This window comes from Bifidobacterium simiarum (assembly GCF_002802905.1).
GTDB classification, from domain to species: domain Bacteria; phylum Actinomycetota; class Actinomycetes; order Actinomycetales; family Bifidobacteriaceae; genus Galliscardovia; species Galliscardovia simiarum.
The window spans coordinates 131,209-188,879 of sequence record NZ_PEBK01000004.1; the positions used below are offsets into that span (position 1 = coordinate 131,209).

Below are 57,671 nucleotides of genomic sequence, written 5' to 3' on the forward strand. Positions count from 1 at the left end.
ACGCTGGTGCCGGAGACGGTGCCCTGCACGACGAACGAGCCGCCCTTGGCGAACTGTCCGGAGTAGATGTAGGGCCAGGTCACCTTGACGTTGCGGGTCACGTTGTCGGTGTACACGGCCTTCACCGTGGCGGGCAGGCTCGGCCGCACTCCGGCCTTGGTCGTCACGGTGATCGCCGGAATCGACTTGATCGAAACGACCACCCTCACGGTCGCCTTGGCCTTCACGCTGGTGCCGGAGACGGTGCCCTGCACGACGAACGAGCCGCCCTTGGCGAACTGTCCGGAGTAGATGTAGGGCCACGTCACCCTGACTGCGCGGGTCACGCCGTCGGAGAATCGGGCGTTCACCGTGGCGGGCAGCTTCGGACGGGTGCCCGCGTTGGTGGACACGGTGATCGCCGGAATGGAAGTGACCGAGGCGGTGACGCGGACCGTGGCCTTGGCCTTCACATTGGTGCCGGAGACCGTGCCGTACACCGTGAAGGTGCCGGCCTTGGCGAACTGTCCGGAGTAGATGTACGGCCAGCTGACCTTCACGGCCTTCCTGGTGCCGTTGGTGTATGTGGCGGTCACCGTGGAGGGCAGGGTAGGACGCACGCCGTGTCGTGTGGTCACCGACGTGTCGGCGATGGACCGGATCGTGGCGATCCTCTCCCAGTGGGCATACAGCGTACGGTTGGCGGTCACCGGGGTGGTGAAGTCATAGCGGGCGCCGCCGTTGGCGGCCGTGTACCATCCGGCGAACGTGTAGCCGGAACGGGTCGGGTTCTTCGGCTGGGAGACCCTGCCGCCGCTGGTCACCGTCTGAGAGGCGACGCGGGAGCCGCCGTTCGAGTTGAACGCCACGGTGTAGCGATCGGGGTGGGACAGGGCCAGTTTCACGTTGTACTGGAGTCTGTATGCGGGCTGATCGTAGTATCTGGAGTCCACCGTGATGTAGTAGACACCAGGGGTCAGGGTTACTTTCCTGCCGGCGTGGGTCGTGGTATTGGCATAGAACTCCTCCGTGAACATCTGGTTGAGGTTCGAGTCGGTGAGGATTACGAACCACTTACCTTCGGCGGCTTGTTCGTTGCTGAACTGAATCTGTGCGGTATCGGCGTGGTTGACGGTCACCTTGTACCAATCATCATCGCCATCGTCGATGGTGACGCCGCTGATCGTGCCACCTGCGGGCAGTGGATCAGCGGTACTGAAGTCGTTGTTCCATTCGGTTTCCCATGCGGCGGTCTTGGTGTAGTTGGCCTTGAGGTTGTACTGGAGGCCGAAGGCGGGATTATCCCAGCGGCTGCAATCCACCTTGACCCAGTAGGTGCCGCCGGGCACGCCGAGCTTGGTGGTGACGGGGTGGTTGGGACTCTTGCCGTCGAACTTGTAGCTGTCGAGCTGGTTGAGGTTGGAGTCGTAGATGGTCACAAGCCATTGGCCGTTGGAGGTCTGCTGGTTGGAGAAGGTGAGGTTGATGACGCCGGCGGACGGGATCGCGAACTTGTAGTAGTCGTCGTCATCATCGTTGATGATGGTGCCGCTGACGACGCTACCGACCTTGATCGGATCGGCGGTTTCGGGCTTGTTGTTCCATTCGGTTTCCCATGAGGAGGTCTTGGTGTAGTTGGCCTTGAGGTTGTACTGAATGCCGAAGGCGGGATTATCCCAGCGGCTGCAATCCACCTTGACCCAGTAGGTTCCGCCGGGCACGCCGAGCTTGGTGGTGGCGGGGTGGTTGGGGCTCTTGCCGTCGAACGTGTAGCTGTCGAGCTGGTTGAGGTTGGAGTCGTAGAGGGTCACGTACCATTGGCCGTTGGAGGTCTGCTGGTTGGAGAAGGTGAGGTTGATGACGCCGGCGGACGGGATCGCGAACTTGTACCAATCCTCGTCATCGTCATCGATGATCCTACCGGACGCCGTGGCGCCGACCTTGATGCTGCAGGCGTTGTCGGAGTTGTCGCACCCGGCGTTGGCCGAGGCGCCGCCGGACTGCTGGGCGCCGTCGGCGGAGGCTGACGGAGCCGGAGTCTTGGTCTGTGCCTTCGGAGCCGGCGTGTTCTTGGTCTCGGTCTTCAGTGCTTCCGTCTTCGGGGCCGCGGTCTTCTGTGTCGCCTTCGGAGCGGGGGTGCTCGACGTCGCGGCTGACGGAGCCGTGGTCTTCTGCGGCGTGGCCGTGCTCTGCTGGGCGGGCGCCGCAGTGGCTTCGGGCGCTGCCGTGGAGGTCGACGCGGACTGGCCGCCGTCACCCTCGGCCGCGATCGCCACGGCCCCCATCGGCAGCAGCATCGCGATCGTCGCGACCGCACCGACTCCTACCTTTGCTAGTTTTCTCAGATATGCAGGCTTCTGTGGATGCATGACTGAACCTTTCTGTAAGGACTTCCTCTTCAAGTCCGTAACCTGAGCCGAATCCGCAAGCTCATTACTTCCCAATATATCGCCGCATCGCGCCGATCGTCCCCCCCCCGATCCAAATTCTGCCTCACTATTCCTTGATAATCCGGCGGGAACGCATCGTCGTTTCGTCTGACTGGCTGACCGGTGCCGGAGAACGCCGGGAACCTTGGGGAAACGACACAATCCGTCGGTCTGTCAACGATCCGTCCGATACGGCGAATTTTTCCGTCTCGCCCGCGCGGTTCGGGGGTAAAGTCGCAAGTGGATCGACGTCGGACGAGCGGGCCGATGGGATAACCGATGGGACATTCCGGTCGCATGCGGATCGGCCCGATGATCTGGCTGATCGGTCCGACGATCTGGTGAGAGGAAAGGAACGGATATGAGCTTGTTTGGCAGGAACGGCAGTCATGCTGGGCGCGGGCCCCGTCGCGGTCGGCGTGCGCTCGCCGGACTGGTGTCGGCGGCGATGCTGATCAGCGGCGGCGTACTGGCCACGGCGGCCACCGCGTCCGCGGCCGAAACCGGCCGGGGGGACACGGACATCAGTTTCCCGGATCTGAACACGAAGACGGTGAACGTCTCCTTCGACCCCAACGGGGGCTCCGGCGTCCCGTCGCAGACGGTAAAGCTCGGCGGTCAGGCCGCGGAACCGACCGCGCCGACCTGGCCGGGACACACCTTCCTCGGCTGGTACACCCAGCGCAACACCGGCATCAAATATGACTTCAGGACCCTGCTGGTCACCGACATCACCCTGTACGCGCACTGGTCGACGAACGTGTACACGGTCACGTTCGACGGCAACGGCGTGCAAACCGTGGTGCCGACCTCCAAGACCGTGCGGTACGGCGACCGATACGGCACCCTGCCCACCATGGCCCGCGTCGGCTACACCTTCGACGGCTGGTACACCGCGAAGACCGGCGGCACGCATGTGGTCGCCGAAACCACGATGACCACGGCCGACAACGTGACGCTGTACGCGCACTGGACGGCCAACACATACACGGTCACGTTCAACGCCGTCGGCGGATCGGTGTCGCCGCTTTCCAAGAAGGTGCAGTACGAGTCCGCATACGGCACGCTGCCCACGCCGACCCGCGCGGGATACACGTTCGTCGGGTGGTACACGCTGCCGGTCGACGGCACCAACGTGACCGCCGACTCCAAGCTGACCGATCTGCGCAACGTGACGCTGTACGCGCACTGGAAGCGCGGCACGGAGCACGTCGACGTGCATACGGTGCCGGTGTACCGCGTGTATAACCGCAATTCCGGACTCCACCATTACACGACCAGCTGGGGTGAGAAGACCCTGCTGGTGCGTCTGGGGTGGCGTGACGAGAACCATGGCTCGAACAGCTTCGTGACGGTGAGCAAGAACACCGCGGGTGCGCAGCCGGTGTACCGCGAATACAATCCGCACAACGGCACGCACAACTGGACGCTGAACCGGGCCGAGCACAACATGCTGGTGCGTCTGGGATGGCGCGACGAAGGCATCGGCTGGTATGCGCCGAAGAACGGTCCGTCGACCGTGTGGCGTCTGTACAACCCGCATTCCGGCGAGCACGTATACACCACGAGCCACGGCGAGTACCTGGCCGTGGTCCACGCCGGCTGGCGCGGCGAAGGAGCTGCATGGAGAAGTTTGTGATGGCAAAGGCATTGCCTTTGCGCAAACTTCTGCGGAGGGCTCCGCTACCGGGAGCCCGGAGCCAATAGGGCGCTTGCCGTAAGGCAAGTCCATAATTGCTGGGGGAGCCTGTAGCGAAAGGCATTACCTTTGCGCAAACTTCTGCGGAGGGCTCCCGCTGGCGGGAGTCCGTGTCCCTTGGCTTCCCCTGTGAGGGGAAGCTGGCAGCCGCAGGCTGACTGATGAGGTGATGAAAACGGAACTACGCCCGGGGGCGAAACTTGGAATCGCGGCTTCGTTCGTCACCTCATCAGTCTCGTTGCACTCGACAGCTTCAACCGCAAGAACAGACGGCCTGCGGCCGCGCATTATCCGCTCGCCTGTCGGCTCGCCTGAGCCCTAAAAACGCCGCTGGCGTTTTCTTTATGGTCTCAGCCTAAGGGGAAGCCCGTCCGCATTGGCAAGTGCTCCGCTACCGGGAGCTGTCCGGCTGTGCCGGACTGAGGGTGGTCAAATCATTCCGCATCTGCCCACCCCCAGTCTGCCCGCCGGCAGTCAGCCCCCGCCGGCGGGGGCGCGAGTCTCAATGGTTCCGCCAATTCCGGCGATCCGAAAGCCAGCCTCGCCAGCAGTGGCGCAGGGTTGCTCCTGACCGGTTCGTGAGAGCTCTGCTCGGCGTTGTCATGGGTCCGAATCCACGGTGTTCAGGGTGGATTCGGACCTATCTCTATTCTGAGGGCGGATTTTGGGGTGCTGCAGACACCTATCTCTATTCTGAGGGTCCCCCGACACGGGTATATGCAGGTATTCGGGCTCCAACGCTGTTGGAATTCCAAGGATTTTGGTCGTCGGCTACTTTCCCATGTGCCCCGAGAATGGAGATAGGTGTCTGCAAAGTCTTCGAATCTGCCCTGAGAATGGAGATAGCTCTCAAAACGTTCCTGACCGCCCCTATACAATGGACGCGATACGACGTGAGATGACATGATGTTCGACATGTGATCGGCGGTGGTCGCCGATTGGGATGGACGTCGCGTTGCGCGGGCATGGCCTGTGCGTAGGGAGCTGAATGATGACTGCTGGATGGACCGGATGGACTGGACGAATTGGACGGATGCGCGGCGGGAGACTGGCCGCGGTGGCGATTGCGTTGGGCGGACTGCTGTTCTCGGGACTGCCGATGACGGCGAACGCCGCCGAGGTCTCTACCACGGCAGAGTCCGCTGCGGCAACGAGTTCGGAGACTTCGTCCTCGACCGTCGCCGCTTCGATTCCCGATGATGCCACGGTGATCGCCGATGATCTGGCGAAGGTCGGCGACCGGGTGGTCGATCTGCATACCGGCAGCGCGGTTACCGATCCTCAGATCGTTGGCACCGCATCGACTCCGGCCGATCCGCTTGCGGCCACAGACGGCACGTCGTTCACGCCGATGACCGTGGGGGAGTGGAAGGAATCCGCGGCTTCAGAGGCGTCCGGCGCCGCGGACGGCAATCGTGCCGGCGGCAGCTCCGCCGCCTTCCCGAACGGCAACGGCGGTGCGAAATGGGGCACGTACAACGGCGGCAAGGCGTTCTACGAGGGCAATGGCACGCTGTTCGCCCGATCCGCGAAATCAGTGGTCGACGTCTCCGAATGGCAGGGGAAGATCGACTGGGCCAAGGTGAAGGCCTCCGGCGTGGACGGTGCGATCATCCGCGTCTCGTACGGCACGGTGCAGGACAAGACCATGCGGTACAACATCGCCGAATGCAAGCGTCTGGGCATCCCGTTCGGCGTCTACGTATACTCCTACGCCTACGACAGCGCGTTCGCCGCGTCGGAAGGCCGGGCGATCGCCAACATCCTCAAGGGACTGGGCGTGAAGGCATCCGACATGAAGTACCCGGTGTTCTACGATCTGGAGGACTGGACGTGGGCCGGCCACTCCCGTCCGACCAAGCCCGCGCAGTATGAGGGCATCGTCAACGCGTGGTACCGGCAGCTGCAGTCGGCCGGCTACACGAATCTGGGCGTGTACTCGTACACCAGCTATCTGGAGACCGCGCTGAAGAGCAGTTCGATCTACGCGAAGGTGCGTTGGGTAGCCAACTACAGCGGCCGGTACCGTCTGCTCGGCGCGAAGCTGGGCACGTTCTCGTTCTCCACGCCGGACCGCATGTGGCAGTACACGTCGAGCGGCACGGTTCCCGGCATTTCCGGCAACGTTGATTGCAACGCGTTCGGATACCCGATCTCCTCGTCGGGCGGATCGTCGGTGCCGAACAAGCCGTCCACGCCTTCCACGCCGAGCGGCTCGGCGACGAAGGTGCCGGTGTATCGCGTGTACAACAGGCATTCCGGATTGCATCATTACACGAGGAACGCGGCCGAACGGAACATGCTGGTGGCCAAGGGATGGCGTAACGAGGGCACGTCGTTCGTCACGGTGCCGGGCGGTACGTCCGGAGCGAGGCCGGTATACCGCGAGTACAACCGCAACGACGGCAATCACAATTGGACGCTGAACAAGGCGGAGCATGACATGCTCGTGCGTCTCGGCTGGAAGGACGAGGGCGTGGCATGGTACACGCCGTCGAGCGGCAAGGACGTGTACCGTCTGTACAACCGCAACTCCGGCGAGCACGTATACACGATGAGCTACGGCGAGTACGTGGCCGTCCAGCGCGCCGGCTGGCGCGGCGAACACGTCGCATGGAAAAGCCTGTAATTGAAAGCACTGCCTTCAATCAGGCTTTTGCGAAGGGCCGTCGCCGCCGGCGGTCCGGAGCCAGCAAAGCGCTTGCCGTAAGGCAAGTCCTCAATTGCGGGACGAGTTTGTGATGACACACCTTGCCTTCCCCCTCTGGGGGGGGGGCGAAGTGCTTCGGGCCTTCGCTCGCCTGTCGGCTCGCCTGAGCCCTAAAAACGCCGCTGGCGTTTTCTTGACGGGCTCAGCCTAAGGGGAAGCCTGTGCTTCGTCATGCCCCCGCAGGCGGGGGCTGTCGAGCGGACGCGAGACTGGGGGGTGGTCAAGTCCCGTCGCATGGCGATTCGACCACCCCCAGTCCGCCTGCGGCGGCCAGCCCCCGCCGGCGGGGGCGCCAGCTGAAGCGAGGCTTCGTCCGTCACCTCATCAGTCAGCCGACGAGGCGGTTCTTGGCGATCCATGCAAGGTGTCGCAGGCCGGTGACCAGATACCGCTGCTTCGAGCTGCCGCTGCGCACGCGCTGGCGGATATGCACCTCGCCGAACCGCCGTCCGAGATACCGGTAGGCGTTGAGCTTGATCTGCGGGGAAAGATTCCAATCACCCTCGCTGAGCTGAAGCTCCGGCGCCACGTCGCGGCGGAACACCCACATGCCCGACAGCGAATCGTGGATGCGCAGCCCGTACAGCATCAGGATCTCCGCATTCAGCGTGCGCACACCAAGCTGAAGCTTCCAGGGAATGTTGTCGGCCGGATACCGCGAGCAGGAGACGAAGTCGAGTCCGCGTCGGGTCATGTCGTCGAGAATCCGCGGCACGTCGTCGATCGGATACGTGCCGTCGCAGTCCGCGCAGACGATGAGGTCTCCCGTGGCCGCCGCAATGCCGGTCATGTGGGCGTATCCGTAGCCGATGCCGTTGATCGTCCGATCGTCCCGCAGCGCCTGCAGCCGGGGATTGCCGGCTTCCAGCGATTGCGCCAGATCATAGGTGCCGTCGGTGGATGCGTTGCACACGAGGATGATCTCGTCGTAGTACGCCGGCACCGTATCGATCAGCGTGGCGAGATGGTCCTCCTCGTTGCGGCAGGGCATGACCAGGGAAAGAGTGTGGTTTCCTAGCATTCCGTTACTTCTCTCGATTCACTACCAACGTCGACGATCCGCGGCCATCGGATGCAGTACTGAGTGTTCTGCGTTCCTGCGATGCGCATGTGGCCCGATACCCGCTTTACCCTAGCATCATCGCGGCAGACGGCAAATCATCCGCAATGTTGATCCCCGATTATCGGAATATCACCACAAAACTCGACTATTGGCCATTGGCTCGTCGATCGCGCCGACGCCGTTCGACGAAGGGATCCCCGATGCCCGCCCTGTTACCATATTGCCTGTGTTTATGCGGAATTCCACGACCTGTCCGATGCCGTTGAAGGACGGACTTCCCGGTTCCCAACGGCAAATGCCCCAGATTCGACATATCGAGTTTTGTGGTGTTCTCCGCATAGTCCTCATCGTTCTGGGCCTCATCGTCTGCGCGGTCGCCACAGCCGGCCGTCTGCTGATGTCGAACACGCTGCACATGTGGTACGCCTTCAACCAGCGGGCGGACGATCAGCTGCTGATGATGCAGTCCCTGCCCGGCTACGCCGACTCCACCGACCTGTACAAACTCGCCAAGAACCAAGGTTTCGCGTACTTCCTGCGATTCATCGGATGGTCGGGCGTGAACGTCGACATCGTGTTTTTCACGGTCTGGCTGGCGGCCGCACTGCTGTGCGCGGTGGCGATGCAACGCTGTTTCCATGTGATCTGGCTGTCGATGTTCACCTACGTCTATGTGCTGTGGAATCCGCTGGCATTCGAGGACTGGCTGGGCACGCGCGTCTACCGCAACTCGCTGTTCGCGCCCGCCCTGTTCATTCTGGTATCCGGTCTGCTGATCCTCCTCACATTGGTATGGGGGCTGGTTCGGTCGATCAGTACGTCTCGGGCGGTCGGTAAATCCGGGCCGACTAGCGTGTCCGGGGCAGCCGTCATGTCCGCCCCAGCCAGTGCGCCCGGCCTGACCAATGTGCCCAGATCACGCGACGCCGCCGCTCACCCGCCCCGGCCCGTTCGCTCCCGTCTGGTCCCGAACCTTCCTCCGCGGGCTCGAGCCATCATCCGCGCGACACTGCTCACGCTGCGCATCGTCGTCATCGCCGCGTTCGCCGTGCTGCTCGGCGCCTGCTTCGCCCTGATCTTCGACCTCAAGGAGGACTCCATCTGGATGGTCCCGATGGTCGGATTCGCGCTGGCGCTCGCCGCCGCCCCCGCATTGGGCCCGCGCCGATTCGGCCCGGCGTGGTCCGGTTCAACACGGTCTGATCCGAAACAGAACCAGTCCGGCCCGGCACGGTCGGGTTCGGCACAGTCCGGAAAGTCCGCCGTGATCTTTGCCGTGATCGTCTCCGTGGCGAAGCGGCTCGGCGTCATTCTGCTGTGCGTGCTGCCGGCCGTGACCACCTACGCCGGCGTCCAGATCATCAAGGCCAACAACGACCGCGATTTCGGGGTGAGTCTGCTCAACACCCGAACGAGCGGCGAGATCGCCGGGTTCATCAGCCGCATCTACAGCATCGATTCGCCGAATCAGACGGTGTCGGTGTGGTCGCCGGGCGATTCGATCACGAAGGCGTTCCGCGCGGCCCCGGCGCTGCGGCAGTACCCGGAGATCTGGGAGTATATGGAACAGTTCGCCAAGACGCCGAACGGCAATGACGACGATCGCCGCTCCGACGGCAGCCTGAATGCCAACGGTTCCTCGAATTCGGACGGCGTGGTCGGTGTCAACGAGGACGGTCAGCTGACCGGGGACTTCATTTCGTGGCGGATGCTGAACGCCATCGACCAGTCGTCGCTCACCATGCGCGACGAGGCGAAGGTGCAGCGGGTGTTCGCCAAGGCCAATGCCGAACTGGACCGGGCGTTCGCGCAGGGCAGGCTGAAGAAGACCGACAAGATCGCGATCACCCCGTCGCTGGTGCCGCGCACGCCGGACGAGATCGGCGAGCTGTTCGCCCCGAGCTGGCGGGCCTATGCGAACGCGGTGACCTTGGACGAAGGCTATGCGATCGGATCGTCGTCGGCCACCCAGTATTATTCGTCGGCGATCTGGTCGCCATCCCGGCAGGAGGGTCTGCGGCAGCTGAACGTCGATCCCGACGATCTTTCGCCGCAGCCGGTGGCGTGGTTCACTCGGTCGGACGCCGTGGCGACGGCCAAATGGGTGGCGTCGGCGTATCGGACGGTCAATATGGTGCTGATCGCGGCGGCGGTCGGTGCGGTACTGTCCGCGATCATGATGACGGGTTTGCGCGGTGTGCGGGCGGTCCGGAGGTGGATCGAACGGCGGCGGTCGTCGGGCAGATCGGTCTCCGGACGGATTGCCGGACGGCCGGATGACGATCGGCCGGACGGTGATCGTCCGGTGCTGGCGGCGTGGGGCTGGATCAGCCTGTCCGTCTGTCTGCTGATCTATGCGTACGCCTACTGTTTCTTCGCCTACTGGTATGCGCAGTATCTGCACAACGACCGCATCACGTTCTTCTACGTCACCGGGCTGATCACCCCGCTGATCGTGATCGGTCTGCTGCTGGCCGTCGGATCGTATCTGCGGATGTTCGCAGGAATCGGTCGGGAACGGGAAAAATGAGAAAATGACCGGCAGTTGGGAAAAACTACGCAGATTACGTTAACCGACCTACCGGTTGGGCGGGTTTGTGGGGGAAAATCCTGCGAAAAACACGAAAAACCAAGACTGTGGGTGAATGGCGACTTGCCAAAAAGTTACGTAGATTTGGCGTTTCTCCAGTAATATAGGTCACGCGCCGCGTGGTCGCCGCTGCACTTTCGGCCCATCGTCGGGTTCGCCCCTCGATCGGACGATTGGACGGCTGCGCGGTTGCTTCCCCATCTCACGGTGCTTGGAAGGATTGTGTATTGCAACGCTGGATCATCGAGACCCTCAAGCGTGAGACCGTGCTAGTGGTGGCGGCCATCCTTGCCGTCATATCCTGCTTCATCGTGCCGCCCGACGATCAGTACGTCACCTACGTGCACTGGAACACCATCTCCCAGCTGGTATGCCTGATGCTCGTGGTCTGCGGTCTGCAGCGCGTGGGCGTCTTCCGCATCATCGGTGCGAAGCTGCTCGGCCGGGTGCGCACCGCCCGCGGACTCGTGCTCACGCTGGTGGCGCTGCCGTTCTTCTCGGGCATGTTCGTCACCAACGACGTGGCGCTGGTCACCTTCGTGCCGTTCGCCATCGCCGTGCTGATCATGGCCGACATGGAGCGGCAGGTATGCCTAGTGGTCACGCTGATGACGCTGGGCGCCAACCTCGGCAGCATGTTCACCCCGATCGGCAACGCGCACAACCTGTACCTCAAGGCCGTCTCCGGCATGGGAACGATGGAGTTCCTCGCCATCATGGCGCCCTACTCCGGGCTCGCGGCCGTGCTGCTGTGCGTGATCACCTGGTTCGTGTTCGGCGGCCGGCGGGTCTCCCGGTTCGAGGGGCTTGACGCGGCGGGCATCGAGCAGAGCGTGCTTGCCCCCGACCCCTCGCAGGCCCAGCCCGACGAGATCCGCATCACCGGCTACGGCGCGGGATACGGCGGATGGCGGGCCGCGGTGTATGCGGTGCTGTTCGTCGTCTGCCTGCTCGGCGTCAACGGCGTGCTGCCGCTATGGCTCATGGTGGTGATCGTGGTCGCGGCGTTCCTGTTCTGCGACCGTCGCGCCTTTGCCAAGGTCGACTGGGGTCTGCCGCTCACCTTCTGCGCGTTCTTCATGTTCATCGGCAACATGAAGCGCGTGCCGGCGTTCTACGAGCTGGCGCAGTCGCTGGTCGGTGGGCATCCGCTGGAGCTGGGCGTGGCGTTCAGCCAGGTGATCTCCAACGTGCCCACCACGCTGCTGCTCTCCGGTTTCTCCGATGCGTGGCGGCCGCTGATCATCGGCACCAACCTCGGCGGCATGGGCACGCTGATCGCGTCGATGGCCTCGCTGATCTCCTACAAGGCGGTGGCGTCGAAGTATCCGCACAGCAAGGGCAGGTACCTCGGCGTCTATACCGGCATGAATGTGGTGTTCCTGATCGCGCTGGTCGGGCTCGCGCAGGTGATCGAGTAGGCGGGCGTGCCGGCGGCTGGGGCTGGCTGTGTGCTGGCGGCTGGGCGGCCGGGTGTGCTGGCTGCTGTGCTGACGGTCGTGCTACCGGTGGTTGCGGCCATGCTACCGGTGGTTGCGGCCATGCCACCGTTGGTTGCGGTCGTGCCACCGTTGGTTGCGCGCTGGCTGTGCGGCTGACGGTTGTGCGGCTGACGGTTGTGCGGCCGGGCGCGCTCGGGATTACGGCCCGTTTGACCGGCCTGTCGGTTCAGGGGGCATTGTTATAGTGTGGAGAGCCGGAAAAACGTGTGGAGAAGACGGCGGATCCCTTGTGCCACATGGCACAATGTGACATGCAATGCGTCGTGTCGCAGCGGGGCGCCGCACTGATGACGGTCCATGGCGAAGAGTCATGGCGAGGAAGCGTCCGTGACGATCCACGGGCAAAGGAAACGAAAGGCGGTTCGTCGGATGTCGGTGTTGTTGGAAGGTACCCCCGAAAGGCGGCTGGCACTGGTAACGGGTCGTGCCTATCCGGAACTGGCCGAGGAGACGGCCAAGTATCTGGGCATCGACGTGTTCCCGACCAACGCCTACGATTTCGCGAACGGCGAGATGTACGTGCGGTTCGCCAAGCCGGTGCGCGGTGCCGACGTGTTCGTGCTGCAGGCGCACACCGATCCGATCAACAAGTGGATCATGGAACAGCTCATCATGCTTGATGCGCTCAAGCGCGCCGACGCGCGATCCATCACCGTGGTGGCCCCCTTCTTCGGCTACTCCCGTCAGGACAAGAAGCATCAGGGCCGCGAGCCGATCACCGCCCGCCTGATGTTCGACCTGTTCCGCAAGGCCGGCGCCGACCGCATCATGACCGTGGACCTGCACGCCGCCCAGGAGCAGGGCTTCTTCGACAAGCCGGTCGATCATCTGACCGCCATGCCGATTCTGGTCGACTACGTGCGCGAGCACATCGAGCTGGGGAACGCGACGATCGTCTCCCCGGACGCCGGACGTATCAAGGTTTCCGAGCAGTGGGCAGCCAAGCTGGGCGGACTGCCGCTGGCGTTCATCCACAAGTCCCGCGACATCACCCGTCCGAACCACGCCGAGGCGCATGGCATCATCGGCGACGTCGAAGGCAAGGACTGCGTGGTGGTGGACGACATGATCGACACCGCCGGCACGATCTGCGAGGCCGTCAAGACGCTGCGCAACGCGGGTGCGAAGTCCGTGACGCTGGTGGCCACGCACGGTCTGCTGTCCGGTCCGGCCGTGGAGCGCCTGAAGAACTGCGGCGCCCGTGAGATCGTGCTCACCGACACCGTGCCGGTGCCGGATTCCAAGCGTTTCGACGGACTGACCGTGCTGTCCGTGGCGCCGCTGCTGGCGGCGGGCATCCGTTCGGTGTTCGAGAGCCGTTCGGTGACCACGCTGCTCAACGGTCTGCCGGCGGATATGCGGACTCGTAATATCTATGCGTGATTAGGGCGTTGATTGTCGGCTGCGGATGGTCTGGGCCTTTCGATGGCCGGGTCGTGCCGGGCCATGTGAAGCTCAGATCATGCGATGGCTGGGCTTTGCGATGGCCGGGTCGTGTGATGGCCGGGCATGGTCGCCGGTCGACAGACTCGGCGACACGCGCTGACCGATAAAAACAGGGAGATATCTCCCTGTTTTTTCATATGGCCCGTAGTCTGGGGCCATGAAGATTCTGCATACCTCGGATTGGCATATCGGCCGGCGGTTCAAGGGCCTCGACCTCGCCGACTATCAGCGCCGCGCGCTCGACTGGCTGGTCGGGCTGGTCAGGCGCGAACGGGTGGACGTCGTATGCGTATCGGGGGACGTCTATGATTCGCCGATGCCGTCCGCGGCGTCGGTGGATCTGCTCGACGACGTGCTCACGCGACTGACCGGCATCGTCGATGACGACGGCCGTCCGGCAGTGGACGTGATCGTAACGCCCGGCAACCATGATTCCGCGCGGAAGCTGGGATTCGGGGCGCGGATGATGCGGCCGAACCTGCATCTGCGGTGTGCGATCGAGGACCTGGCGACGCCGGTGATCGTGCGGCGCGGCGGAGGTGCCGGTGACGGTGTGGGTACTGATGCTGGTGTGGATGATGCTGGCGGGGTTGGTGTCGGTGACGGTGTGGGTACTGGTGACGGTGTGATTGGTGCCGGTGAGACTGTGGCGGTGTATGCGCTGCCGTATCTGGATCCGGATGTGGCGCGGCCGGTGCTGGAGCGGATGCTGGGGGAGAGCGAGGGAGCTGACTCTGGCGAGGGGGCCGGTTCTGGCGGGGAAGCTGGTTTTGGAGAGGGGACTGCCGAGAGCATTCCGCGATCGCATGAGGGAGTGATGACTGCGGCGATGCGGATGATTCGCAAGGATCTGGCTCGCCGGCGAGAGACGGATCCGGCCATGACCGCGGTGCTGATGGCCCACGCGTTCGTGACCGGCGCCGCGCCCACCGATTCGGAGCGGAACATCGCCGTCGGCGGCGTCGATAGTGTGCCGGCGGCGGTATTCGCCGGCGCGGGATTGGATTATCTGGCGCTGGGGCATCTGCATAGGCCGCAGGCGGTGACGGTGCCGGCTCAGATGGTGTCGGTGCCGGGCGGGAACGTGGTGCCGGGCGGCGCGATTCCGGTTGACGATGCTGATAATGGTGTGGGCGTGGGAGCTCACGGGGAGACGCTGGCCCGGTATTCCGGGTCTCTGCTGGCTTATTCGTTTTCGGAGGCGTGCCGGCCCCCGAAGGTCGGCAACGGCAAAAGCGTGGTACTGATCGAAACCGGCGGCGATGGCTGCGTACGCGCGGATACCGTGCGGGTGATTCCCGTGGAATCCGGGGAGCCGGCACTGGTGAAGCTGCGGGGCAGTATGGCGGAGCTGACCGGGCCGTTGGCGGCCGGTCACGCGCATGACTGGGTGAGCCTGACCGTCACCGAGCCGGAATATCCGCACGGCATGTACGCCAGACTGGACGAATGCTATGCGTCGGCACTGGAGAAGCAGTTCGAGCCCATACGGCGGGCCGGCGCCAGGCTGCTTGGCGACGCGGCTGGCGGTACGGGTGTTGACGGTACGGGTGCCGACGGTATGGGCGCTGACGGTGTGGCGGCCATGGCGAATCTGCGGCAGAGCCACAGCGAATTCGACGTGGTGAAATCGTTCGTCCGGTACACCCTGGGGCGCGATCCGGACGAGGCGGAGACCGACGTGCTGCAGGAGGCCATCGAACGAGCGAGGCAGGAGGACTGACATGAGACTCATCGGATTGCGGTTTCAGGGCATCGGGCCGTATCGGGACGAATATGCCATCGACTTCGCGGCGTTGAATCGTTCGCATATCTTCCTGATCGAGGGGGAGACGGGCGCCGGCAAGTCCACGATTCTCGATTGCATCAGCTTCGCGTTGTACGGCGGCGTATCCGTGGACGAGGCTAGCAAGGACCGGTTGCGGTCGCGGTTCCTCGATACGCAGACCACGCCATCGTTCGTGGACCTGATCTTCGAACTCAACGGACGGTATTATCGCGTCAAGCGCGAGCCGGCCTACGAGCGGCGCAAACTGCGTGGCGAAGGCACGGTGGCCGTGAACGCCAAGGGACGGCTGTGGCGGATCGACGCCGGATTGAGTGCGTTGCTGCCGGATGGCGGTACGGCTGTGGGTGATGGCACGAGCGGCGTGGTTGCGGGTGACGGTTTGTCGGCCGGCAATGGTCTGGCTGTGGACGGCGAGGATAAGTCTGGTGATTTCGGCGATGACAGCCGGTACGCCGAACGGTATTTCGACTATGCCGAGCAGGACGATCACAGTGAGCTGCTGGCCTCGCAGGCGCGCGATACCGGCGAGGAGATCATCCGGCTGCTGCACTTAAGCCGCGAACAGTTCTCCAAAACCGTGATGCTGGCGCAGGGTCAGTTCGCGGGATTCCTCAAATGCCGGCCCGAAGAGCGCACGCGGATCGTCAAAAGCCTGTTCGCCGCCGACGTATACGAGTCGATCCAGCAGGAACTGGAAGCCATGCGCAAGGAACAGGCCGCCGACGTGACCTCGCTGCGACGCGACCTGCTGCACGCCGTTTTGACGATGCGCTTCGTGGCGGAATCGCTGGAAGCGGAGAGCTCGGGGCCTGAGAATTCGGGGTCTGACGGTCGGGGGTCTGAGAGCTCCGGGTCTGAGTCGGAGAGCTCGGGGCCTGATGACGACGCCTCCGGTGGCGTTGCCGCTGCGGCTGGGGAGCCGGACGAGGCGGATCAGAGCGCGGAGTGGGCGATTCGGGACGGTGACATCGCCGAACCGGCATTGGAGATCTCGGCGATCGACAAGGCCCTGCATGAGCGGGCCGACGACGCCGAACACACCGCCGTCGAGCTGTTGGCCCGAAGCGGGCATGTGCTTGAGGTCGCGCGCACGCAGGTGGATGCGGCGCAACGGCGATACGATGCGGCGGTTCGGCTGCGCGAACTGGGCGAACATGCGGTGCAGGCGCGTCAGGCGGTGGACGATCTGGACGCGCTCGCCGACGAATACGACCGTAAGCGTGCAGCGCTCGGTGCTTCGGAAGCGGCCGGGCCGATCGTGCGGGCGGAGGACGAGGTGCGTGCGGCGCAAGCCGATGGCGACGCGCGACAGGCGGAGCTTGATGAGGTGGCCGAACGGTTGAGCGACCTCGAGCCGGAGGAGGTGCTGAGCGAGAAGCACGAGCAGGCGGTGCGCCGGGCCGCCGCCAAGCCGGTGGCCGAGCAGCGGTTGGCGCAGGCCCAGCAGCGACGCCGTCAGCTGGAACGATACGATCAGGCGACGGCCGAAACGGAGCGTGCAGAGCAGGCCGAGCAGGAGGCTCGAAAGCATGCGGAACAACTCGCCCAGCTGACCGAGGGCTTGGAATCCGAGGACGCGCTTGAGGCGTCGATCCGTGAAGCCATCCGGTCCGAGGAACAGCGTGATCTGCTTCAGGAGCAGCTCAGGCAGGCCCGGGAGCGGCTGGAACAGGTTCGGCAATACGATCAGGCAGTGGACTCCAACAAGGATCTGGCGCAGGCGCTTGCCGAGGCACAGGAGGCGCAGCGGCAGGCCGAGAGCGACTATCGCGAGGCCAAGAACCGGTTCTTCGCGGCCGGCGCGGCCATCTACGCCGCACAATTGCAGGACGGATGCCCATGCCCGGTATGCGGCAGCCTCGACCATCCGAATCCGGCCGGGACTCCCGACGGCGATATGACCGACGGCGATACGGCTGACGGCGGTACGACTGGACGGCAGCCGAACGGCAACGACTCCGCGGCCGACGATGGTTCCGACACGAACAGTGGCGCCGGCAGGAGCGACGTTCCCGACGAAGCACAGCTGGAACTGCTGGAACAGCGGGCAAGGGATGCCGCCGACGCCGTTGCGCAGGCCATGACGAACGTTAGATTGGGTGAAGCCGAAGCGGCGGCACTCAAGGAACGAACCGATGGTCTCGACGCCGGTCAGGCACAGCAGGCGATCGACGACCTGCAGCAGCGGATCGACGCCGCCGACGATGCCGCACGGCGACGCCGCGACCTCGAACGGCAGCTGGACCATGACCGCGACCTCCGACGGCAGGAGCAGGAAGCGGCGCAGCAGGTGGCATCGGCCGGAACCGCGGTGGAATCCGCGAAACGACTGGAGGAAGCCGCCAAGGAACTCTGCTGTGACGACGCCGGCGAACCATACACCGAATCCTCCGTCGCCGACATGGAACAAAAGGCCCGCGAGGAGATCGCCGAGTGCGACCGTCAGGCCGCACTGGCAACGACCCTCGCCGAACAAATCGACCATCGGCGCACCCTGACCGGCCGGCACACCGAACTGCGCGCCGCACTCGACGAGATCCGCAAGCGGACCGACGATCTCGCGGCCGCAAGGGATGCCCTGCTGGAATCCAGCGACTTCGATGATCTGGAATCCGCCATCGCCGCGCGACTCGACAGCGACACCCATGCCGCACTGAGCGAGGAGATCACCCAGTACGACAGCCAGACGAACGTGGCTCGGGCACAGCTGACGCGGGCGCGTGACGACCTGCGACTCATGCTGGAATCGGCAGAGTCGTCAGATACCGTTACGCCGGATACGGTTACGCCGGATACGGCACTGTCTGCCATGACGCCGTCGGTGGTTTCCGAACTGCAATCGTGGGGTGATCACGGCGATCACGGTGATCACGGCGATCACGGTGATATTGACGAGGTCGCCCGTCATGCCGCGTCGCTTGACCTCGGTCCCATTCGCCACGAACTCGCCGAAGCCGAGAGCCGACGCGACCTCGCCATCCGCGAACAGGAGCGCATCGGCAACCTCGACGCCGACCGCAGGACCGCCGCGCAGACGATGCTCGACGCCCTGCATGTCTGGTCCGACGCCTCGAAACGGTATGTTCCTGTTCGGGACATGGCACTGCTGGCTTCCGGCCGACCGGGTTCGCTGGCCAACGACGGGCTTTCGCTCGTCACCTTCGCCGTCACCGAACGGTTCCGCGACGTGCTCGCCCGCGCCAACGACATCCTCAAGGACATCCACGGCGGCGTCTACGAGCTGCGGCTCGGCTCGCACGAAGGCCGCGGCCTCAAAACCGGCCTGCCCATCGAGGTGTTCGACCGTCGCAGCGAACTCGCCACCGAAGCCACCACGCTGTCCGGAGGCGAAACGTTCTTCGTCTCACTGGCGCTCTCCCTTGCGCTGGCCGACATCATCCAGGCCGAAAACGGCGGGATCTCCATGCGTACGCTGTTCATCGACGAGGGATTCGGCAGTCTCTCCGACGAATACCTTGACGACGTGCTCGCCGTGCTGCGCCGCATCAGCCGGCATCGCGACATCGGCGTGATCTCCCACGTCGGCCAGCTCAAAAGCCAGATCGCCGAGCGCATCAGCGTCACCCGCATCAGCGAGGACTCCGCCAGCGAACTGAAGGTGATCGTATGAGCGGGGACATGGGCCGCGCCACCCGCCACCCGGGGTTGAGATTGTCCGCAAGGGCGCGTATTTTAAGAGAGTTGCCCATTTTGGGCACGCGCTTACACACTCCTGCCATGGAACGTCCATGGCCTTTTAGTCCGAAGGAGGTGGGTGATGTCTGCGCACAAGTATGAACTGATGCTCATTGCCGATCCCGAACTGGACGAGCGAGCACTCAAGAAGCTCACCGAGCAGTTCCTGAAGGTTGTCACCGATGAGAAGGGCACCATCGACAGCACCGATTACTGGGGCCGTCGCAAGCTTGCCTACGAGATCGCTGGCAAGACCGAAGGCAACTACGCCGTTATCGAATACACCGCTGAGCCGGCCACCAGCGACGAGCTGGATCGTCTGCTGAACCTCAACGAGTCCATTATCCGTACGAAGATCCTTCGTAAGGACGCCGAGTGAGTCTTCGGGTCTGACCCGAACCTCACCTCTTCACACGTTATCGATTACCCGACCGGCAGGCTGAGGAGTCCCCGAACCTGCATGACGCCGGGACCTATGGAAGGCTGAACATGGCAGGAGATACCGTCATCACGGTTGTGGGCAATCTCACGGCCGATCCGGAGCTGCGTACCATTCCGAGTGGCGCTACGGTGGCTAACTTCACCATCGCCTCCACTCCGCGTACCTACAACAGGCAGTCGGGCCAGTGGGAGGACGGCGACGCGCTGTTCCTCCGCTGCTCCGCATGGGATTCCAACTACAACCCCCTCGCCTCGAACATTCAGGCGTCGCTGTCCAAGGGCATGCGAGTCATCGCACAGGGCCGCCTCACCCAGCGCTCATATCAGGCGAACGACGGTTCGCAGCGCACCGTGGTGGAACTGCGCATCGATGAGATCGGTCCCGCGCTTTCGCGCAACACCGCCCAGGTCACCCGCAACAACAACGGCGGTGGCTATCAGGGCGGCAACGGCGGCGGCTTCGCCGGCGCCCAGCGCAATCAGGCTCCGATGCAGGGTGGCTACCAGGGCGGTTACCAGGGTGGCTACCAGGGCGGTGCTGCGGCTCAGTCCGCACCCGCTCAGCAGGCTCCCGCCGCCGACCCGTGGTCGACCGGTGCCAACACCGGCACCAGCTCGTTCGGCTCCTACGGTTCCACCGACGACTTCGGTGGCGCCAGCGACGAGCCCGAGTTCTGATCCCCGGGTAATCCATTCGATACGAAGAACACGAACATCAGTTTTAATTTGTAAGGAGTGCATATGTCACGCAAGAGGCCGCAGCCGCCGGTGAAGCCGTTCAAGAAGAAGCCGAACCCGCTCAAGGCTGCCAAGATCACCGAAATCGATTACAAGGACGTCGCTCTGCTGCGCAAGTTCATCTCCGACCGCGGCAAGATCCGTTCCCGTCGTATCACCGGCGTCACCGTTCAGGAACAGCGCAAGATCGCCAAGGCCATCAAGAACGCCCGCGAGATGGCTCTGCTGCCGTACGCCACGTCCGGTCGCTGATAGGAGGAACAACAATGGCTAAGGAAACCAAGGTTATTCTCACCACCGCCGTTGCCAACCTGGGTCAGTCCGGTGACGTCGTCGAGGTCAAGCCCGGCTACGCCCGCAACTACCTGATCCCGCAGGGCATGGCCTTCGCCTGGAACAAGGGCGCCGCCAAGCAGATCGAGCAGATGCAGCGTCGTCGTCGCGCCATCGCCCTCGCCAGCCGCGAGGACGCCGTGGCCGCCAAGAACGCTCTCGAAGGCTCCGTCGTCGAGCTGTCCGCCAAGGTCTCCGAGTCCGGCAAGCTGTTCGGCGGCATCTCCGCCGACGCCGTCGCCAAGGCTCTGACCGCCGGTGGCAACGCCGTCGAGGCCAAGGCCATCTCCATGGACGTCATCAAGACCACCGGCGAATTCCCCGCCACGGTCCAGCTCCACCCGGAGATCTCCGCCAACTTCACCGTCAAGGTGGTCGCCGCCGAGTAAGCCCAACCGCTTACCGCGCGTACAACGCACCTGAGCTTAAGCCCAAACCCCGCTCGCCAAGGCATCCGCCAAGGCGGCGGGGTTCTTGTTGTTACGGCCCCGCCGCAAGGGCGGGTTTCCCTCACGTGGGCCGCCCGTCCCGCGTGAGGTCATGTCACGAACCCTTGAAATTACGGGGTTTTGGGGAGTGCGTCACGTGGACCGGACGGCCCGCGTGAGGTCACGACGGTGTCATTCGCGCAGATCAATCGTTTGGCGGCATTCCGTACCTCGGTTCCCGCGCGCATGGGGTCACCGGCGACGACGAGGAATTCGAGCGACTCACCAGCCCTCAGTTTCCATGCGCATGGGGTCACCCCGGCCATTCCCGCTGGCACCGCCGTCATGGGTGATCGGTTTCCATGCGCATGGGGTCACCCCTTCGCCAATCGAGCACTTCACCACACCGTGTTTACCTTTTGTTTACTGGAATAGTGACTAATATCACCCCCCGATTTGATTTTCCGTTAGGGGGTGGCGTACGTTAGGACACTGGAAGTTACTAGCTGCTTCTGTATCCATCACCAACCAGCAGATATCGGAAGATATCGGAAGAAGGGGATCGTATGAACCTCAAGAAGGCACTGATCGCCGCCGTCGCCACCGCGACGCTGGCCATCGCTCCTGCCGTCGTGTTCGCCGACGGCGTTGACAGCACGCAGGGCATCGACAGCACTCAGGGTGTCGACAGCTCCCAGGGCATCGATAGCTCGCAGGGCGTGGACAGCTCCCAGGGTGTCGACAGCTCCCAGGGCGTCCAGAGCGACGGCTACCTGAACGATGGCGTCAAGTCCGCCTCGATCAACCTCGGCAACGGCATCTACGCCGTCGTCATCGCGCACGGCGGCTCCATCGAAGAGCCGAGCGCCACCGCCACCCAGGCCTCCAACGCCGTGTTCGAGGACGGCTTCGTCGCCGCCGCTCCGAAGAGCCTCGTCGTGACCCCGACCAAGACCAACGGCGCCACGTCCGCCACCATCATCTACAGCTTCGACAAGAACGTGCCGTCCGCCGTCAAGGTGTACGCCCAGCACGAGGACAACACCACCGACGTCTACGCCGGCAAGGTGAACGCCGCCAAGAAGACCGCCGTCGTGGAGGCCACCAAGCTCTCCGTCTTCACTCTGGCCGCCAACTACGGCGAGGGCAACGGCGCCGAGGGTGCCGCCACCGCCAACACCAGCGAGACCTCCCCGCAGACCGGCGTTCCGTTCGCCGGCCTCTTCGACTTCTTCGCTCGTCTGTTCTGAGGTCGTTCCAGGGCCCAATCATCAGTCGGCCCAGTCATCAGTCATCGTTCAGCCACCATTCAGTCATCAACGGTCAGTACCGGCATTGCGGTAATACGCTGGTTGATCAGGTTGATCTGGTAGTCGATGCCGAACGATGATTCGCAGAGAGGCTCTGTTGCAGAGCCTCTCTTGCATTGATCGGCAAAACACCGATCGGCAAACACCGATATCGCACACCGATACCGACATCAATCCGTGGGGAGTGAGAGGAAGACATGGCCCGACACGGCAATCACAGGAAGGTCGATCCCGGCATGCGCCCGGTCGTCGGTCCGACCGCCACCGGCACGGCCGCCGATGGTCAGCCGACCGCCGGCATCACCGGCACCGCCGCCAGACGATCGATCTGGGCGCGGTACGTCGCCGCGCTGAAGGCCCGCAACGTCAAGGCCATCATCGGTACGGTCATCGCGGCGCTGGTCGTCATCGCCCTCGTCGTCGGTCCCGCCATCCTGATTCGCCGCCATATGGAGGATCAGCGCGCCGCCGATGCCATGCGCGACAACCCCATCCCCGCCACCAGCGGCGACCCGGGCATCAACTGGGACGCCCTGCGCAGCCGCAATCCCGAAATCTACGCGTGGCTGTACGTGCCCGGCACCGGCATCAACCTGCCCGTCCTCCAGCACACCGGCAAGGACGACGTCTATTATCTGACCCACGATCAGTGGGGCGATCCCTCGTATCTGGGATCCGTGTTCTCCGAAATGCAGAACAGCCAGTCGTTCACCGACCCCGTCACCGTGCTGTACGGTCATGACGTGGCCTCGGTATTCAAGAATCTTCATCGCTTCGAGGACGCCGATTTCTTCAACCAGTACGACAAGATCTACATCTACACCCCGGCCAATCACGTATTGACCTACCGGATCGTATCCGCCTACCGCACGGACAATCGCCACATCCTCAATACGCACGACTTCAGCAAACAGTCCGTCCGCCGCGAATACTTCAATCAGGTCATGACGCCGACCGACAGTCCCGCGCAGGTACGGCAGGACGTCCAGCTGGCCGACGGGGACCGCATCCTGCAGCTCAGCACCTGCATGCTGAACGAGTACCACGGATCGCACCGATACATCGTCACGGGTCAGCTGATCAATGACCAGACCATCAACGTCAAGCCCAAGCAGTAGACGGGCGGGGATCCGCGGGGTCCTCTCCCGATTCACCATTCGCCGGCCCGATGATCAGCCCGATGGTCAGTCCGATGATCAGACGAGTAATCGGCCCGATGATCGACTGTCCGCTGGCCAGACCGACGATGGCCGGTCCAATGGCCGGCCCGATGATCAGCCCGTCGCCGCCCCCGTACGGGAACGGCGTCGCCACACCCGGCAGGTGGTGATGCGCCGGATCGGCCGCCACACCCGTCCGCGGCCGGAGACTCCGCTGAGCCGTCTGGCCGATCGGTTCCTGCGGCTCAGCCCGATCCGGAAGATCATCGTCTGCCTCCTGACCGTCATCGTGACCCTGACGATGGGCACCGGTGTTGCGGCGGCGGCCATGATCGGCGTCGGATCATCGCATGTGCACGCCGGCATGGACCGGGGGACCGCGCGCGAAACCCTCACCTACGAGGGCAAACGCTACGTACTCAACAAGAATATCGTCACGTTCATGTTCCTCGGTTTCGACGGGCGCAACAAGAACGGCATGGACGGTCAGACCGACGTGATCATGGTGGCGGCCTTCGATACGAAAAGCGGCAAGGCGACCATCATCACCGTGCCGCGCGACTCCATGGTCTCCTCGCCCTACTACGTGGGCAACGTGAAGCTGCAGGACAACATGGCCATGCCGATCTGCCTGTCGTACGCCTTCGCCGGCGGCGGGGATCGCGGACGGGCGGTCGTGGCGCAGAAGGTCTCCGAGATTCTCGGCGGTGTGGCCATCCCATACCATTACATGCTTGACTACAACGGTCTGCCGGAGATCAATGACGCCGTCGGCGGCGTGACGCTGACACCCATCCAGACCATCCCCGACACCAGTATCGAGAAGGGCCGGCAGATCACGCTGCGCGGCTGGGAATCCGAGCGGTACATCCGATGGCGGGACCATACGACCCTGCAGTCACCGCTCGACCGTCAGCATCGGCAGGTGCACTACGCCAAGTCGTTCCTGGCGCAGGCGAAGCATAAGTTCGGACGGAACGTGTTCAGCGCCGTCGGCACCGTGAACGTGGCCAAGAAATGGTCGTACACGAACACCGGTAGCGCCGAACTCATGTATTACGCGGTCACCGCGCTCGGCAGCGACAATCTCACCGATCTGCCGATGGTGCAGCTGAAGGGCGATCTGCGACGGTCCGGCAAGCACGCCCGGTTCTACCTGAACCGGGACGCCGTGCGGAAGGTCGTCGTGCAGACGTTCTACACGCCGGCCCAGTAGGTGGTCGGAAAACCGCGCTAGAAGTTGCGGCCGCTCCAGCCCCAATCGGTGGTGGCGGTGTAGCGGATGTACATGCGGTCCTCGGGAATGCCGAGCTCCTTGTTCAGCGCGGCCGAGATCTGCTCGGTGAGCGACTCCCACGCCGACCGGGCCACGGACGTGCCGAACACGTTCACCTCCACGTAGGCGGCCGGGGCGTCGTCGCTGCCACCGAAGTAGATCGGCATGTTGTCCTCGAACGGGCACATCAGCCAGCCCTCGGACTTGCCGGGCACCGCGGTGATCGCCTTGCCGTACGCGGTCTTCAGGGCCTCGCGCTGGGCGGGGGTGGTCGCGCAGCTCACATGGGTATGAATGACGGGCATGATTTCTCCTTAGCAATGCAATGATCGTTGACCCATCCCATTATGCCGCCGCCCCCGAACCCCGTGGAGAACCCTTAGCCAACCGTCGTTTGACCACCCTCAGTCTCGCTGCGCGAGCCAGCTCCCGCCGGCGGGAGCGGAATCCGTCGTCTGCCGCGCGAGCCGGCTTCCCCGACGACCGAGGAGAACCCTTAGCCAACCGCAAAGAATATGTGTGACTGCGACGCCGCCCCGCCCCCGCCATCGCCGCCACACGGTATAAAGGTCACTTGTGAGAAAACTGATCGCACAGCTTATGAAGTTCGGCCTCGTCGGCGGCATCGCGTTCATCATCGACTACGGCGTGATGAACCTGCTGCTCCTCACGCATATGCACAACGTGCTGGCGACCTCGATCTCGTTCTTCGTCTCGCTGATCTTCAACTATCTGGCGAGCATGAAGTTCGTGTTCAAGCACCGCCCCGACATGGCCCGGTGGATGGAGATCGCCATATTCTTCGCGGCCGCGCTCGTCGGCTGGGTGATGAACGAGGTGATCGTGTGGATCAGCACCTCGTGGATGCCTCACGATTCGATGTACACCATGCATGTGCAGTACATCATCTGGACGAACATCGGCAAGCTCGTCGCCACCGTCGTGGTGATGGTGTGGAACTTCGTCATCCGAAAGTGGTTGCTCGACGACACCCACACCAACGCCATGAACCGGCTGCGCCCGGCCGACCGGAAGCTCACCGAAGCGGAGCTGGAGGCCAGGCGCGAACGCAGCTTCTCGCACCGACTCGGCCTGTGGAGCCTCGAGCACACGCCCAAGGGCTGGCCGAAGTAGGCGCCGAAGCGGGCGCAGTGCCGAAGCGGGCGCAGTGCCGAAGTAGGCGCTCTCACACCGTCACGGTCATGATCACACCGTCACTTCGGCCAGAATCGGCGTCTCCGTGCTGGTCTTGATCTGCCTGAAGCCGATGAACGCGATCGCCAGCGACGCCAACGCCAGCACGGTCACGGTCATGAACCCGCCGTGCGCGCCATACCGGTCGATGAACTGACCGGCCACCGCTGAGCCGAACGAGGCGCCGATCGAATTCATCGCGCCCATCCACGCCACGCCCTCGGTGAATCGCGACGGCGGCACCAGATGCAGCATGATCTGATTGCCGTTGATCCACGTCGGCGCCTGGCACACGCCGATCAGCAGATAGATGATCATGATCACCCACAGATGCCGGGCGAACACGAAGCACGAAATGCCCAGATTCACCACGGCAAGGCAGAAGTAGAAGCGCTTCCACAGCGGAATCACCCAGTTCTTCGCGCCGTACACCAGCGCGCCGCACAGCGAGCTGAACGAGAAGCAGGCGAACACGAAGCCCGTGTACTGGGCCATGTCCTGCTCCTTGGCGAACGCGATGATCGAAATGCCGGTGGCGCTCTGGAACGCGCCGAGCCCGAACCACGTCACGCACACGGCGATCAGGCCCGGCCCCAGAATCGAATCCTTGGCCTTGTCGGCGTCCGCACCCTGCACGGCGGCGGCGCGGGCGGCCTCGCGCTCGCGGTACTGCTTGCGCGTGAGTCCGGCGGCACGGGCCAGCTGCGTCTGCGACGGCGGCTCGGTCGACAGTTCGGTGAGGAACATCAGCGCGCCCACGATCACGCACATGCCGGTGAACGAGAACGCGAGCACGCCGGAGATCACGGCGAGAATCGACGCGAGCGGATTGCCCACCACCCACATGCATTCGTCGAATACGCCGGACAGCGACAGCGCCCGGTTGATCCGCTCGTTATCGCCCTTGAGCTGATTGGTCCAGCGGGCACGGCTCATCGCGCCCCACGGCGGGATGAACGCGAGGAACGGCGTGATCACGTACAGCATCCACTCCGGCACGCGGTGGGTGATGCACGTCACGAGGGCGATGGCCGCGACGATCCAGATGATGATCGACGGGATCGAGATCTGCCGCTGACCGAACTTGTCGACCAGACGACCGAGCAGCGGGGTGAGGATCGCCAGCGCGATGGCCTGCACGGCGGTGAGCGCGCCGGCCAGACCGTAGCTGCCGTAGTAATGCTGCACGGAGATGGTGATGGTCATGCCGATCATCGGGAACGGCATGCACGCGATCACCGAGCCGATGGAATACCGCGCCGCGTGGGGGAGACGCAGCAGTTCGGCGTATCCGCCGAAGACGCGGTGGTTCACGTCTTTGATGGCCTGCAACACTGATGGCCTGAACGGCTGATCAGACGGCTGATCGGACGGTCGGGCTGACGATTCGTTGGTCGGTCCGTTGGACTGTCCGTTGAACGATTGGTTGGACTGCATTTCTCCTCCTTTGGCGTGCGCGATGCTCCTCTTCGGACATCGGGAAACGGGTGGTTTGGTTGGTGCCGGGCGAATTCCCGCCGGCGGGACGTCCGACGATCCGCGGTTTCGTTGCCGCGGTCCCGCACCTACTATTCGGTTGGTATTGCGTGTTCGGACTGGGCCAGTCTATGCCCGCGTCGGAGTGCGACACGCGGCGGATAAGATGGATACCGGAGTTTTTTCGATGAATTTACCGAAGAGCATAACCCGGTGATCATTCGACCGGAACGCCCGCTATCATGCGCGAATCGGCAGCGCGAATCGGTGATTCGAATCGGCAGCGCGAAAAGGAGTGACGATGCCCGCAACCACCATCCACCTGGTCCGACACGGCGAAGTGTACAACCCCGACCACGTCCTCTACGAGCGGCTGCCCGACTTCCACCTCTCCGACCGCGGCCTGCGCATGGCCCAGGCCACCGCACGATACATCGCCGAACACAGCGGCATCAACCACGCCGCAGCCGTCTACTCCTCGCCGCTCGATCGCACCCGCGAAACCGCCGGCGCGATCCTCACCGCCCTCAACGCCGTCCGCGCCGACCGGGGCGAGGACCCGCTCGAACTGCACACCGACCCCCGCCTCATCGAAGCCGGCAACGAATTCCGCGGCCGACGCATCGGCCACGGAACCGGCGCCCTCTGGCGGCCCGAAAACCTCAAGCTCATCCGCAACCTCCACAAGCCCACCTGGGGCGAAAGCTACCAAAGCATCGGCCGCCGCATGAGCGACTTCGCCTACGAAAAAGTCGACCAATACCCCGGACAGCAGATCATCGTCGTCAGCCACGAATCCCCGATCTGGTCATTCCGGCACCTCCTCGAAACCGGTCACCCCGAACACTGGATGTTCCTCCGTCACACCGCCCTCGCCTCTGTCACCTCCATCACCTTCGACTCGGACACGCACGAGCTACTGGCCGTGGCCTACGCCGACCCCGCCTCCTCCGTTTCGTGATGAACCGCGACGATGGAGCGTCATCGGCGTTGCGTAAGGCTCGACGTACCTTCGTACGCCTTCGCCTTCCGCGCCTTGATGCCGCACGCATCGTCGCGGTTCATGTTTGGGTTGGTGATGGAGCGTCATCGGCGTTGCGGCATCGGTCACCTCATCCGTCTGGCGGAGCCAGACACCTTCCCCTCGAGGGGAAGGCAGGGAAGGACTGCCCTCGTCCAACCTCCCGTTCGCTTGACGACCTAGCCTAAAGGGATGCCAACGATTCGATATGTCTAGGCTTCCCCTTGAGGGGAAGCTGGCAGCCGAAGGCTGACTGATGAGGTGACGGATATGAATACAGCACAGCCTTCCGTTTCGTGATGTTGGTCACGAAACCGAGGATTTCCGGCGCTTTTCTCTTGCAGTGCGCCCATACTGGAAATATGAGCAATACTGCATGGATTTCCTCCGCCGCTGCGTTGGAGCAGCAGCCGTCGTTTGCCGCCGCCGTCGAAGCCGGCAGGACGCTGACCGGCATGTGGCCGCTCCACGACCATATGCACATCGACAATGACGTGAAGTACGCCGAATCGTTCCAGGTGCGCATCACCCGACAGTTCGCGCTGGCCCTGACCGGCGAGGACGTCACCGTGCCGGACGCCGAATACGTGTACGAAGGCGCGGACGAGATCCCCGGCCGCCCGCAGAACATCGTGGACGCGCTGCTGGCCGCGAACGACGCCTACGACGAATCCGCCGACTTCTCGGACGACGGTGATGCGACGCACCTCATTGAGGCCGCCCATTTGCTGGGCGACGTGTGGAACGACGCCACCGAAGAGGCCGTTCGCGCACTCACCGAGCAGGTGGCGGAAAGCGCCGGACAGCTGGCCTCCGACGATCTCGAGGATCGCTACGCGCTGACCGCCGCCGCGTTCGCCGACGTGCTGGCCACGGTCAGCGAACATGCCTCCGACGAGGCCGCGGCCGTCAAGGCTGCGCTGCCCGTCGTGCTGTACTTCAAGGAGCTCAACGAGCGATTCGGCGTGCCGATCATCGGCATCGCCGCCGACGAGCTCGAGCAGTTCCGTGCCATCGCGGTGGCCGGTCCCGACGCGCAGGACGACGGCAAGAGCGGCGCCGAGCGGTTCGGCGAGCTGCTCAACCCGCTGGCCGAAGCCGAGTGGAAGAAGCGCCACGACGATATCCTGTGGGATCCGGTGGAGGCCAAGAAGAAGGCCCGAGAAGAGGACGAAGCCAAGAGCAAGGCCGCGCTCGCCGCGAAGTTCGCCCACATCAAGGACGACCCCAGCAAGGAAAAGGTCGAGCTGTAGACGCAAGTAGTCGACGGAGAGGTGCGGCGTCCGACACACTCAAGGCCGTTCGGCCTCGCGTCCGGCGAGCCGGCCGCTAGCTTACGGTCGGACACCGCACCTCCCCGTCTCCATTCATACGAATTACATTGAAGCAGTGTGCCCCCGCCAGCGGGAGCGGTGCGTTCATTCGGTTTCGGCCGGGGCATGAGTGGATCAGTCGGATTGCATTGCAGTATTATGCCCCCGCTGGCGGGGGCTGTCGGCGTGAGCCGACTGGGGTGGTCGAACAGGGTGCCTTCAAACCGTGCCAAGTTTGACCACCCTCAGTCTGCCTCCGGCAGCCAGCTCCCGCTGGACGAACAGTCCGGTGGACTGTTCGTAGCAGTACGCCCTTACGGGCGTACGTCGCACAAGATGTCGGGAGCAGTGCATTCGTCCGATTTCGGCCGGGACGGGATTGGATCAGTCGGATCGCATTGCAGCATTATGCCCCCGCTGGCGGGGGCTGTCGGCGTGAGCCGACTGGGGGTGGTCGAACGATGCCATCCCCTCTGGGAACAGCCCGATGGATAGGACTGCAAAACCCACGATATGCAGTCGAATCCATCACCATCCGGCGATATTCGATGGATAGGACTGCAAAAACCCGATTCTGCAGTCCAATCCATCGGCATCCGGCCCATGTGATTTTGAGAGCCTTGGAATCATGCGGATTTTGGGAGCCTGCGATTCACTGGTTGATGGAGAGCGGCGCATTTTGCGCGAAATGCAGTCGAATCCACCGGAATCCGGCAATATCCGATGGAATGGAATGCAGAAACGCCGATATGCAGTCGAATCCATCGGAACTGACGGGAAAAGATCGTGTGATGTGGTCGACCGGGACTTATGTGACTGACTGGCGCCCGTGTGGTCGACGGAGAGGTGCGGCGTCCGACACACTCAAGGTCGCGCCTCACCGTCTCCGGCCCAGCGGTTCAGCTGTGGTCTGAAGCGAAGCGAATGGGCTTCCCCTTGGAGGGGAAGCTGGCCGCCGTAGGCGGTCTGATGAGGTATGTGACGACGCCGTTTTTAGGCCATGGCGGGTTTGACCACCCTCAGTCTGCCTCCGGCAGCCAGCTCCCGCTGGACGAACAGTCCGGTGGACTGTTCGTAGCAGTACGCCCTTACGGGCGTACGTCGCACAAGATGTCGGGAGCAGTGCATTCGTTCGATTTCGGCCGGGACGGGATTGGATCAGTCGGATCGCATTGCAGCATTATGCCCCCGCTGGCGGGGGCTGTCGGCGTGAGCCGACTGGGGGTGGTCGAACAGGGTGCCTTCAAACCGTGCCAAGTTTGACCACCCTCAGTCTGCCTCTGGCAGCCAGCTCCCGCTGGACGAACGGTCCGGTGGACTGTTCGTAGCAGTACGCCCTTACGGGCGTACGTCGCACAAGATGTCGGGAGCCGACTGAAGCATCAGATGAAGTCATACTTCGTCTGTCACCTCATCCGACCGGCTTGCGCCGGCCACCTTCCCCTCGAGGGGAAGATGAGAAGAACCTGACAAACCGGCATCGTTGGTCGTCTTCCGGCATGAGTGCCCGGCCTTTGACCGCGCCTTGCGCTCGCCGGCCGAATCACTGCCGATTGTCCGGGCGATCCCAGACGGCGCCGGCCGGATCGCTCTTGCCGACGAACATCACGATATTGAGCACGGCGCCGGCGATGAACAGTGCGGCACCGAGGAAGATCGCCAGCACGCTGCCGCCCATGCTACCGTCGCTTCCCGCGCCCGCGGAGAAGGCCGCCCCGGCCACGCCGCCCATCACCACGATGAAGGCCAGCAGATACAGGCCATACGGCAGCAGCAGCCACCAGCCGCTCTTGTTGCGGTCATGCAGTCGGCGCACGGCCACCGCGAGCTGCGGAATGAAGATCGCCAGTCCCCACAGCGATTCCAGTCCATTGATCACCGTCGAGCCGTTCGTCGCCTGCGACAGGATGCTGAACACCGCGCTGACGATGGCGGTGAACAGGATCACCCACCAGTATTCGCTCCTCGAGGCGCGGCCGCTGAACATGGCGTACTTCTTGAAGAACCGCACGATCGCATTCGGGAAGCTGATGCCGTAGTAGGGCGCCCACAGTGGCGGCTCGCCCGCGTTCGGACCATAGCCCGGAGCGTAGCCGACCTGCGCATAGCCGTTCGGGCCGTATCCGTTGGGATTGTTCGGATCGTAGCCGGTGGCACCCTGCTGACCGTAGGGCTGGCCGTTCTGACCGTAGGGATTGGCCCCGTTCGGATCGTAGCCGGGCTGGTCGTAGCCGCTCTGCCCGTAGACGGGCACGCCGTTCTGTGTCGGCGGCTGCGTCGGCTGCTGCGGCTGTGCGGGCTGGGAATCCTGTTGCCCATACGTCTGCTGGCCGTAATTCGTCTGATCGTAGCCGGGCTGCTGCGGCTGCTGGGCCTGCGACTGCCCATATGCCTGCTGCCCATATGCCGGAACCGTCGGGCTCTGTCCGTATTCTGCCTGTCCGTAATCCGTCTGACCGTATTCTGCCTGTCCCGGCTGCTGATATCCCGGCTGACCGTTATTCGGCGGCACGTAGGAGGCTCCTCCGAAGGCCCCATCGCCGTTCGATCCGCCATCCTCAGGTTTGCGGTATCCGTTGGTATTGTTCGGGTCGGTCATCGTATCCCCCTCGTGAGTGTGCCGTGCATTCCGCGCGTATTGCGCGTGCCGTGATGAAGCACCGCGCCGGCACTTCTTCGTAAGCCCTTCCCATTGTCCCGCATATCGACCGGATGTGCTACCCCGTGCGGTCCGGGCGGTGTCCCGTCGCGGCGTGTCGGGATTGTTGCCAACTGTTGCCATATTTTGCCTCAGGGCTGGAATCACAAGGATGAAACCGATAACAAATCGGTAAAAAACATAGGGGGATTTGAGGGTAAATAGGGGGTATGAAGAACGACATTTCAACGCTTGTTGTCGTCTTAATGCCTTACGTTAACACTGTTAACCCCCTTTTGGGAGGTATGTGGAAGTCGGGTCACGAACGCAGAGCAGTAGAGGAAGAGACGTAATGACCGCGCTTGATTGGGTGATCTCTCGATTCGGCGATGGCGCCGGGAGCTCCATGGAGGAGCCCCATCGCCGAGGTGAAGCATATCCGGACGCCGCTCGCAAGACCGATCGCGGCATCGCTCGTCGCGACTCCCGCCATACTGCCGGCCGGAGGTCGGGCCGCCGAGCGCTAGCCGCATTCCTCGCCGTGGCCATGTCGGTGTTCTCGCTGGTCCCCGCGGCTAACGCCTCAACCGTCAACGTCTCCACCGGAGACTCGACGTCGGCAATCGCCAGCCAGTCCGATCAGATCGTGGCCGCCGATCCGTCGACTTCCGCAACGTCCGGAACGACGTCTTCCGCAGCGTCCGGAGCCACGTCTGCCGCAACGTCCGGAACGACGTCCGATCCGTCCGCATCCAAGACACCGTCCAAAACTCCGTCCAAGACGCAGTCCGGCACCCAGACCGGAAACGCGGTTACCGAGAACCAGTCCGGTACCAAAACGGATTCCGGCACCAAGACAGAATCCGATACCAAGACCGGGTCCGATTCCTCGAAGACCGCCTCTCCGACGAATACGGCCTCCCCGAAGAGCGAAGCGTCCGCGAACGCCGAGGATTCCGCCAATACCAAGTCCTCAGCCAAGTCATCGGCCAAATCCACCGCGGCCCCCAGAGCCAGCGCCAGCACCAAGTCCAGCGCCAAGGCCAAGGCCCAGGCGGCATCCAAGGACAAGGCCCGCGCCGCCGCAGCAGCCAAAGCCGCCGTCGCGCACGACTCCCTGTCCGGCCGCGACTTCGCCGGTCAGGTTACCGTCACCATCAACAAGAAGACCTACATCCTCATCGGCAACGAGCAGCAGTTGCGCGCCATCGGCACCGGGAAGCAGGTGACCCGGCCGGTCTGGTCGATCACCCAGCGGTACGAGAGGACCGGCACCACGGTTCTGGGACTTCCCAAGTATGACTGGGTGGACGTCGCCGATTCCAAGCAGGTGGTCTACGCCGGCGACGCCGACCTCGACACCACCGGCAAGCTCGACGAGGGCGGCAGCGCGAAAACCGACGAAATCGGCACCGCGGTCGAAGGCCATACCCGTCTGCGGTACGTGACCGTGGACGACAACGGCAACGAGGTGACCGCGAGGGACGGTCTGTTCGGCGCCAACAACCATGCGATCGTCAGCGGCGTCACCTACTCCGCCGACGCAAACTACCTGATCTTCCGCGACATCGACCTGAGCCACAACGCCGAAAACCCGACCAGCACCAACTGGACCCCGCTGATGTTCTCCGGCACGATGGTCGGCGCGATCGCCCCCAACGGCGACACGCAGGGCGACCTCGTCAAGCAGATCGCCGCCGACGGTCTCGGCACGGCGAACGCCGACGTCACCAAGCCGGTCATCAGCAACGTCACCGTCCACCAGACCGGCGAGCTGGACACCCAGCATCAGCAGGGCGTCGGCTTCTTCGCCTCACTCGCCCCCGGCAGCGTGGTGACCAGCAACTCGCTCGGCACATCCGGCAAGGTCACCGTAGCCAACGTGAAACTCTCCGACGTGTCGGTGACCAACGACTCCTCCACCACCAAGGAGACCAAGTCCCTGCTGGATACCCTCACCACGGGACTCGGCGCGATCCTCGACTTCATCCTCAACACGCTGCACATCAATCTGAATCTGGAGAGCCTGCTCACCCTGCACGCCGCGAGCCCCTCCAACTTCGCCACCGGCGCGTTCGCCGGCCGCATCTACAGCGATACGCAGGTGATCAACTGCGAGGTGGAGAACGTCTACGTCGCCAATGCCAAGAAAGGCATGACCGGCGGCTTCGTCGGCTACGCGGAGGGCTCCACCCAGTACGATCTGGTCAGCACCGGACTGGGACAGGTCGTCTCGCTGCTCGCCGGCATCCTGAACGCCATCCCCTTCCTCGGTGTGGGCGATCTGGTCAACTGGCTGCTGTCCGGCGTGCTCGGCCTCGACAAGCTCATCCCCGTCGGCTACAGCAATCCGGTCATCTCCGGCGCCAAGGTCACGAACTTCCAAAGCGGCGTCACGCTGGGCAATGCGGAATCCGACTTCGCGGGCGGTTTCGTCGGCATGCAGGCCGGCGCCATCATCGAGAACTCGTCCGTCTCCAGCGAGGAGCCGTTCGCCGTCAAGGCGAAGCTGTATGCCGGTGGCTTCGCCGGCGTGAGCCGTGACGGGTCGATCGGCGGCCTGCTCAAGTCGCTGGACATCGATCTGCTCTCGGCACTCAGGCCGCAGAGCCTCATTCAGGGATCCGCCATGAACGCCAAGGGCGGCGTGCAGGTGCAGGCCACCTCGTACGCGGGCGGCTTCTCCGGCGCGATGGCCAACTCCTACGCGGTCAACGACGACGTGACCGGCACCGTTTCGGTCAAGGCCGCCAAAACCGACCCCAACGACAACAACCACAAATCGTATGCCGGCGGCTTCACCGGCAAGGCCGCCGTCGGCTGGGCCCTCGATCTGGGCAGCGCCGACGACTCCAGCAAAACCGTGGTCAAAAGCGTGGTGAACCTCCTCGCCAACCTGCTGTCAGGCAACTCCCTCAACACCAACAATTCCGGCGATCTGCTGAGCCTCGCCGGCGTCAGCCCCTCCGCCGTGCTCGGCACGCGGATGCGCGGCACCATCGACGTGACCGCCGACGGCGATTACGTGGGCGGCCTCATCGGCGCCGGCAGCGGCACGGTGATCGGCGACTCCTCGCAGGCGCATCTCGAGAAGTTCGCGCTCTGGAAGTACAAGAACGCCCGTCCGTTCCCCACCTCGCGATCCACCGTCATCACCGGCGTGCGCTCGGTCACAGGCTCCGGCGCCGCTGACGGCACGTATACCGGCAGCGCGTACGTCGGCGGCATCGCGGGCGATCTGGAACCGACCGCCGTCGCCGCACTGCTGAACAACACCGTGGCGCTGGTGGACCTTTCCGGGTTCGAGGAAGAGATCCAGAAGAAGTTCGATACCCTGCCCGACCTGCTCGGTGACAGCAACCAGTTCGCGGCCTTCGAACTGTCCAACGTCACCGTCGAAGGCAAGGACCTTACGGTGACGGCCAAGGGCAACTACGCCGGCGGCGCCATCGGATTCGCCGCCGGCGGCGACGTGATGAACGTGCACCTGTCGAAGCTGGCCAAGGTCGAGGCCCGGGGCGAAGCGGGCGGCTTCATCGGCTTCACCGGCCCCAGCAAGGTCGCCGGAGCCGGCGGCGTCAGCCTGCTCGGCCTCATCAAGATCTCCGGCCTGCTGACGGTGGCACAATACTCCTCGGTGACCGTGCGCCGCGCCAGCGTCGCCGGCATCGACGACGGATTCACCGTCGAAGCCACCGGCAGGAACACCGCCAACCAGACCAACGACTACAACGCGGGCGGCTTCTACGGTCAGGCCAACAGCACCAAGACCATCGACGCCCATGTGACCAAGCTCAAGTCCGTGACCGCGGACGCCACCGTCGCCGACGCCAACGCGGGCGGCTTCGTCGGCTACTCCACCACGGGCGGCCTCGCCGACGCGATCAACGACTCCGACGACACCAGTCTGCTGCCCGACCTGACCGGGGACAACGGCAAACTGCTCTCCGTCGACGGCCTGCTCGGCGCCGTACCGTACCTGATCCCGAACTACAAGGCCGTCGACGTCACCTACGTGAACGGCGGCTACGTGACCGGCGACGTGGCGGGCGGCTTCGCCGGCAACCTCGAAAGCGGCAAGATCAACGAGTTCACCGCCGACGATCTCAAGGACGACCCCACCCTCGCAGACCTCCAGACCAAGGTCAAGGCCAGCCCGTGGGCGGTCATCAACATCGACCATGTGACCGGCGGCGCCTATGCGGGCGGCTTCGGCGGCAAGGTCGTCTCCGGCGCGCTCGCCACGGCCGGCAAGGGCGGCATCAGTCTGCTCGGCAAGCTCGGCACCATCGACCTCACCAGCCTGCTCAAGCTCGTTTCCGGCTACGTGCCGTTCGTGCTGTACTCGGGCGTGAAATCCGACGACGACACCTTCAAGGCGGCCGGCGGCACGGTCACCGCCACCGCCGACTACGGCTTCATTGTTTCCGCCAAGCGCATCGCCGGCGACGCCACCACCGATCTCAACGCCGGTTCGGCCGGCGGCTTCATCGGCTACGGCTCCGGCGTGCAGGTGAGCACCTCCTCGGTCACGAAGCTGCGCCACACCACGGTGCAGGCCCCGACCAACCTCGAAACCACCGGATCGATCGACGACACCTACCTCGGTTCCGGCAGCGCCTACGCCGTGGACGCCCCGCGATACGCCGGCGGCTACATCGGCAAGATGGACATCGGCTCCACCGCGGCCGTGGGCGAGGGCCTCGACCTGCTCGGCGGCGCGGTGGACGTCAGCCAGCTGCTCAGCGTGTTCAACGTGGTGGTCTCCACCATCGAACAATCCGACGTGACCGGCGGCACCGGCGGCTACTCGGTGCGGGCCAGCAAGGCCGACCACAAGACCGCAGCCGGCGCCTCCGACCCGCTTGGCATGGCCGGCGGATTCGCGGGCGACATCGAAGGCGGTCACATCGAGAACAGCGATGCGCACGAGTTCGCGTACATCATCGGTCAGGTGTCCGCGGGCGGCTACGTGGGTTCGATGCAGCCCGGTGCTGCGGCGAACGTGCTCGGCAAGGGCAATGTGCTGAGCAAGATCCTCGACGTCGACAACGCGGTCTCCGCGATCCAGGACTTCGTGCCCACCATCCGCAACAGCTCCACCGACGCAGTGATCTGCGGCGCCGCGGTGCGTGCGCAGGCCGCATCCGACACCACCACCCGACGCGGCATGGCCGGCGGATACGTGGGCCACAACCGCGGCGGCCACGTCTGGGGCATGCACGACGACACCACCGGCACCACCAAGTGGTCCAGCATCGCCGGCACCACGCCGACCATGAAAACCGCCTACGCGGCCCGCATCCGCAGCGTCTTCGGCCACGAGCTCGCCGGCGGATTCACCGGATTCATGGAGGCGGCCGACACCGCCGACGTCGGCTCGATCTATGTGCTCGGCGGGCTTATCAAGGTCACCGGCCTCGTCAAGGCCCTCGACAACGTCTACCCGACCGAAACGCATACGCAGGTCACCGGTCCGCTGCGCAACATGAGCTACGGCCAGTGGCAGGCGTGGCGCGACAACGTTGGCAAGTACGGCGCCTACGGCCAGCAGTTCACCAATGTGGTGAAGGCCGGCGCCGACACGGTGACGGATCAGACCACCCTGAACGCCTTCCTCAAGGACTACGTCTTCGGCTTCAACGTGGTCGCCGGCCGCGGCCAGTTCGGTGGCGACACCGACGTCCGTCAGGCATGCATCAAGGCCGCGGACGACAAGACCGGCGACGACAAGAAGAACGCGCTGGCCAAGTGCTACGAGATCGGCGCGAACCTGCGCGACTCCGGCGTGGCCGGCGGCCATGTGGGGCTGATGCGCACCGGTACGATCACCGACGGCCAGTCGCAGGACGTCAGGCAGGTGACCGCCATGCGTGCGGCCGGCGGCTACGTGGGCAGCATGGAGGCCGGGGCCGCCGCCGAATTCGGCGGCGTGCAGCTGCTCGATTGGCTCGATCTCGACCTCGGCAAGCTGCTCGGCGCCCCGCAGGTGTTCGTCCCAGTGATCAAGTCGTCAAGCGTGGCCGGCTACCGCAAGGGTCTGAAGGTCCGTGCGACCGGCGTGGAAACCCAGTACGGCGTTGGCAATGCGGGCGGATACGCCGGCTTCATGGTTGGCGGGCAGATCTGGGGCGACCGCGACTCCGACGGCAATGCGGTCACCGACCCCGCCAAGGCCGCCCACGCCAACGTGTCCAACCTGCGCAAGGTTTCCGGCACCAACAACATCGGCGGCTACGTGGGTGCGGCCGTCTCCGGCTCCACCGCCGACGTCGACACCAACGCCTCCGACGGCTTCCTGCAGACCGTGCTCGACTCCCTGATCGACAACGCGAACCCGGCCGGACTGGTCAGTCTGCTCAAGGCCACCGTGGTCACGATCCGCGGCGCCCAGGTGACGGCCGACGACGCCAACTGGGGCTACACGGTCGAGGGCGCGTACACGCAGACCACCGGCACCGGCGCCACAGCGACCAAGACCACGAAATACGCGGTCACCGCCGGCGGTTTCGCCGGATCCCTGCAGGCCGCGATCCTCGGCGACCGCAACTCCGCCACCGATACCAACGACGCCGTTGACGCCTCCGCCAAGGACGCGGCGGCCAACACCGTCACCGGTCTGCGCGGCGTGGAGGGCGGCCAGTACGCCGGCGGCTTCTTCGGACTGGCCGACGTCTCCTCCGTCGCCTCGGTGGGCGGCGGCACCGCCGGCACCGGCGACGACACCAACCTGCTGCTCAGCCTGCTGAAGGTGGGCAACATCGGCGTGCTCGAAGCGTTCCGCACGTTCATCTACGGCGGTCATGTGACCGGCGTGGCCGACGGCATCCAGATCAAGGCCCACGACTCCAACACCTCCGGCATGCTCGACACCACCCGGTTCACCGGATCGGCCGGCGGCTTCGGCGGCGGACTGATCAACGGATCGGTCAAGAAGTCCAGCGTGACCGACCTCAACAGCGTGACCGGCCTCAACTATGTGGGCGGCTTCATCGGCCATCTGGGCAAATCCGGCACGGTGAGCGCCAACAAGGTCTCCGTGCTCCACGGCGTGGCCGACAACGCGGGCAATCTCGTCGGGCTCACCGCCGGACTGCTCGACATCTGGGGCTCGCATATCGAGGACTCGTCGGTCTCCGGCATCGCCGGCGGCTACACCGTCACCGCCACGCACAACGGCGAGGAGTATGGCCGCGACCAGCTGCTCACCGACGCCGACCACCGCAAGGGCGCCGAAATCGCCGGCGGCTTCGCCGGTTTCGCCGACCTCGCCCGCATCTCCGGCAGCAAGGCGACCGGATTGAAGAAGGTGACCAGCGGCGAGCTGGCAGGCGGCTTCGTCGGCCAGACCACCAAGGCGTATCTGCTGGACACCGGCGTGAACTCCGCGCTCGTGGACGTGCTGCTCAAGTACATCGTCAATCCGCTGCTCGACCTGCTGTACGTCAACGACGCCCAGCATCTCACCGATGCGGTGAAGCAGTACAAGGAGCAGCACCTCAAGTGGCTCACCAAGTACATCGACCTCGACCTGTTCGCCGACGGCGACGTGATCCACCTGAACCTGCTCGGTCTGAAGATCAGCGTCGCGCTCGACAAGCACGGCACCGAGAACGACGACACCGACGATACGGCGCTCATCACCATCGGCGACTCGAAGATTGAAGTCGGCTGCTCCAAGAAGGGCGTGGACTCCGACGCTGCGCAGAACGTGAAGGTGCAGCTCATCAAGGCCAACCGCACGAAGATCGGCTCCTCCTTGGTGCAGGGCATCGCCGACGGCTACGACGTGTTCGGCGGGGGAGCGACGCAGGACTCCGACGGCACCGCGGGCCTCAAGACCGGATACGCCGGCGGATTCGCGGCCGTGAACGATGAGGGCCTGCTCGAGAACAACAACATGACCTACGCCGACACCATCCGCGGCACGGCCGGTCTGGTCGGCCCGTTCACCGGCAAGACCAACCTCGAATCCGTGTATGACTTCAACACCGTGTACGGCATCGAAGGCAACGGCAACACCTACCGCATCTACCGTGACGTGCCGTGGAACTGGTCGTACGCGCTGACCGCCGCCCGCAAGCAGTTCACCAACGGTTCGCATATGGACGACGGCAGCGGAAAGACCGGATCGACCGATACCAGCGGCGAGCTGAAGCTGCACCTCAACCGCTACGACGTGGCCCATCTGCAGCGCAGTCTCGTCCCCGGCACGACCGACCAGTACACGACGCCCGACATCCAGCAGTTCGCTGACTACAAGGATGCCGTGATGGCCAATAACGAGAGCGGCACCGACGAAGGCGAGAACGGCACGAAGCGGGCCGAACCGCTCGGCGTGTACGTCTCCGCCGCGAAGGTCGTGCTCATGCTCGACACCGCCGTGGCCGACAACAACGGCGGACTGACCCCGGAACCCGACGACGGTCAGGATCCGTGCGGTGCGGACGGCTGCCAGACGGTCGATCTGACCCTGCAGAAGGTGTGGAAGGATCTTGGATCGCAGGTGGAACGGCCGAAGTCGATCACCCTGCAGATCACCGCGACCTACACCGACAAGGACGGTAAGACCGTGACCCCGAAGCGGATCGAGTGCCGGGACGCCGACTGCGTGCCAACCGAGCAGGGCAACCCGTGGAACGTGACCATGGACTCCTCCGACTCCTCCTCGATCTGGGGCAGTACGTGGCGCAAGAAGATCACCGGACTGCCGGTCGCGTTCGTCGACAAGGGCTCCGGCGCCAACGGCGAGGACGTGACGCGCTATTACACGTACACCGTCAAGGAACTCGCCATGACCTACGCGGGTGACGGCGGCACGCAGGATGCCGACAAGACGCCGGCCGAGGCCGGATACTCCGTGGCCGTGAGCTACGACGCCAAGGAGCGCGTGGCCACGGTGACCAACTTGGTGCCCTCCCTGCCCGACACGGGTGGCATCGGCACGGTGTGGTTGCTGCTGCTCGGCCTGCTGCTCGTGACGCTCGGCGGCGCATGGTACATGCGCGACCGGTTCGAGCCGGCCGGCTTCACGGTTGCCGCCGCTGGCGCTGGGCCGGGTGCGGGTTCTGGTGCCGGTTCGGGTGCCGGTTCGGGTGCCGGACCAAAGCCCCGAAAGCGAGGTGCCCATGTTGCCTAAGATTGGCTTCCCCCTGATGAGGGGCGTGACCACCCTCAGTCCGCCCTATGGCGGACAGCTCCCGCCAGCGGGAGCAGAAAGGATTGGTGCCTCCTTGGCTTCCCCCTCCGGGGGAAGCTGTCAGCGATAGCTGACTGATGAGGGGCATAAAGCCGGACTGGGGGTGGTCGAACCCCACACAATTCAAGACTTCCGCTGACCCAAGCGGTACCGAAATGTCCATAACAAAGAGAAAGGAAGCAGTGATGAAATCACTGATCACCAAGATCGCAGCCGTGGTGCTCGCCGCCGCGACCGCACTCGGCATGGCCGGCCTCGGCGCCGCCACCGCCAACGCCGCCACTGCCGGCACACTCACCGTGAGCACCAAGGACGCCAAGTTCGCCGGCGCGACCGTCAATGCCTACAAGATGTTCAGCGCCACGGCGACCGGCACTGATGCGGATAATAACAAGGCCGTGGCCTACACGCTGGAAGACAGCTGGAAGACGTTCTTCACCAGCACCAATGATCCGGCGGCCGCGGGCACCAAGTACGCCGATGACGCCACGCTGTCGGGCAAGGCCGAAGCCTACATTCGCACTCTGACGGGCACCAATCTGGTTAACTTCGCGACCAAGGCCTCGAACTGGGCGCAGAAGAAGAACAGCGGCATCGCTCTCGCCGCTACCGCCACGGTGTCCAAGACCAACGACGCCCAGAGCAAGGAGTACACGGCATCATTCAGCAACCTCGCCTACGGCTACTACGTGGTCGCCGTGCCGGGCGCCGGGAACGCCGACGCCAAAGATCAGTACGCCACGCTGATCTCCGTGGATGAGCCGGACGTAACCGCCGACATCAAGGGCCAGCTGCCCACCGTCGACAAGACCGTTGAGAACAAGCCCGCCACCGACAAGAACATCGGCGACACCGTGAACTACAAGCTGTCCTCCATCGTGGCCGCCAACATGGCCGACTACACCGAAGGCTACGTCTTCACCTTCCACGATATGCTGTCCAAGGGTCTGACCGTTGACACCGCGAACTTTGCCCCCATTGTGAAGATCGACGGCACCGTCGTTCCCGCGGCCGACTACACTGCCACCGCCAAGAAGCTGACTGACGGCAGCGCCAATGACGGAAAAACCCAGATTACCGTGAAGTTCAACGACATCCAGAACAAGCACCCGGAGGCCGCCGGCAAGGAAGTCACCGTCGAATACTCCGCCACGCTGAACGAGGACGCCGTCACCGGTACCGCGGGCAACGAGAACTCCGCGCAGATCGAATACAGCAACGATCCGTCCAGCAACCAGACCGGTACCTCCGTGCCGAGCGAAGTCAAGGTGCACACCTTCGAGTTCACCCTCGACAAGTACACCGGCAACATCTACAACGAGTCCTCCGAGCGACTCGGCGGCGCCAAGTTCAAGGTGTACGACAGCGATAAGGCCGACGCCACCGCGCTGAAGTTCAACGTCACCGCCGGCAATGGCAACACCGCCACCACTGCCAAGTACAACAAGGACCAGACCGCCGCTGGCCTGACCGACGAGCTTGTCACTCCGGAATACGGCCGCATCGTCGTCTCCGGCCTCAGGGCCGGCACCTACTGGGTGGAGGAGACCGAGGCTCCCGCCGGCTACAACAAGCTGACCGAGAAGATCAAGGTCGAGATCACAGCCACGTACGATGTCAACGGTCAGGGTGCGGTGGACGCCACCCACACCGGCAAGCTGACCTCCTGGAAGATCACCTACAACGGTACTGCTGGCACTGGTGAGCACCCGGTGGTCCCGGTGCAGAACAACAGCGGCTTCACGCTGCCGTCCACCGGTGGCATGGGTACCGTCGCGTTCACCGTGGTCGGCGTGCTGATCGTCGCCTTCGGCGTCGTCTGGGCCATCCGCCGCAAGCGCGCCTGATAGCGCGAGGACACTCGACCACCCCCAGTCTCGCTTCGCGAGCCAGCCCCCGCCAGCGGGGGCCGAGAGCTTCGCCCCCGCTGGCGGGGGCTGTCGGCGGAGCCGACTGGGGGTGGTCGAACGAAGCTCCGCCATCGGTCACCTCATCCGTCCGGCTTCGCCGGCCACCTTCGGCAAGTCGGACGGCCTGCGGCCGCGCCGTAATACTCGCCTGTCGGCTCGCCTGAGCCCTGCGAACGCCTCTGGCGTCCGCAAAGCGGGCTCAGCCTAAGGGGAAGGCAAGATTGGCGGGCTTCCCCCTCGGGCTGAGTCCGTTAAGGAAACACGGGAGTGTTTCTAGGACTCAGACTCGCCGACAGGCGAGTAGAAAGAGAGCGACCGTCAGGTCGTCCATTCTTGCGGCTGAAGCTGGCTGCGGTAGCTGACTGATGAGGGCATGTGACATTATCGGTCACCTCATCCGTCCGGCTTCGCCGGCCACCTTCCCCTCGAGGGGAAGGCAAGAATCTTGGCTTCCCCCGCTGGGGGAAGCTGGCTGCCGTAGGCAGACTGATGAGGGGCCTGAAACGAAGCCTCGCTTCAGGCCGGCTCACATTCTCCACCCACCTCAAGAAACCCAATCCATGAAAAAGCTGCGCGACATTCTGCCTCTGCTGGTCATCATCGGCGGGCTGCTGGTCCTCTTCTACCCGACGATCAGCAACTTCTTCATCATGCGCAACGCCAGCCGCGCCGTCGGCAACTACGATGCGGCCGTCAACGCGCTCAGCGACGCCGAATACCGGAAGATCCTCAATGCCGCGCACGCCTATAACACCAAGCTCGCCGCGCAGGCGGCCGGAGGCGCCACCTCCGCGCTCGCCAACGCGGTGAACACCGCCGCCACCGACAAGGAATACCAGTCCATCCTCAACGTGGACGGCAACGGCATGATGGGCTACATCACCGTGCCCCGTCTCAAGGAGACCCTGCCGGTCTACCACGGCACCTCCGAACCGGTGCTGCAATCCGGCATCGGGCACCTCGAAGGCACGTCGGTCCCGGTCGGCGGCGCTTCCACCCACGCGGCGGTCTCCGGTCACCGGGGCCTGCCCAGTGCCAAACTGTTCACCGACCTCGACCAGATGAAGAAGGGCGACCTCTTCTTCTTCCGCATCCTCAAGGACACCTACGCCTACAAAGTGGACAGCATCGTCACGGTACTGCCCACCGACACGAAATCACTGGTGATCGCCCCCGGCAAGGATCAGGCCACGCTGATCACCTGCACGCCCTACGGCGTGAACACCCACCGACTGCTGATCCGCGGCCATCGCGTGCCCTACACGCCCGACATGGAGGAGCAGGCCGCCAACCAGTTCGGTCTGCACATCCCCATCCAATACCTGATCCCGATGATCGGCCTGGCGGTGCTGCTCATCGGCGGTGGCATCGCCCGACATGTTTACCGCCGAACGCATACGATCCCGGCGCAGCACAGCCACACCGGCGAAAGGAGACCGCGACATGGCCATCATGCCTAACATGCAGGCGATCGACGCACCTGTGTCGAACCGACGCAGGGCGGCCGGACTCCTCGCCATACTGTCCATACTGTTCGTCATCCTCGTCGGCGTCTTCCCGGCTCCCGCCCATGCCGCCACGTATGGCACGTATGGAGCAACCCAGTCCGGTCCGGTCGGATCGCTCACCATCGCCGCCCAGATCAAGGACTCCTCGTCCACCCGCTATCTCGCCGGCGACACCTACGCCGTGGCCCATGTGGCCGACGCCACGCTCGGCTCCAACGGCACCATCGCCAAACTGACCACCCGCTCCGCGTTCCGATCGCTGAGCCGAGACTGGACCTCGCTCACCTCCTCGCAGTTCAACGCCGCGGCCAAGGAGCTCGCCGCCTACGCGGGCCAACACCGGCTCTACGATGTGACCACCAAGGCCGTCACCGGCGCCGACGGCACCGCCATCGTCTCCGACCTCACGCCGGGGCTCTACCTCGTCTCCCGCACCGGCATCGCGGCCGCCAACAAGGCATATGCGTGCGATGCCTTCCTCGTGGCCGTGCCCGAAACCGACGACAGTGCCTCGGGAACGGCGGGCGGGGCGAACTACGACGTCGTCGCCGCGCCGAAATTCGAGCAGGTCAGCGTGCCGAATCCGCCCACGCCGAACCATCCCGGCGGCGAGCCCACGCCAAATACGCCTGGTACGCCGGGCACGGGCACGCCGGGGACACCGGGGTCTGGCTCCACGCCGGGCACTGGCGGTCAGACCGGCACGACCGGCTCCACCGGTCCCTCCACCGTGGCGAAAACCGGTGCCGCGGTCATGCGCTACGTCGAAGCGGCCGTGATCCTCGGCGCCCTCGCCGTGATCGTGCTGTTCGTCCGCGACCGCATTCGCTCGCGCGAATCACATGAATCACTCAAGTAGTGGTTCCTGGTTTCGCTGGCGGGAGCTGTCAGCGGTAACTGACTGGCATCTCGCGATGTCGCTCCCGCTGGCGGGAGCTGTCAGCGGGAGCTGACTGAGGGTGGTCGAGTTCCCGAGCCCCGCACGGGCTCGACGCAGACCCCTACTGATCCAGATCCTCGTCCTTCGCGGAGCCGAGTAACACGCGCTCGCTGAGATTCACCACCAGCATCAGTACGGCCGTCAGCGCCACGATCACGAACGTGGCCGAGAAGATCAGCGGCGTGCGGAATGAGTTGTACGCCGCCTGCAGCCAGATGCCGAGGCCCTTGCGCGCGCCCAGATATTCGGCGGTCGACGCCGTGGCGAAGATGTATGCCGCGGAGATGCGGATGCCGCCGTAGATCTGCCGCGCCGCCACACGCAGCTTCACATGCCATAGCGTCCACGCTTCGGTGGCGCCGCAGGTGAGCGCCACATCGGAGTAGAACTGCGGCACCGCGGCCAGGCCGCGGATGGTCTGCACGGCGATGGGGAACAGGCCGAAGATCGCCACGATCACGATCTTGCCGTTGATCTCGAAGCCGAACCAGATCAGGAACAGCGGGGCGATGGAGATCAGGGGCATCGTCTGCGCGGCCGCCAGCAGCGGGAAGAACGCGGCGTTCAGCGTCTTCGAACAGTAGAACACGATGCCCACCAGCACGCCCAGCACCACGGCGAACATGAAGCCGACGAAGCCCTCGAACGCCGTCACCTGCGTGGCCGGCCACAGCGTGGGCCAGGTCTCGATCGTCGCCTGCACGATCTCGCTCGGCGCGCTCATCATCGTGGGCGGCACGTCGCTCGTGCGCACCCAGACCTCCCACAGCACCAGCAGGGCCGCCACCGCGACCACCGTGGGCACATACCGCTTCAACTTCGCCATCAGGGCCATCATCACCTTGCCTCCTCGCGCGTGTTCCTGCGCATCACGGCCGGAGCGGGGAGCAGTAAGGTGAGGAGCCTGCGCGCAAAACGGCCGAACATCGAAAAAATCAGAGCAATAACGAAAATTTTCAACCAAAAAACTTCCAACCACACAGTATAGGTGCCTTATAGGTGCCTTGTGATGAGAGAAAACCCGAGTTGTGAGGCTTCGTTCTGGAAGTATGCGGTTATGGAGAGAGGTCGACGTCGCAGGATTGTTGCAATTCCGCGGTTGCGTGTGATGGCTGCGGGGGCCTTTGCCGAAACGAAGCCTCACAACTCGTGATTAACCCGTGATGATGGCCGGTGGCGTCCCGTTGACGCGGCACAATAGAACGTATGACTGAAGAGCATTCTGAAAACAACAAGCCCGAACTGCCTGAGAACGTTCGCGTTCGTTTCTGCCCGTCGCCGACCGGCACCCCCCACGTGGGCATGGTGCGTACCGCCCTGTTCAACTGGGCCGAAGCCCGTCACACCCACGGCACCTTCGTGTTCCGCATCGAGGACACTGACGCCCAGCGTGATTCCGAGGAAAGCTACAACCAGATCCTCGACGCCCTGAAGTGGCTCGGCCTCGACTGGGACGAGGGCGTGGAGGTCGGCGGTCCCGACGGCCCGTACCGTCAGTCCGAGCGCGGCGACATCTACAAGGACGTGGCGGCCAAGCTGCTCGAAGCCGGCTACGCCTACGAGTCCTACTCCACCCCCGAGGAGATCGAGGCCCGCAACGTGGCCGCCGGCCGTCCGAAGGCCTTCGGCTACGACGGCTACGACCGCAACCTCACCGAGGAGCAGAAGGAGGCCTTCCGCGCCGAGGGCCGCAAGCCCGCGATCCGTCTGCGCATGCCCGACGAGGACATCGCCTTCGACGATCTGATCCGCGGCACCATCGAGTTCAAGGCCGGCTCTGTGCCGGACTATGTGATCGTGCGCCCGAACGGTGACCCGCTGTACACGCTCACCAACCCGGTGGACGACGCCATGATGCGCATCAACGTCGTGCTGCGAGGCGAGGACCTGCTCAGCTCTACCCCGCGCCAGATCGTGCTGTACCGCTACCTCATCGAGCTCGGCATCGCCAAGGAGATGCCGCTGTTCGGCCACATGCCGTACGTGATGGGCAAGGGCAAGAAGAAGCTGTCGAAGCGCGATCCCGAGTCCAACCTGTTCCTGCACCGCGACCACGGCTTCATCCGCGAGGGCCTGCTTAACTACCTGGCTCTGCTCGGCTGGTCGATCGGCGCCGATCAGGACGTGTTCTCCATGGACGAGATGATCGAGAAGTTCGACATCCGCGACGTGAAGGCCAATCCGGCCCACTTCGACATCGACAAGGCCATCGCCATCAATGCCGAGCACATCCGCATGCTCGAGCCGCAGGACTTCCTCAACCGCGCCGTGCCGTACCTGCACCGCGACGGCGTGGTCTCCGCCGACAGCTGGGACGCCCTGACCGACCGCGAGCGTGAGGTGCTCACCGCCGCCGCGCCGCTCGTCCAGCCGCGCGTTCGCCTGCTCGGCGAGGTGGCCGGCATGGTCGGCTCTCTGCTCTCCACCGAGGAGTACATCGAGCCGGAGGACGACGCCCGCAAGACGCTCAAGGATTCCGCCGGCGAGGTGCTCGACAAGGCCGTGGCCGCGCTGGAGGCCGTGGAGCCGGCCGACTGGAAGGCCGAGCCGCTGCACGAGCTGCTCAACAAGGCGCTGATCGAGGAAGGCGGCTTCAAGCCGCGTCTGGCGTTCGGCCCGGTGCGCGTGGCCGTCTCCGGTCGTCGCGTCTCCCCGCCGCTGTTCGAGTCGATGGAGATCCTCGGCAAGGACATCACCGTCGCCCGCCTCAAGGGCCTGCGCGCCCACCTGTGAGCGAGTGAGGAAGGTCGTCATTTTGGCCTTCCCCTCGGGCTGAGTCCGTTAAAAAAAACGCCAGAGGCGTTTTAGGACTCATGCGAGCCGACAGGCGAGCAGATGCTGAGTCGGCCATAGGCCGACCATTCTTGCCTGAAGGTGGCCGACGCAGTCGGTTGGATGAAGTGACGTGATTGTTCGTGATTCTCTCGGGCCGTCGTCCCATACGGGATGGCGGCCCGATTCGTAAGGCCGACCACTTTTGCCTGAAGGTGGCCGGCGAAGCCGGTCGGATGAGGGGCCGCCGGCATTCCACTGGAATGGCCCGAAAACCCTTGAAATTCCAACGAAAACCCGCTGCCAAACCACCTCCGCTGCAACCGCGACACGCCGAGAGTTGCGCGGTCCCGAGGGTTCGCGTATATTAATCACTCGTTGCGGTTCACCCCGCAGCCCAGTCAGGACAGCGGTTCTCATCGAGATCCGAATGATTGACTGATAACTTAAGCCCCCATCGTCTAGCGGTCTAGGACTACGCCCTCTCACGGCGCCAACACCGGTTCAAATCCGGTTGGGGGTACGACTGACGGAACGGCCCAAGAGCCGCGACGCCTGCCAATTGGGGTATGGTGTAATTGGCAACACAGGTGATTCTGGTTCATCCATTCTTGGTTCGAGTCCAGGTACCCCAGCGAAATAGCCTCGCGAATCATATGATTCGGCGAGGTTTTTTTGTTATGTGACCAAGCTTCGCCAGCACTATGCACCGGAACGCGCATCGGCGGCCTTCGCAGCCGCCACGACATCAACACAGGCAATGTTCAGAAAAGTCGGTAGGGTGGAGCATATGAGCGAACGCCTTGAGCATGTGAAAGCCGCGGCCGGCGCAGTCCGCGATGGTATCCGCGAGGGGATCGGCGCCGGAATCCCCGGCGACCACGGCGAACGGTCGTCCCTTTCCGAGCGACTCCACCATGCCGATCGGTCCAATCACTCCATGTCCGTTTCCGTGCGACTCGGCCGTCTCCAGTTCCATCATTCCGGCAAATTCCGCGTGCTGCAGCTCAGCGACATCCAGGACGGGCCGAAGGTCTCGCCCGACACGGTCCGTCTGATCGAGGCGGCCTGCGACGCCGCCCGGCCCGATCTCGTGGTGTTCACCGGCGACCAGATCGCCGGATACGACTCCGCCTACTCCCGGACCTTCCGCAAGCGCCGCTGGCTGCAGCCCAAGCGGCCGATCGACGAAGCCGACAGGGAGCATACCCGCGAACTCGTGCGCGGCTCGATCCGGCAGTTCGTCCAGCCGCTGGTGGACCGCGGCATCCCGTTCGCCGTCACCTACGGCAACCACGATTTCCAGTGCGGGCTGGACACCGCCGAGCTCGACATGATCTACCGCGAATTCCCCGGCTGCCTCAATCCCGATCCGGCCGATCAGACTGTGCCGGCCGATTCCGCCGCCGAACCGACCCCGGTCCTCCCCGAATCCGCCAGAACGATCGGTCTCGAAGATCAATCGGTTTACCCGTGCGAACCGGGCACCTTCGCCCTGCCGGTCAGCGACGTGGACCATCGGCGCAACGTGATCGGTCTGGTGATCGTCGATTCCGGCGACTATGCGCAGTCCGGCGGCTACGGCAGTCCCAGCCGTCGCGCCCTCGACTTCATGCGGACCATCCCCGCCACGCTCGGCGCCCCGTCCTTGGTGTTCCAGCACATCCCGATCCCGCAGTTCTACGACGTGCTGCGCAAGGTCCCGTCCAACACCGCCTACGCGATCCAGGGCTACCGCACCTTCGACTCGGCATGCTACGTGCTGGACGAAAGCAAGGTGGAGCCCGACGGCTATCTCGCCGAGGGCATCAGCTGCCCCGACGAGGATTGCGGCGAATTCGCGATCATGAAGGAGACGGACGGCTACTTCGGCCTGTTCGCCGGGCATGACCACCGCAACGGATTCGTCGGCGTCGAACACGGCATCATGCTCGGCGCCACCCCCACCTGCGGATTCGGATCGTACGGTCCGGTGCCCGACAAGCGCGCGGCCCGGCTGTTCGAGTTCGACATCCGCCACCCGCAGCGGCCGCGCACGCAGCTGCTGGAATTCGGCGATCTGGTCGGCAAGCCGCAGTCGCGCAAGGCCTACACGTTCGCGATGAGCCACGTCCCCACCACGCCCGGCGACGCGTGGAATCTGCTACGCAAGCCGGGACCGCTGTCCGCGCTGGGCGCCGGATTCGCCGCCGCGCTGGCCACTCTCGGCTTCACGGGCAAGCGACGGTAGGCGGATAACAAAACAGGCCGCGAGCCAGCGGATTGGCTGACTCACGGCCTGAAACGGTCGATCGATCCGATCACATGCCGGTGCCGGCGTGGGCGCGGATCAGCGCCTCGGACAGATACTTGCCGGCGGCCATGACCAGCGGGGCGAAATGCTGGCCCGGCGTGGTGCCCATACGGTTGGTCGGTCCGGAGATCGAGATCGCGGCGATCACCTGACCGGAGGCGTTGCGGATCGGCGCGGACACCGAAGCCACGCCCGGCTCGCGCTCGTTCACCGACTCCGCCCAGCCGCGCTTGCGCACGGTGGTGAGCTTGGCCGCGGTGAACTTCGCACGACGAAGTCCCTGATGCATACGGTCCGGATCCTCCCAGGCGAGCAGAATCTGCGCGGCCGAACCGGCCTCCATCGAAAGGATCGCACCCACGGGGATCGAATCGCGCAGACCGCTGGACCGCTCCACGGCGGCGATGCACACGCGCTGATCGCCCTGACGACGGTAGATCTGCGCCGATTCGCCGGTGCGGTCGAGCAGGGTCTGCAGAATCGGGCCGCAGGCGGTGAGCAGACGGTCCTCGCCGGCCGCGGCGGCCAGTTCGCCGAACCGGGAGCCGAGCACGAACCGGCCGTGCTGATCACGGACGATGAACCGATGCTTCTCCAGCGCGATCGCCAGTCGATGCGCGGTCGGACGGGCCAGGCCGGTCTCGTTCACCAGCTGCGCCAGCGTGGCCGGGCCGCTTTCCAAAGTGTCGAGGATCTTGGCGGTCTTGTCGAGCACGCCCACGCCGGAATGCACCTCTTTACGGCCTGTTCCGGTCTTTACCGCGGTGGCCTCCGGGGCGTTGTTGGAGGCGTTTTGTTGGTTTGTCAATACTTCAGTTCTTTCTTTTTCCGCCTGATGGCGTCCGACCGTTGCAGTGACGCCATTTCTTATTGCCATGATTGGGATTATGCCATCTCATATTGTGAAATGCAAAAGTCTGGATTTTGGTCTAGGTCTCATACTCGTTGTGATTGAATTGTTCGCCGGAATATGCGGGAACAATGAAGGAAGCAACGAAGTCGCAATCAACGTTGATGAGTCGGCGTTGATCGCCTGAATAGACGGCAAAGTGCCCAGGAGGAAACACTATGGGAACCACATTGGCCGAGAAGGTCTGGGCCGATCATATCGTCCGAAGGGGCGAGAACGGCGAGCCGGATCTGCTGTACATCGACCTGATGCTGATGCATGAGGTCACCAGCCCGCAGGCGTTCGAAGGATTGCGTCTCGCCGGCCGCAAGCCGCGCCACGTCGATCAGCTGATCGCCACCGAAGACCACAACACCCCCACGGTCGACATCGACAAGCCCAACCCCGACGAGACGAGTGCCACCCAGCTGAGCACGCTGGAACGCAACTGCAAGGAGTTCGGCGTGCGTCTGCACCCGCTGGGCGACGCCGATCAGGGCATCGTGCACGCCTTCGCGCCGATCCTCGGCCTCACTCAGCCGGGCATGACCATCGTGTGCGGCGACTCCCACACCTCCACGCACGGCGCGTTCGGTGCGCTCGCCATCGGCATCGGCACCTCCGAGGTGGAGCATGTGATGGCCACGCAGTGCCTGAGCCTCAAGCCGTTCAAGACCATGGCCGTCAACGTCGAGGGCGAGCTGCCGAAGGGCGTGAGCGCCAAGGACATCATTCTGGCGATCATCGCGAAGATCGGCACCGGCGGCGGTCAGGGCCATGTGATCGAATACCGCGGCGAGGCGATCCGCAAGCTGTCCATGGACGCCCGCATGACGATCTGCAACATGTCGATCGAGGCCGGTGCGCGTGCCGGCATGATCGCCCCCGACGAGGTGACCTTCGAATACCTCAAGGGCCGTCCGCACGCCCCCGAAGGCGAGATGTGGGACAAGGCCGTGGAGTACTGGAAGACCCTGAAGACCGATGACGACGCCGTGTTCGACACCGAGGTGACGCTCAACGCCGCCGACCTGCAGCCGTTCGTCACCTGGGGCACCAATCCCGGTCAGGGCCTGCCGATCACCGCGAACGTGCCGGTGCCGGAGGAGATCACCGACGAGACCAAGCGCAACGCCGCCAAGCGCGCGATCGACTACATGGGCCTCAAGCCCGGCATGCCGATCAAGGACATCGCCGTGGACACCGTGTTCATCGGCTCCTGCACGAACGGACGCATCGAGGATCTGCGCACCGCGGCCGCGATCATGAAGGGCCATCACAAGGCCGATTCGATCCACCGCGTGCTGGTCGTGCCGGCTTCCTCGCGTGTGCGACTGGAGGCGGAGCGCGAAGGGCTCGACAAGATCTTCAAGGACTTCGGCGCCGAGTGGCGTAACGCCGGATGCTCGATGTGCCTGGGCATGAACCCCGACAAGATGGTGGCGCGCGAACGCTCCATCTCCACCTCGAACCGCAATTTCGAGGGACGGCAGGGCAAGGGCTCTCGCACGCATCTCGCCTCGCCGGCCGTGGCCGCCGCCACCGCCATCCGCGGCACGATCTCCAGCCCCGAGGACCTGTAGATCGGTAGACCGTCGGCAATGCCAGTGCATCATTCGCGGATTGTCGTGCCTTCCCCTTGAGGGGAAGGTGGCCGACTCCCGTCGGACGGATGAGGTGATGGCGATTACGCTACCTGACCCCTCGCTGCCCCTCATCAGTCAGCTGCAGGCCAACTGAATATGTATTTCGTGCTCCCGCCGGACGGACAGTCCAGTGGACTGTCCGTAGCAGTGCGCTCTGACGAGCGCACGTCGCACAAAATGCCGGGAGCTGGCAGCCGGAAGGCTGACTGAGGGTGGTCGGATCCGTAGGACCTCTTGACCACCTCCAGTCGGCTTCTCGCCGGCAGCCCCCGCCAGACGGAGCACATACTACGAACAAGGACTTAGCAATCATGGAAAAACTTACTGTCGTCACCGGCGTCGGCGTGCCGCTTCGCCGTTCGAACGTGGATACCGATCAGATCATCCCTGCCGTGTTTCTGAAGCGCGTGACCAAGACCGGCTTCGAGGACGCGCTGTTCTACGCATGGCGTCGTGATCCCGAATTCGTGCTCAACCAGACCCCGTACCGCAACGGCAAGGTGCTGGTGGCCGGCCCGGACTTCGGCATCGGCTCCTCCCGCGAGCACGCGGTGTGGGCGCTGCGCGACTACGGTTTCCGCGTGGTGATCGCACCGCGCTTCGCCGACATCTTCTACGGCAACACCGCCAAGAACGGCGTGCTGGCCGCGATCATGCCGATGGAGTCGATCGAGCTGCTGTGGAAGCTGCTGGGGGAGGAGCCCGGCCGCGAGATGACCGTGGATCTGGGCGAGCGCACGGTGACTTGCGGCGACGTGACCCTGCCGTTCGAGGTGAACGACTACACCCGCTGGCGTCTGATGAACGGCTACGACGACATCGATCTGACGCTGCACCATGAGGACGATATCGCCGCCTACGAGAAGATGCGCGCCGAGAAGTTCCCGTTCAAGCCGAAGACCATCCCCGCCAAGCACCTGCCCGAGGAGCCCATCGCCTCCGCCCGCGAGAATACGTATGACTGGACGGGCCCGTTGGCCGATCGAGGCATCATCTAGCCTCGATCGGGCAGTGTGACAGTCCGGTGGACTGTCACACAGGGCCCGTGCGGAGTCCCGCTCCACAGCGGGGCTCCGCCAGCAATCCGCGGCCTGCCTTGCGCAGGCCGTCCATAATTACCGGCCCGGGCCCGTTGGCCGATCTGTGATCTCTGTCTTTTACCGGTCCGGGCCCGTTGGCTGATCCTTAATTTCTTGCCGGCTTAAGTTTTTTGGCTTCCCCCGTTGGGGGAAGCTGTCGGCGTGAGCCGACTGATGAGGGGTCCTGTGGATGCTTCGCCTCACGCCCTCATCAGTCAGCCTTCGGCTGCCAGCTTCCCCCGCCGGGGGAAGCCCATCTTCGGCCGCAGGCCGGCGTAAGTCGGTCGGATGAGGTGCCGGGCGAAGCTATCTCCATTCTGCGGGCGGATTTCGGGGTCCTGCAACCATCTATCTCTATTCTGCGGGCACTTTTTCGTCGGATCCCGTAGTATCACCCTTGCAATTTCAACGTCGGTATCTCGCCTATCGCGCGATATCGACCCGCAGAATGCAGATAGGTGTCGGGAGAGGTCCCAAATCTGCCCTCAGAACGCAGATAGGTGCCGATCGGCGTCGAATGGCGCCGAACGCCGCCGCGCCGATCGCGGAACGATACGCCGTACAATCGGAAGCATCGCAGAAACCGTCGTATCGACCATCAATCGGGAGCAATCATGAGCGAGAACACCATGCCGTTCTATGACGTTGACCGCACCTACGAAGACAACTACCGTTTCGGCCCGTTCGGCGCGTTCGCCGAAGTGCTGGGCGGGGACGCCAAGGACGGTGTCTCCGACGATCAGGTGGCCCGCGCCATCGCTTCGGAGGCCGCTGCCTCCGCCGATTCCGCGTCCGCTCCCGCCGAATCCTTCTTCGGCGTGCCCATCGACCTGCCGTTCGGCATTCCCGCCGGTCCGCTGCTCAACGAGCGGTTCACCACCGCCGCGTTCCATATGGGCTTCGATCTGGCCGTGTACAAGACCGTGCGCTCGCGCGCATGGGGCTGCAACCCGTTCCCGAACGTGCTCGCCGTGCACCCGCAGTCGGCCGACGGCATCCTGACCCCCGGCAGTGACGAATGCGATGGGGGAGTGCTCGCCGACCACCGCTTCGACACCCCGATCTCCATCTCCAACTCGTTCGGCGTGCCCTCGCAGGACCCGGACGTGTGGCAGCCCGACATGCAGAAGGCCATGTCCCGCGCCGGCGCCGGCCAGCTGCTGGTGCCGAGCTTCCAAGGATCGCGCGTCGACGGCATGACCTCCGCCGAATACGTGGCCGACCACGTCACCACCGCCCATCTGGTGCTGGAAACCGGGGCCAAGGTGATGGAGATGAACACCAGCTGCCCGAACGAAGGCCACAACCGTCTGCTGTGCCACGCGCCCGATCAGGTGAGCCTGATCACCGAAGCGGTGAAAAACGAGATCGGCGACGTGCCGCTGATCATCAAGCTCGCGTATCTGCCGAGCGACGAAGACCTCGAATACATGGTGAAGGTGACCACCGGCCGCGGTCTGGTGCAGGGATTCTCCACGATCAACACGATCTCGGCGCGACTCGTGGACGCCAAGGGCGAGCAGGCCCTGCCGGGCGCCGGACGCGACCGCAGCGGCGTGTGCGGCGCGGCGATCAAGCCTTCCGGCCTCGACATGGTCCGCCGTCTCGCAGCCTTGCGCGAACGACTGGGCCTTGAGTTCGGCATCGTCGGCGTGGGCGGCGTCACCGAACCGGCCGACTACTTCGAATACCGGTCCGCCGGAGCCGACGCCGTGATGAGCGCCACCGGCGCCATGTGGAATCCCGATCTCGCCTGCCGCATCAAGCAGTCGCGCTGATCGGCAATCCTGATCGGCAACCTTGATCGCAATTGCTGATCGGCAATTTTGTCGTCTCGGCTGGTCCGCGAATATTCCCGGGTTAGCCGAGAGTGATTTCACTGAGTCACCACACCGAATATGGCAAACTTATAGATAGTTTTTTCGCGCCGTCATGCCGCCGCCGTAGGGTGAAGAGCGCCCCGGGCGGAAACGTCTGCGGCGAAGAGCGTGAAGACAGATCGAAACAGACCGAATGACATCGAAGGAGCGGGTTCGTGAATTCCGAGAATGACGTGTTGCGCGTGGTCGGCGGCAAGCCGCTGAACGGCCAGATCAAGGTGCGTGGCGCCAAGAACTTCGTCAGCAAGGCGATGGTGGCGGCTCTGCTCGCACCGGGCACCTCCGTGCTGAAGAACGTACCCGAAATTCGTGACGTGCACGTGGTCTCCGACCTGCTGCGCCTGCACGGCGTGGACGTGGATGTCAACGGCGAGAAGGGCATCGTGACCATCGACGCCACGCATGTGCAGCTCGCCGACGTGGCCGACGTCGACACCCTCTCCGGCTCCTCCCGCATCCCGATCCTGTTCTCCGGCCCGCTTCTGCACCGCCTCGGCGAAGCGTTCATCCCCGCCCTCGGCGGATGCAACATCGGCGGCCGTCCGATCGACTTCCACCTCGAAACCCTGCGCAAGCTCGGCGCCAACGTCGACAAGGAACACAAGGACGGCATCCACATCACCGCCCCCGACGGCCTGCACGGCGCCAAGATCCACCTGCCCTACCCGTCCGTCGGTGCCACCGAGCAGACCCTGCTCGCCGCCGTGCTCGCCGAAGGCAAGACCGAGCTCTCCGGCGCCGCCATCGAGCCCGAGATCATGGACCTCGTCTCCGTCCTGCAGAAGATGGGCGCCATCATCTCCGTCGACGTCGACCGCACCTTCCGCATCGAAGGCGTCAAGCAGCTCAAGGGCTACACCCACACGTCGCTCACCGACCGCATCGAAGCCGCCTCCTGGGCCTCCGCGGCCCTCGCCACCCACGGCGACATCTTCGTCAAGGGCGCCACCCAGCCCGAAATGATGACCTTCCTCAACGTGTTCCGCAAGATCGGCGGCGAATTCGACGTCACCGACAAGGGCATCCGCTTCTGGCATCCGGGCGGCGACCTCAAGCCTGTCGCCATCGAAACCGACGTGCACCCCGGCTTCATGACCGACTGGCAGCAGCCCCTCGTCGTTGCCCTCACCCAGGCCAAGGGCCTCTCCATCGTCCACGAAACCGTCTACGAGAACCGCTTCGGCTTCACCAAGCCCCTCGTCCAGATGGGCGCCACCATCCAGCTCTACCGCGAATGCCTCGGCTCCCTGCCCTGCCGCTTCCAGCAGCGCAACTACAAGCACTCCGCCGTCATCTTCGGCCCCACCCCCCTCACCGGCCGTGA

At 64.2% G+C, this 57,671-nt stretch carries 33 protein-coding genes and 2 tRNA genes (1 of these 35 running past the window's edge); 29 read left to right on the forward strand and 6 right to left on the reverse strand.

Annotated elements, in window-relative coordinates; translation table 11 throughout:
• The first annotated feature begins 2,769 nt into the window (after positions 1-2,769).
• Together CSQ87_RS05125 and CSQ87_RS05130 are read left to right on the forward strand one after the other, a co-directional pair.
• Positions 2,770-4,047 carry an InlB B-repeat-containing protein gene (locus CSQ87_RS05125; protein WP_100512806.1) on the forward strand — a complete coding sequence of 426 codons (1,278 nt, stop codon included), beginning with the start codon at positions 2,770-2,772 and terminating at the stop codon, positions 4,045-4,047.
• Positions 4,048-5,095: 1,048 nt separating this feature from the next.
• Complete coding sequence (locus CSQ87_RS05130; protein WP_243388836.1) at positions 5,096-6,736, forward strand: glycoside hydrolase family 25 protein; 1,641 nt, start codon at positions 5,096-5,098, stop codon at positions 6,734-6,736.
• Between the two features lie 409 nt (positions 6,737-7,145).
• Here the strand turns inward: CSQ87_RS05130 and CSQ87_RS05135 are convergent, their stop codons facing one another.
• Entirely contained in the window at positions 7,146-7,838 is a 693-nt protein-coding gene (locus CSQ87_RS05135; RefSeq protein WP_100512808.1) for a glycosyltransferase family 2 protein, read from the reverse strand.
• A gap of 337 nt (positions 7,839-8,175) precedes the next feature.
• Here CSQ87_RS05135 and CSQ87_RS05140 point away from each other — a divergent pair, with 337 nt between their 5' ends.
• The 12 genes from CSQ87_RS05140 (at position 8,176) to CSQ87_RS05195 (ending at position 24,529) form a co-directional block, all read left to right on the forward strand.
• Positions 8,176-10,410, forward strand: a complete 2,235-nt coding sequence (locus tag CSQ87_RS05140; RefSeq protein ID WP_133122351.1) for a hypothetical protein — start codon at positions 8,176-8,178, stop codon at positions 10,408-10,410.
• Positions 10,411-10,697: 287 nt separating this feature from the next.
• Positions 10,698-11,891: an SLC13 family permease gene (locus CSQ87_RS05145; protein ID WP_100512810.1), complete on the forward strand. Its 1,194-nt coding sequence runs from the start codon at positions 10,698-10,700 to the stop codon at positions 11,889-11,891.
• Positions 11,892-12,341: 450 nt separating this feature from the next.
• Positions 12,342-13,355: a ribose-phosphate diphosphokinase gene (locus CSQ87_RS05150; RefSeq protein WP_100512811.1), complete on the forward strand. Its 1,014-nt coding sequence runs from the start codon at positions 12,342-12,344 to the stop codon at positions 13,353-13,355.
• A 220-nt stretch (positions 13,356-13,575) separates the two neighbouring features.
• Positions 13,576-15,141, forward strand: a complete 1,566-nt coding sequence (locus tag CSQ87_RS05155) for a metallophosphoesterase family protein (RefSeq protein WP_100512812.1) — start codon at positions 13,576-13,578, stop codon at positions 15,139-15,141.
• Position 15,142: 1 nt separating this feature from the next.
• Positions 15,143-18,838, forward strand: a complete 3,696-nt coding sequence (locus tag CSQ87_RS05160) for an AAA family ATPase (RefSeq protein ID WP_100512813.1) — start codon at positions 15,143-15,145, stop codon at positions 18,836-18,838.
• Positions 18,839-18,985: 147 nt separating this feature from the next.
• Entirely contained in the window at positions 18,986-19,282 is a 297-nt protein-coding gene (gene rpsF, locus CSQ87_RS05165; RefSeq protein WP_100512814.1) for a 30S ribosomal protein S6, read from the forward strand.
• Between the two features lie 110 nt (positions 19,283-19,392).
• Entirely contained in the window at positions 19,393-20,022 is a 630-nt protein-coding gene (locus CSQ87_RS05170) for a single-stranded DNA-binding protein (RefSeq protein WP_100512815.1), read from the forward strand.
• 63 nt (positions 20,023-20,085) lie between these two features.
• Complete coding sequence (rpsR, locus tag CSQ87_RS05175; protein ID WP_100512816.1) at positions 20,086-20,334, forward strand: 30S ribosomal protein S18; 249 nt, start codon at positions 20,086-20,088, stop codon at positions 20,332-20,334.
• A gap of 14 nt (positions 20,335-20,348) precedes the next feature.
• Positions 20,349-20,804, forward strand: a complete 456-nt coding sequence (gene rplI, locus CSQ87_RS05180) for a 50S ribosomal protein L9 (RefSeq protein WP_100512817.1) — start codon at positions 20,349-20,351, stop codon at positions 20,802-20,804.
• Between the two features lie 605 nt (positions 20,805-21,409).
• Positions 21,410-22,093 (forward strand): hypothetical protein, encoded by a 684-nt coding sequence (locus CSQ87_RS05185; RefSeq protein WP_100512818.1) that lies wholly within the window; start codon positions 21,410-21,412, stop codon positions 22,091-22,093.
• Positions 22,094-22,350: 257 nt separating this feature from the next.
• Positions 22,351-23,271: a class B sortase gene (locus CSQ87_RS05190; protein ID WP_100512819.1), complete on the forward strand. Its 921-nt coding sequence runs from the start codon at positions 22,351-22,353 to the stop codon at positions 23,269-23,271.
• A 211-nt stretch (positions 23,272-23,482) separates the two neighbouring features.
• Positions 23,483-24,529 (forward strand): LCP family protein, encoded by a 1,047-nt coding sequence (locus CSQ87_RS05195; RefSeq protein ID WP_165776747.1) that lies wholly within the window; start codon positions 23,483-23,485, stop codon positions 24,527-24,529.
• Positions 24,530-24,546: 17 nt separating this feature from the next.
• Here the strand turns inward: CSQ87_RS05195 and CSQ87_RS05200 are convergent, their stop codons facing one another.
• Positions 24,547-24,894, reverse strand: a complete 348-nt coding sequence (locus CSQ87_RS05200; RefSeq protein WP_100512821.1) for a phenylpyruvate tautomerase MIF-related protein — start codon at positions 24,892-24,894, stop codon at positions 24,547-24,549.
• 271 nt (positions 24,895-25,165) lie between these two features.
• Here CSQ87_RS05200 and CSQ87_RS05205 point away from each other — a divergent pair, with 271 nt between their 5' ends.
• The gene (locus CSQ87_RS05205) at positions 25,166-25,723 is read left to right on the forward strand and encodes a GtrA family protein (protein WP_243388837.1); all 558 of its coding nucleotides are present in this window, start codon (positions 25,166-25,168) and stop codon (positions 25,721-25,723) included.
• Between the two features lie 72 nt (positions 25,724-25,795).
• Here CSQ87_RS05205 and CSQ87_RS05210 read toward each other — a convergent pair whose 3' ends face one another.
• Positions 25,796-27,115 (reverse strand): MFS transporter, encoded by a 1,320-nt coding sequence (locus CSQ87_RS05210; RefSeq protein ID WP_240541785.1) that lies wholly within the window; start codon positions 27,113-27,115, stop codon positions 25,796-25,798.
• A 445-nt stretch (positions 27,116-27,560) separates the two neighbouring features.
• Here CSQ87_RS05210 and CSQ87_RS05215 point away from each other — a divergent pair, with 445 nt between their 5' ends.
• Positions 27,561-28,220, forward strand: coding sequence for a histidine phosphatase family protein (locus CSQ87_RS05215; protein WP_100512824.1), 660 nt, complete (start codon positions 27,561-27,563; stop codon positions 28,218-28,220).
• Between the two features lie 422 nt (positions 28,221-28,642).
• Positions 28,643-29,533 (forward strand): hypothetical protein, encoded by an 891-nt coding sequence (locus tag CSQ87_RS05220; RefSeq protein WP_100512825.1) that lies wholly within the window; start codon positions 28,643-28,645, stop codon positions 29,531-29,533.
• Between the two features lie 1,603 nt (positions 29,534-31,136).
• Here the strand turns inward: CSQ87_RS05220 and CSQ87_RS05230 are convergent.
• Complete coding sequence (locus CSQ87_RS05230; RefSeq protein ID WP_165776748.1) at positions 31,137-32,192, reverse strand: DUF805 domain-containing protein; 1,056 nt, start codon at positions 32,190-32,192, stop codon at positions 31,137-31,139.
• A gap of 391 nt (positions 32,193-32,583) precedes the next feature.
• On the opposite strand from CSQ87_RS05230, the gene CSQ87_RS05235 reads away from it, so the two are divergent.
• The 4 genes from CSQ87_RS05235 to CSQ87_RS05250 all read left to right on the forward strand — a co-directional run bounded on the left by CSQ87_RS05235 (position 32,584) and on the right by CSQ87_RS05250 (position 45,707).
• Positions 32,584-41,370 carry an LPXTG cell wall anchor domain-containing protein gene (locus tag CSQ87_RS05235; RefSeq protein ID WP_243388838.1) on the forward strand — a complete coding sequence of 2,929 codons (8,787 nt, stop codon included), beginning with the start codon at positions 32,584-32,586 and terminating at the stop codon, positions 41,368-41,370.
• A 245-nt stretch (positions 41,371-41,615) separates the two neighbouring features.
• On the forward strand, positions 41,616-43,277 hold the full coding sequence (locus CSQ87_RS05240) for a SpaH/EbpB family LPXTG-anchored major pilin (RefSeq protein WP_100512828.1): 1,662 nt from the start codon (positions 41,616-41,618) through the stop codon (positions 43,275-43,277).
• A gap of 623 nt (positions 43,278-43,900) precedes the next feature.
• Positions 43,901-44,800, forward strand: a complete 900-nt coding sequence (locus tag CSQ87_RS05245) for a class C sortase (protein ID WP_100512829.1) — start codon at positions 43,901-43,903, stop codon at positions 44,798-44,800.
• Positions 44,784-45,707, forward strand: a complete 924-nt coding sequence (locus tag CSQ87_RS05250; RefSeq protein ID WP_100512830.1) for an isopeptide-forming domain-containing protein — start codon at positions 44,784-44,786, stop codon at positions 45,705-45,707. Before CSQ87_RS05245 ends, CSQ87_RS05250 begins: the two co-directional genes overlap by 17 nt.
• 142 nt (positions 45,708-45,849) lie before the next feature.
• Here the strand turns inward: CSQ87_RS05250 and CSQ87_RS05255 are convergent, their stop codons facing one another.
• Entirely contained in the window at positions 45,850-46,623 is a 774-nt protein-coding gene (locus CSQ87_RS05255) for an ABC transporter permease (protein WP_100512906.1), read from the reverse strand.
• 371 nt (positions 46,624-46,994) lie between these two features.
• Here CSQ87_RS05255 and gltX point away from each other — a divergent pair, with 371 nt between their 5' ends.
• The 4 genes from gltX to CSQ87_RS05275 all read left to right on the forward strand — a co-directional run bounded on the left by gltX (position 46,995) and on the right by CSQ87_RS05275 (position 50,790).
• Positions 46,995-48,521, forward strand: a complete 1,527-nt coding sequence (gltX, locus tag CSQ87_RS05260) for a glutamate--tRNA ligase (RefSeq protein WP_100512831.1) — start codon at positions 46,995-46,997, stop codon at positions 48,519-48,521.
• Positions 48,522-49,010: 489 nt separating this feature from the next.
• Positions 49,011-49,083: transfer RNA gene (locus CSQ87_RS05265), tRNA-Glu, on the forward strand.
• A 40-nt stretch (positions 49,084-49,123) separates the two neighbouring features.
• Positions 49,124-49,195: transfer RNA gene (locus tag CSQ87_RS05270), tRNA-Gln, on the forward strand.
• Between the two features lie 305 nt (positions 49,196-49,500).
• Positions 49,501-50,790 carry a metallophosphoesterase family protein gene (locus tag CSQ87_RS05275; RefSeq protein WP_100512907.1) on the forward strand — a complete coding sequence of 430 codons (1,290 nt, stop codon included), beginning with the start codon at positions 49,501-49,503 and terminating at the stop codon, positions 50,788-50,790.
• 70 nt (positions 50,791-50,860) lie between these two features.
• Here CSQ87_RS05275 and CSQ87_RS05280 read toward each other — a convergent pair whose 3' ends face one another.
• Positions 50,861-51,730, reverse strand: a complete 870-nt coding sequence (locus tag CSQ87_RS05280; RefSeq protein ID WP_100512832.1) for an IclR family transcriptional regulator — start codon at positions 51,728-51,730, stop codon at positions 50,861-50,863.
• Positions 51,731-51,921: 191 nt separating this feature from the next.
• Here CSQ87_RS05280 and leuC point away from each other — a divergent pair, with 191 nt between their 5' ends.
• From leuC to murA, 4 genes are all read left to right on the forward strand, one after another.
• Complete coding sequence (leuC, locus tag CSQ87_RS05285; RefSeq protein ID WP_100512833.1) at positions 51,922-53,325, forward strand: 3-isopropylmalate dehydratase large subunit; 1,404 nt, start codon at positions 51,922-51,924, stop codon at positions 53,323-53,325.
• 374 nt (positions 53,326-53,699) lie between these two features.
• Positions 53,700-54,386 (forward strand): 3-isopropylmalate dehydratase small subunit, encoded by a 687-nt coding sequence (gene leuD / locus CSQ87_RS05290; protein ID WP_100512834.1) that lies wholly within the window; start codon positions 53,700-53,702, stop codon positions 54,384-54,386.
• Between the two features lie 695 nt (positions 54,387-55,081).
• On the forward strand, positions 55,082-56,245 hold the full coding sequence (locus tag CSQ87_RS05295) for a beta/alpha barrel domain-containing protein (RefSeq protein ID WP_100512835.1): 1,164 nt from the start codon (positions 55,082-55,084) through the stop codon (positions 56,243-56,245).
• Between the two features lie 257 nt (positions 56,246-56,502).
• On the forward strand, positions 56,503-57,671 hold the 5' portion of the coding sequence (gene murA / locus CSQ87_RS05300) for a UDP-N-acetylglucosamine 1-carboxyvinyltransferase (RefSeq protein WP_100512836.1). Its footprint extends 154 nt past the window's final position; only the first 1,169 of its 1,323 coding nucleotides appear in the window; its start codon is at positions 56,503-56,505; its stop codon lies beyond the right edge, outside the window.

What these genes read in the sequence shown, in the direction of transcription:
- CSQ87_RS05135 (WP_100512808.1), bottom strand. Translation starts at nt 7,838, where the DNA reads ATGCTAGGAAACCACACTCTTTCCCTGGTCATGCCCTGCCGCAACGAG.
- CSQ87_RS05170 (WP_100512815.1), top strand. Translation starts at nt 19,393, where the DNA reads ATGGCAGGAGATACCGTCATCACGGTTGTGGGCAATCTCACGGCCGAT.
- rpsF (WP_100512814.1), top strand. Translation starts at nt 18,986, where the DNA reads ATGTCTGCGCACAAGTATGAACTGATGCTCATTGCCGATCCCGAACTG.
- leuC (WP_100512833.1), top strand. Translation starts at nt 51,922, where the DNA reads ATGGGAACCACATTGGCCGAGAAGGTCTGGGCCGATCATATCGTCCGA.
- rplI (WP_100512817.1), top strand. Translation starts at nt 20,349, where the DNA reads ATGGCTAAGGAAACCAAGGTTATTCTCACCACCGCCGTTGCCAACCTG.
- CSQ87_RS05190 (WP_100512819.1), top strand. Translation starts at nt 22,351, where the DNA reads ATGGCCCGACACGGCAATCACAGGAAGGTCGATCCCGGCATGCGCCCG.
- CSQ87_RS05220 (WP_100512825.1), top strand. Translation starts at nt 28,643, where the DNA reads ATGAGCAATACTGCATGGATTTCCTCCGCCGCTGCGTTGGAGCAGCAG.
- CSQ87_RS05280 (WP_100512832.1), bottom strand. Translation starts at nt 51,730, where the DNA reads ATGGCAATAAGAAATGGCGTCACTGCAACGGTCGGACGCCATCAGGCG.
- CSQ87_RS05185 (WP_100512818.1), top strand. Translation starts at nt 21,410, where the DNA reads ATGAACCTCAAGAAGGCACTGATCGCCGCCGTCGCCACCGCGACGCTG.
- CSQ87_RS05130 (WP_243388836.1), top strand. Translation starts at nt 5,096, where the DNA reads ATGATGACTGCTGGATGGACCGGATGGACTGGACGAATTGGACGGATG.
- CSQ87_RS05245 (WP_100512829.1), top strand. Translation starts at nt 43,901, where the DNA reads ATGAAAAAGCTGCGCGACATTCTGCCTCTGCTGGTCATCATCGGCGGG.
- CSQ87_RS05255 (WP_100512906.1), bottom strand. Translation starts at nt 46,623, where the DNA reads ATGGCCCTGATGGCGAAGTTGAAGCGGTATGTGCCCACGGTGGTCGCG.
- CSQ87_RS05140 (WP_133122351.1), top strand. Translation starts at nt 8,176, where the DNA reads ATGCCCCAGATTCGACATATCGAGTTTTGTGGTGTTCTCCGCATAGTC.
- CSQ87_RS05195 (WP_165776747.1), top strand. Translation starts at nt 23,483, where the DNA reads ATGCGCCGGATCGGCCGCCACACCCGTCCGCGGCCGGAGACTCCGCTG.
- leuD (WP_100512834.1), top strand. Translation starts at nt 53,700, where the DNA reads ATGGAAAAACTTACTGTCGTCACCGGCGTCGGCGTGCCGCTTCGCCGT.
- CSQ87_RS05235 (WP_243388838.1), top strand. Translation starts at nt 32,584, where the DNA reads ATGACCGCGCTTGATTGGGTGATCTCTCGATTCGGCGATGGCGCCGGG.
- CSQ87_RS05125 (WP_100512806.1), top strand. Translation starts at nt 2,770, where the DNA reads ATGAGCTTGTTTGGCAGGAACGGCAGTCATGCTGGGCGCGGGCCCCGT.
- CSQ87_RS05155 (WP_100512812.1), top strand. Translation starts at nt 13,576, where the DNA reads ATGAAGATTCTGCATACCTCGGATTGGCATATCGGCCGGCGGTTCAAG.
- CSQ87_RS05215 (WP_100512824.1), top strand. Translation starts at nt 27,561, where the DNA reads ATGCCCGCAACCACCATCCACCTGGTCCGACACGGCGAAGTGTACAAC.
- CSQ87_RS05250 (WP_100512830.1), top strand. Translation starts at nt 44,784, where the DNA reads ATGGCCATCATGCCTAACATGCAGGCGATCGACGCACCTGTGTCGAAC.
- CSQ87_RS05200 (WP_100512821.1), bottom strand. Translation starts at nt 24,894, where the DNA reads ATGCCCGTCATTCATACCCATGTGAGCTGCGCGACCACCCCCGCCCAG.
- CSQ87_RS05275 (WP_100512907.1), top strand. Translation starts at nt 49,501, where the DNA reads ATGTCCGTTTCCGTGCGACTCGGCCGTCTCCAGTTCCATCATTCCGGC.
- gltX (WP_100512831.1), top strand. Translation starts at nt 46,995, where the DNA reads ATGACTGAAGAGCATTCTGAAAACAACAAGCCCGAACTGCCTGAGAAC.
- CSQ87_RS05150 (WP_100512811.1), top strand. Translation starts at nt 12,342, where the DNA reads ATGTCGGTGTTGTTGGAAGGTACCCCCGAAAGGCGGCTGGCACTGGTA.
- CSQ87_RS05230 (WP_165776748.1), bottom strand. Translation starts at nt 32,192, where the DNA reads ATGACCGACCCGAACAATACCAACGGATACCGCAAACCTGAGGATGGC.
- CSQ87_RS05160 (WP_100512813.1), top strand. Translation starts at nt 15,143, where the DNA reads ATGAGACTCATCGGATTGCGGTTTCAGGGCATCGGGCCGTATCGGGAC.
- CSQ87_RS05295 (WP_100512835.1), top strand. Translation starts at nt 55,082, where the DNA reads ATGAGCGAGAACACCATGCCGTTCTATGACGTTGACCGCACCTACGAA.
- rpsR (WP_100512816.1), top strand. Translation starts at nt 20,086, where the DNA reads ATGTCACGCAAGAGGCCGCAGCCGCCGGTGAAGCCGTTCAAGAAGAAG.
- CSQ87_RS05240 (WP_100512828.1), top strand. Translation starts at nt 41,616, where the DNA reads ATGAAATCACTGATCACCAAGATCGCAGCCGTGGTGCTCGCCGCCGCG.